48 protein-coding genes (2 of these 48 running past the window's edge) are annotated in these 57077 nt (G+C 74.1%); 20 read left to right on the top strand and 28 right to left on the bottom strand.

Annotated features, from left to right (window positions below):
• Positions 1-302: the 3' portion of a GNAT family N-acetyltransferase gene (locus D7318_RS21075; protein ID WP_120698685.1), read on the top strand. The gene continues 265 nt to the left of window position 1, outside the view; 302 of the gene's 567 nt are visible here — the last part of the coding sequence; its start codon lies beyond the left edge, outside the window; its stop codon occupies positions 300-302.
• A 10-nt stretch (positions 303-312) separates the two neighbouring features.
• On the opposite strand, the gene D7318_RS21070 is transcribed toward D7318_RS21075, so the two are convergent.
• Genes D7318_RS21070 through D7318_RS21060 form a run of 3 tightly spaced genes read right to left on the bottom strand, consistent with a single transcriptional unit; the run spans position 313 to position 2127 of the window.
• On the bottom strand, positions 313-1218 hold the full coding sequence (locus tag D7318_RS21070; RefSeq protein WP_120698684.1) for an aminoglycoside phosphotransferase family protein: 906 nt from the start codon (positions 1216-1218) through the stop codon (positions 313-315).
• 1 nt (position 1219) lies between these two features.
• Positions 1220-1666, bottom strand: a complete 447-nt coding sequence (locus tag D7318_RS21065; protein WP_120698683.1) for a ferritin-like domain-containing protein — start codon at positions 1664-1666, stop codon at positions 1220-1222.
• Positions 1663-2127 carry a hypothetical protein gene (locus D7318_RS21060; RefSeq protein WP_230423942.1) on the bottom strand — a complete coding sequence of 155 codons (465 nt, stop codon included), beginning with the start codon at positions 2125-2127 and terminating at the stop codon, positions 1663-1665. The genes D7318_RS21065 and D7318_RS21060 overlap by 4 nt, the downstream gene beginning before the upstream one ends.
• Before the next feature lie 302 nt (positions 2128-2429).
• On the opposite strand from D7318_RS21060, the gene rimP reads away from it, so the two are divergent.
• The 8 genes from rimP (at position 2430) to D7318_RS21020 (ending at position 10435) form a co-directional block, all read left to right on the top strand.
• Positions 2430-2936 (top strand): ribosome maturation factor RimP, encoded by a 507-nt coding sequence (gene rimP / locus D7318_RS21055; RefSeq protein WP_120698681.1) that lies wholly within the window; start codon positions 2430-2432, stop codon positions 2934-2936.
• 2 nt (positions 2937-2938) lie between these two features.
• On the top strand, positions 2939-3988 hold the full coding sequence (nusA, locus tag D7318_RS21050) for a transcription termination factor NusA (RefSeq protein ID WP_120698680.1): 1050 nt from the start codon (positions 2939-2941) through the stop codon (positions 3986-3988).
• A gap of 115 nt (positions 3989-4103) precedes the next feature.
• Positions 4104-4388 (top strand): YlxR family protein, encoded by a 285-nt coding sequence (locus D7318_RS21045; RefSeq protein WP_120698679.1) that lies wholly within the window; start codon positions 4104-4106, stop codon positions 4386-4388.
• Between the two features lie 152 nt (positions 4389-4540).
• The gene (gene infB, locus D7318_RS21040; RefSeq protein WP_120698678.1) at positions 4541-7570 is read left to right on the top strand and encodes a translation initiation factor IF-2; all 3030 of its coding nucleotides are present in this window, start codon (positions 4541-4543) and stop codon (positions 7568-7570) included.
• 75 nt (positions 7571-7645) lie between these two features.
• A complete protein-coding gene (locus D7318_RS21035) occupies positions 7646-7942 on the top strand; it encodes a DUF503 domain-containing protein (RefSeq protein ID WP_120698677.1) in 297 nt (98 codons plus the stop codon).
• Positions 7943-8025: 83 nt separating this feature from the next.
• Complete coding sequence (gene rbfA, locus D7318_RS21030; protein WP_120698676.1) at positions 8026-8496, top strand: 30S ribosome-binding factor RbfA; 471 nt, start codon at positions 8026-8028, stop codon at positions 8494-8496.
• 7 nt (positions 8497-8503) lie between these two features.
• Positions 8504-9397, top strand: a complete 894-nt coding sequence (truB, locus tag D7318_RS21025; protein ID WP_120698675.1) for a tRNA pseudouridine(55) synthase TruB — start codon at positions 8504-8506, stop codon at positions 9395-9397.
• Between the two features lie 93 nt (positions 9398-9490).
• Positions 9491-10435: a bifunctional riboflavin kinase/FAD synthetase gene (locus tag D7318_RS21020; RefSeq protein ID WP_120698674.1), complete on the top strand. Its 945-nt coding sequence runs from the start codon at positions 9491-9493 to the stop codon at positions 10433-10435.
• Between the two features lie 31 nt (positions 10436-10466).
• Here D7318_RS21020 and D7318_RS34095 read toward each other — a convergent pair whose 3' ends face one another.
• Positions 10467-13079, bottom strand: coding sequence for an SCO5717 family growth-regulating ATPase (locus D7318_RS34095; protein ID WP_120698673.1), 2613 nt, complete (start codon positions 13077-13079; stop codon positions 10467-10469).
• Positions 13080-13370: 291 nt separating this feature from the next.
• Here D7318_RS34095 and D7318_RS21010 point away from each other — a divergent pair, with 291 nt between their 5' ends.
• The gene (locus D7318_RS21010) at positions 13371-14069 is read left to right on the top strand and encodes a class I SAM-dependent methyltransferase (RefSeq protein WP_120698672.1); all 699 of its coding nucleotides are present in this window, start codon (positions 13371-13373) and stop codon (positions 14067-14069) included.
• Between the two features lie 33 nt (positions 14070-14102).
• On the opposite strand, the gene D7318_RS21005 is transcribed toward D7318_RS21010, so the two are convergent.
• From D7318_RS21005 to D7318_RS20995, 3 genes are all read right to left on the bottom strand, one after another.
• Positions 14103-14390: a DUF397 domain-containing protein gene (locus D7318_RS21005; RefSeq protein WP_120698671.1), complete on the bottom strand. Its 288-nt coding sequence runs from the start codon at positions 14388-14390 to the stop codon at positions 14103-14105.
• Positions 14391-14496: 106 nt separating this feature from the next.
• A complete protein-coding gene (locus tag D7318_RS21000) occupies positions 14497-14772 on the bottom strand; it encodes a hypothetical protein (RefSeq protein ID WP_120698670.1) in 276 nt (91 codons plus the stop codon).
• 33 nt (positions 14773-14805) lie between these two features.
• The gene (locus tag D7318_RS20995; RefSeq protein ID WP_120698669.1) at positions 14806-16725 is read right to left on the bottom strand and encodes an acyl-CoA dehydrogenase family protein; all 1920 of its coding nucleotides are present in this window, start codon (positions 16723-16725) and stop codon (positions 14806-14808) included.
• A gap of 265 nt (positions 16726-16990) precedes the next feature.
• On the opposite strand from D7318_RS20995, the gene D7318_RS20990 reads away from it, so the two are divergent.
• Complete coding sequence (locus D7318_RS20990; RefSeq protein ID WP_120698668.1) at positions 16991-18007, top strand: LacI family DNA-binding transcriptional regulator; 1017 nt, start codon at positions 16991-16993, stop codon at positions 18005-18007.
• 640 nt (positions 18008-18647) lie between these two features.
• Here the strand turns inward: D7318_RS20990 and D7318_RS20985 are convergent.
• Genes D7318_RS20985 through D7318_RS20965 form a run of 5 tightly spaced genes read right to left on the bottom strand, consistent with a single transcriptional unit; the run spans position 18648 to position 25038 of the window.
• Entirely contained in the window at positions 18648-19325 is a 678-nt protein-coding gene (locus tag D7318_RS20985) for a GH12 family glycosyl hydrolase domain-containing protein (protein ID WP_120698667.1), read from the bottom strand.
• Positions 19322-21331: a beta-galactosidase gene (locus D7318_RS20980; protein ID WP_120698666.1), complete on the bottom strand. Its 2010-nt coding sequence runs from the start codon at positions 21329-21331 to the stop codon at positions 19322-19324. Before D7318_RS20980 ends, D7318_RS20985 begins: the two co-directional genes overlap by 4 nt.
• Before the next feature lie 52 nt (positions 21332-21383).
• Positions 21384-22331 (bottom strand): carbohydrate ABC transporter permease, encoded by a 948-nt coding sequence (locus D7318_RS20975; RefSeq protein ID WP_120698665.1) that lies wholly within the window; start codon positions 22329-22331, stop codon positions 21384-21386.
• Positions 22328-23368, bottom strand: a complete 1041-nt coding sequence (locus D7318_RS20970) for an ABC transporter permease (RefSeq protein ID WP_183091540.1) — start codon at positions 23366-23368, stop codon at positions 22328-22330. Before D7318_RS20970 ends, D7318_RS20975 begins: the two co-directional genes overlap by 4 nt.
• Positions 23365-25038 carry an extracellular solute-binding protein gene (locus D7318_RS20965; RefSeq protein WP_120698664.1) on the bottom strand — a complete coding sequence of 558 codons (1674 nt, stop codon included), beginning with the start codon at positions 25036-25038 and terminating at the stop codon, positions 23365-23367. The genes D7318_RS20970 and D7318_RS20965 overlap by 4 nt, the downstream gene beginning before the upstream one ends.
• A 329-nt stretch (positions 25039-25367) precedes the next feature.
• On the opposite strand from D7318_RS20965, the gene D7318_RS20960 reads away from it, so the two are divergent.
• Together D7318_RS20960 and D7318_RS20955 are read left to right on the top strand one after the other, a co-directional pair.
• Complete coding sequence (locus D7318_RS20960) at positions 25368-28229, top strand: glycoside hydrolase family 3 C-terminal domain-containing protein (RefSeq protein WP_230423941.1); 2862 nt, start codon at positions 25368-25370, stop codon at positions 28227-28229.
• Positions 28230-28255: 26 nt separating this feature from the next.
• Positions 28256-29338, top strand: a complete 1083-nt coding sequence (locus D7318_RS20955; RefSeq protein ID WP_120698663.1) for a TRM11 family SAM-dependent methyltransferase — start codon at positions 28256-28258, stop codon at positions 29336-29338.
• On the opposite strand, the gene D7318_RS20950 is transcribed toward D7318_RS20955, so the two are convergent.
• The 3 genes from D7318_RS20950 to D7318_RS20940 all read right to left on the bottom strand — a co-directional run bounded on the left by D7318_RS20950 (position 29319) and on the right by D7318_RS20940 (position 35107).
• Positions 29319-30773: an aldehyde dehydrogenase family protein gene (locus D7318_RS20950; RefSeq protein WP_120698662.1), complete on the bottom strand. Its 1455-nt coding sequence runs from the start codon at positions 30771-30773 to the stop codon at positions 29319-29321. The two genes, D7318_RS20955 and D7318_RS20950, sit on opposite strands and share 20 nt — an antisense overlap.
• A gap of 203 nt (positions 30774-30976) precedes the next feature.
• Positions 30977-32524, bottom strand: coding sequence for a PucR family transcriptional regulator (locus D7318_RS20945; protein ID WP_120698661.1), 1548 nt, complete (start codon positions 32522-32524; stop codon positions 30977-30979).
• 147 nt (positions 32525-32671) lie between these two features.
• A complete protein-coding gene (locus D7318_RS20940) occupies positions 32672-35107 on the bottom strand; it encodes a type IV secretory system conjugative DNA transfer family protein (RefSeq protein WP_230423939.1) in 2436 nt (811 codons plus the stop codon).
• 181 nt (positions 35108-35288) lie between these two features.
• Between D7318_RS20940 and D7318_RS20935 the strand changes: the two genes are divergently transcribed.
• Complete coding sequence (locus D7318_RS20935) at positions 35289-36635, top strand: ABC transporter ATP-binding protein (RefSeq protein WP_120698660.1); 1347 nt, start codon at positions 35289-35291, stop codon at positions 36633-36635.
• A gap of 159 nt (positions 36636-36794) precedes the next feature.
• Entirely contained in the window at positions 36795-38153 is a 1359-nt protein-coding gene (gene gabT, locus D7318_RS20930) for a 4-aminobutyrate--2-oxoglutarate transaminase (RefSeq protein WP_183091536.1), read from the top strand.
• A 279-nt stretch (positions 38154-38432) separates the two neighbouring features.
• Here the strand turns inward: gabT and D7318_RS20925 are convergent, their stop codons facing one another.
• Together D7318_RS20925 and D7318_RS20920 are read right to left on the bottom strand one after the other, a co-directional pair.
• Positions 38433-38891 (bottom strand): hypothetical protein, encoded by a 459-nt coding sequence (locus D7318_RS20925; protein ID WP_120698659.1) that lies wholly within the window; start codon positions 38889-38891, stop codon positions 38433-38435.
• 130 nt (positions 38892-39021) lie between these two features.
• Positions 39022-39813 (bottom strand): hypothetical protein, encoded by a 792-nt coding sequence (locus D7318_RS20920; protein WP_120698658.1) that lies wholly within the window; start codon positions 39811-39813, stop codon positions 39022-39024.
• 97 nt (positions 39814-39910) lie between these two features.
• On the opposite strand from D7318_RS20920, the gene D7318_RS20915 reads away from it, so the two are divergent.
• Positions 39911-40933, top strand: coding sequence for an adenosine deaminase (locus D7318_RS20915; protein ID WP_120698657.1), 1023 nt, complete (start codon positions 39911-39913; stop codon positions 40931-40933).
• Positions 40921-41613, top strand: coding sequence for a glycerophosphodiester phosphodiesterase (locus D7318_RS20910; protein ID WP_120698656.1), 693 nt, complete (start codon positions 40921-40923; stop codon positions 41611-41613). The genes D7318_RS20915 and D7318_RS20910 overlap by 13 nt, the downstream gene beginning before the upstream one ends.
• Positions 41614-41647: 34 nt before the next feature.
• Here D7318_RS20910 and D7318_RS20905 read toward each other — a convergent pair whose 3' ends face one another.
• Positions 41648-43081 carry a gamma-aminobutyraldehyde dehydrogenase gene (locus D7318_RS20905; RefSeq protein WP_120698655.1) on the bottom strand — a complete coding sequence of 478 codons (1434 nt, stop codon included), beginning with the start codon at positions 43079-43081 and terminating at the stop codon, positions 41648-41650.
• Between the two features lie 307 nt (positions 43082-43388).
• On the opposite strand from D7318_RS20905, the gene D7318_RS20900 reads away from it, so the two are divergent.
• A complete protein-coding gene (locus D7318_RS20900) occupies positions 43389-44096 on the top strand; it encodes an ABC transporter ATP-binding protein (protein ID WP_120698654.1) in 708 nt (235 codons plus the stop codon).
• Positions 44078-45265, top strand: a complete 1188-nt coding sequence (locus D7318_RS20895) for a hypothetical protein (protein ID WP_120698653.1) — start codon at positions 44078-44080, stop codon at positions 45263-45265. The genes D7318_RS20900 and D7318_RS20895 overlap by 19 nt, the downstream gene beginning before the upstream one ends.
• Positions 45266-45358: 93 nt before the next feature.
• Here the strand turns inward: D7318_RS20895 and D7318_RS20890 are convergent, their stop codons facing one another.
• The 10 genes from D7318_RS20890 to rpsB form a co-directional block, all read right to left on the bottom strand.
• Entirely contained in the window at positions 45359-46921 is a 1563-nt protein-coding gene (locus tag D7318_RS20890) for a family 10 glycosylhydrolase (RefSeq protein ID WP_120698652.1), read from the bottom strand.
• 180 nt (positions 46922-47101) lie between these two features.
• Positions 47102-48136 carry an ABC transporter ATP-binding protein gene (locus D7318_RS20885; RefSeq protein WP_120698651.1) on the bottom strand — a complete coding sequence of 345 codons (1035 nt, stop codon included), beginning with the start codon at positions 48134-48136 and terminating at the stop codon, positions 47102-47104.
• Complete coding sequence (locus tag D7318_RS20880; protein ID WP_230423938.1) at positions 48133-49824, bottom strand: ABC transporter permease; 1692 nt, start codon at positions 49822-49824, stop codon at positions 48133-48135. The genes D7318_RS20885 and D7318_RS20880 overlap by 4 nt, the downstream gene beginning before the upstream one ends.
• A gap of 8 nt (positions 49825-49832) precedes the next feature.
• The gene (locus D7318_RS20875; protein ID WP_120698649.1) at positions 49833-50930 is read right to left on the bottom strand and encodes a thiamine ABC transporter substrate-binding protein; all 1098 of its coding nucleotides are present in this window, start codon (positions 50928-50930) and stop codon (positions 49833-49835) included.
• A 210-nt stretch (positions 50931-51140) separates the two neighbouring features.
• Complete coding sequence (gene rlmN / locus D7318_RS20870; RefSeq protein WP_120698648.1) at positions 51141-52250, bottom strand: 23S rRNA (adenine(2503)-C(2))-methyltransferase RlmN; 1110 nt, start codon at positions 52248-52250, stop codon at positions 51141-51143.
• A 28-nt stretch (positions 52251-52278) separates the two neighbouring features.
• Positions 52279-53292 (bottom strand): phosphatidate cytidylyltransferase, encoded by a 1014-nt coding sequence (locus D7318_RS20865; protein WP_120698647.1) that lies wholly within the window; start codon positions 53290-53292, stop codon positions 52279-52281.
• Between the two features lie 20 nt (positions 53293-53312).
• Positions 53313-53870, bottom strand: coding sequence for a ribosome recycling factor (frr, locus tag D7318_RS20860; protein WP_120698646.1), 558 nt, complete (start codon positions 53868-53870; stop codon positions 53313-53315).
• A gap of 53 nt (positions 53871-53923) precedes the next feature.
• Positions 53924-54661 (bottom strand): UMP kinase, encoded by a 738-nt coding sequence (pyrH, locus tag D7318_RS20855; protein ID WP_120698645.1) that lies wholly within the window; start codon positions 54659-54661, stop codon positions 53924-53926.
• Positions 54662-54861: 200 nt separating this feature from the next.
• On the bottom strand, positions 54862-55698 hold the full coding sequence (gene tsf, locus D7318_RS20850; protein ID WP_120698644.1) for a translation elongation factor Ts: 837 nt from the start codon (positions 55696-55698) through the stop codon (positions 54862-54864).
• Between the two features lie 46 nt (positions 55699-55744).
• Positions 55745-56662, bottom strand: a complete 918-nt coding sequence (gene rpsB, locus D7318_RS20845) for a 30S ribosomal protein S2 (protein ID WP_120698643.1) — start codon at positions 56660-56662, stop codon at positions 55745-55747.
• A gap of 351 nt (positions 56663-57013) precedes the next feature.
• On the opposite strand from rpsB, the gene D7318_RS20840 reads away from it, so the two are divergent.
• Positions 57014-57077 carry the 5' portion of a YraN family protein gene (locus D7318_RS20840; RefSeq protein WP_120698642.1) on the top strand. 323 nt of this gene lie beyond the right edge of the window, so 64 of the gene's 387 nt are visible here — the first part of the coding sequence; the start codon lies at positions 57014-57016; its stop codon lies off the right edge, out of view.

Raw genomic sequence — 57077 nt, 5'->3', positions numbered from 1 at the left:
CCGTGGTCGAGCCGTATCTGCGGCGGACGGGCAACGACGCGTGGCTCGACGACTCGTTCGCCATCACCGAGCTGCACGTGCTGCCGGAGTTCCAGCACCGCGGGATAGGCCGTCGGTTGATCACGACCCTCACCGACGGGGCCACCGAGCCGCGTTCGATCCTCTCGGCCATCGACACCGAAAGCCCGGCCCGCGCGCTCTACCACAAGCTGGGCTACCAGGATCTCGCCCGCCGGGTCCTGTTCCCCTCGGCGCCCTGCCCCTACGCCGTGATGGGCGCCCCCCTGCCGCTGCGCCGCTGACCGGCCGGGCTCACAGCCAGGTGGCGAACTCCAGGAGCATCTCCGCGTCGGCCGCCCGGCCCTGGTCGAGGTTGCGCAGCGCCGACTCCACCGCGCGGAAGTGGGACCAGGCGCGCAGCCGGTCGGGGTCGAGGTCCACCGACTCGGCCAGGCGCGTCACCCTGCGGCGGGTGATCGCGGCGGCGCCGGGGGAGGCCACCAGGTCGTGCAGGCGGTCGCGGACCAGCCTGGCCAGGTCGTAGGCCCGCTCGCCGACCAGCGGCTCGGGCCCGACGGCGAGCCAGGGGGAGCGTTCCGCGTCCGAGGCCAGCACGATGCCCTGGCGGAAGTCGCCGTGCAGCAGCAGCCGTTCGCCCGGCGCGGCCGTCAGCTCCCCGTGGTGCCGCAGGGCCTCGTCGACCAGGGGTCCCGTCTCGTCGTCGGCGGCGGCGCGCAGCAGCGCGGCCTGGGCCGCGGTCCGCTCCCCCACGGTCGGGAACGGGTGGTGCTCCCCCGGGTCCACCCACAGCCGCCGGACCGCGGAGACGGCCTCGAGCATGGCCTTGGCGTCGGGGAGCGAGCGCAACGAGGTCTCGCCACGCAGCCGTTCGAGGAGCAGCGCCCCCGACTCGGGCGCCGACCGCAGCACCCGGACGGCGCCCAGGCCGTTCCAGCGGCGCAACGCGGCCTCCTCGATGGCGGCCGAGCCGTCGGGCGGGGATATCTTCAACGCCGCGCGCCCGCCGTCGGCGGCGGTGACCAGCACGGTCATGCTGCTGCGGCCGCCCGGCTCCACGACCCGCTCGGCCGTCAGCCCCCAGCGCGCGCAGACGTCGTCGACGAGCGCGGGCAGCTCGGCCAGCCACCCGCCCGCGGCCGCCTCCTGGGCGCGGACCAGCCGCGGCGGGGGCTTGGGATGGTGCACGGGGGCCGCCATGTCAGCCGGTCCCCTCCCGCTCCGCGTACTCGGTGAGCCCCGGGAACGGCTCGCCGTGGCCGCGCCAGCGGGCGGCGCGCACCGCCGCGTCGCGCAGCGCGTCGGCGGCGTCGCGGCGGACGTCGCCCGCACCGGCCAGCACGAGGTCCGCGTAGGCGCCCGCCAGCCGGGTCTCGAGCTCGACGGCCAGCTCCACGGCGCTTGCGCTGTCGGTCACCTCGAACGGCAGGGCGTATCCGGCGGCCGCGGCGACCGGCGAGCCGCCGAGGTCGCGAACGGTGCGGTGCAGGGCGTCGCGGCGGGCCAGGTGCGCGTCGTGCGCCTCACGGGCCTCGCGCCCCCGGTCGTCGCCGATGCGGCCGCCGACCACGCCGTAGCCGTAGACGGCGGCGTGCTCGGCGGCGAGCGCGGCCTGCGCGGCGTCCAGCTGGGACGGTGTCTCGCTCATGGGCGTACCTCGTTCAGGAGGTGGGCCTGGACCTCGCCCGCGGCGGCCAGGGAGGCGAGCAGCCGGGCGAGCTCGGGTGGGGCGTCGGCCAGCGCGGCCAGCCGCTCATCGGCGGCGCGGCGCTCGGCCTCGACGAGCGCGGCGATCGCGCGGTCCTGCCTGGCGGGCACCTCGGGGGCCGCGCCCGCGACGCCGGTCGTGGCCTCGCCCGGCTCGTCGAGCGCGGTGACATGGGCGGTGACGACCTCGCGGAACGGCGTCAGCGCGCCGGCGAGCGAAGGGTGCGCCGAGACGGTGGCGTCGTAACGCGCCAGGAGAGCGGTGCTGTCCCTCGCCACGCGGCGGCGCAGCCCTCTGCTGCTCGCGGCGGCGGCCCGACCGGCCGCCTCGTCGCCGCCCGAGGTGCATCCGGTCAGGGCGCCGACCAGGACGATGCCGGTCAGCAGGGAACGTCGGGACACGGTAGAGGGCACGGCAGGAGACATGGTTCCCCGCACTTCCCCTTCTCGCGGTGGGCCGTGGGCGTGTGCGGCGGACTCCGCGCCCCGGGCCCTGAGCCGCGCGGGCGGTCGGAAGAGATCACCGCCCCGTGAGCGTACCTGTGCGCTCCGCCCATCCCGGCGCCACCCCGCCCCCGGCGCGCCAGCCCCGCCCTTCCGGTCGGTCGGCGTACCGTGCCACAGGCGATAGGCTGTTGGCCGGACGCGCCGACACGCGCGAAAGGCATCGGGACAACAGCAGACGCGGCCGAGGAGTCACCCGGATGAGCACCACCCAGATCGACAGGCTGCGGGAGCTGCTTGAGCCGCTGGCCGCCAAGCGTGGGATGAACCTCGAGGACGTGAAGATCACGCCGGCCGGGCGGCGGCGCGTTCTCCAGATCGTGGTGGACACCGACGAGGGCGTGGGCCTCGACGCCTGCGCCGAGCTGAGCCGTGCCGCGTCCGAGGCGCTGGACGAGGGCGACCTCATGGGCGGCGCCCCCTATGTGCTCGAGGTGACCTCGCCAGGCGCTGAGCGCCCGCTGACGGAGCCCCGGCACTACCTGCGTTCGGTGGGGCGGCTGGTGCGGCTGCGGCTCACCGGGGGCGGCGAGCTGGCCGCGCGGCTGGTCGCCGTGGACGACACCGGGCTTGATCTCGAGATCCCAGGGGAGAAAGGCCGCAAGGGCACGGCTCGCCGGGTCGACCTCGCCGACGTCGCGTCGGCGCGCGTCGAGGTCGAGTTCAGCCGCAGGCCAGCCGGCGACGAGAGCACCAAGGAGGCGTAGCCGTGGACATCGACATGAAGGCCCTTCAGGCGCTCGTACGGGAGAAGGAGATCTCCTTCGACGTGCTGGTGGAGGCCATCGAGTCGGCCCTGCTCATCGCGTACCACCGCACCGAGGGCAGCAGGCGCCAGGCGCGGGTCGTGCTCGACCGCACCACCGGGCATGTGACGGTGTGGGCCCGCGAGGACGCCGAAGAGCTGGCCGAGCTGCGCGCCCCGGCCGAGGGCGCCGAGCCGAACGGCTCGGGTGAGGACTCGGAGCCGGTGAAGCCCCGGGAGTTCGACGACACCCCGCGGGGCTTCGGGCGGATCGCCGCCACCACGGCGAAGCAGGTCATCCTCCAGCGGCTGCGGGACGCCGAGGAGGACATCACGTTCGGCGAGTACGCCGGGCGCGAGGGCGACGTGGTCGCCGGGATCGTGCAGCAGGGCCGGGACCCCAAGAGCGTGCTGGTGGACATCGGCAGGCTCGAGGCCATCCTGCCGCCGCAGGAACAGGTGCCGGGCGAGAGCTATCCGCACGGCGCACGCCTGCGCTCGTACGTGGTGCGGGTGGTGAAGGGGGCGCGCGGCCCCTCGGTCACGTTGTCACGCACACATCCCAATCTGGTCAAGAAGCTGTTCGAGCTCGAGGTCCCTGAGATCGCGGACGGGTCCGTGGAGATCGCGGCGATCGCCCGCGAGGCCGGGCACAGGACCAAGATCGCGGTGCGCTCGCTGCGCCCCGGGCTCAACGCGAAGGGCGCCTGCATCGGGCCCATGGGCGGCCGGGTGCGCAGCGTGATGGCCGAGCTGCACGGCGAGAAGATCGACATCGTCGACTGGTCGGACGACCCGGCCGAGCTGGTGGCCAACGCGCTGTCCCCCGCCCGGGTCACCAAGGTGGACGTGGTCGACCAGATGGCCAGGTCGGCGCGGGTGACCGTGCCCGACTACCAGCTCTCGCTCGCCATCGGCAAGGAGGGGCAGAACGCCCGCCTCGCCGCCCGGCTCACCGGCTGGCGCATCGACATCAGGCCGGACACGGAGCCGAGCGAGCAGCCCACCGGATGAGGCCGGGGCGGGGTGTGGCGCGATGGCGCGGGAATGCCGTCGGCGCGCGTGGCGTTGGGGAACTGTGGCGTGAGCCCGCCCTCGGGGCCGGGCACGCGGGGAGGTAGAATCGTAAGTGTCTGGCCGGACACGGGCCCAGGCCTGCCCTGAGCGCACCTGTGTGGGGTGCCGCCAGCGCGCAGCCCGACCGGGGTTGCTGCGTGTGGTGGTGATCGAGGATCGCTGTGTCCCCGATCATCGGGGTACGCTGCCCGGTCGGGGTGCGTATCTGCATCCCACACCGGCCTGCCTGGAGCTGGCGGTACGGCGTCGGGCGTTTCCCCGGGCCCTGCGGGTCCAGGGGCCGCTTGACACCGGAGAGCTGCGACAGGTGGTCGGCCAGACAGACCGTAAGACGTAAGAAGTGCCGCGCGGACGGTCCGCGCGGCCAGGTACCTCGCGAGTCGGAAGTAGGTCGAGATTGCGATGAGCACTCGATGAGTACGCGATGAGTACGCCCGTGAAGTAGCGAAGGTCCGGCGGACGACCGACCCCGGACCGTAAAGGAGCGAAGTGGCTAAGGTCCGGGTATACGAGCTCGCCAAGGAGCTTGGGGTAGAGAGCAAGGTCGTCATGGCCAAGCTCCAAGAACTTGGTGAATTCGTCCGTTCGGCGTCCTCGACGATCGAGGCGCCCGTAGTACGCAAGCTGACGGATGCGTTCAGCACGGGGAACGGCAGTGGTGGCCGCAGGTCGGCCAGGCCGGGCGCCCCCTCTCCGCGCCCCCCGGCGCCCAAGCCGGGCGCCGTGACCGCCAAGCCGGGCGCGCCGCGCCCCGGTGGCGCCGCCCCGAAGCCGGGCGCGCCACGTCCCACCCCCAAGCCCGGTGCCAGGCCGGGTCCCGCCGCTCCCGCGGCTCCCGAGTTCAGCGCGCCCGCCGACGCCGCCGAGGCGCCGGCTCCGCAGCGCCAGGCCGCCCCGCGGTCCGGTGGCGGCGGGGGCCAGCAGGCGCCGCGCCCCGGCGCGCGCCCCGCGGGGCCCAAGCCGGGCGGTGGCGGCGCGCCGAAGCCCGCGCCCGCCAAGCCGAACGCCCCCAAGCCCGGTGGCAGGCCCGCGGGCCCGCGCCCGGGCAACAACCCCTTCACGACCAGCGGTTCGACCGGCATGGCGCGCCCGCAGCAGGCGCCGCGCCCCGGTCCTGGGCCGCGCCCCGGCGGCCAGGAGCGTCCCGGGCCCCGGCCCGGTGGCGGTCAGGACCGCCCCGGTCCCCGTCCGCAGGCCCCGGGTGGCGGTCGCGCCACTCCGGGGAACATGCCGCGTCCGCAGGGTGGCCCCGCGGGTCCGCGCCCCGGTCCCGGCGGTAACCGCCCGAACCCCGGCATGATGCCGCAGCGTCCGCCGGCCGGCGGGCGTCCCGGCGGCGGCCCCGGTGGCGGTGGCCGTCCCGGCGGGGGCGGCGGCGGTCCGCGTCCCGGCGGCGGTGGCGGCGGCTTCAGCGGCCGCGGTGGCCCGCGTCCCGGTGGGGGCGGCGGTGGCGGCTTCGGCGGCGGCGGCCGTCCCGGCACCGGTACGCGTCCCGGCGGCGGTGGCGGCTTCGGCGGCGCCGGTCGCCCTGGTGGCTTCGGCGGCGGCCCCGGTGGCGGTGGCCGTCCCGGCGGTCCCGGTGGCCGCGGTGGCACGCAGGGCGCGTTCGGGCGTCCCGGCGGTCCCGCGCGGCGTGGGCGGAAGTCGAAGCGGCAGCGGCGCCAGGAGTACGAGGCCATGCAGGCCCCGTCGATCGGCGGCGTGATGCTGCCGCGCGGCAAGGGCGAGACCATCAGGCTCTCCCGCGGCGCGTCCCTGACCGACTTCGCCGAGAAGATCAACGCCAACCCGGCCTCGCTCGTCCAGGTGATGTTCAACCTGGGCGAGATGGTCACGGCGACGCAGTCGGTCTCCGACGAGACGCTCCAGCTCCTGGGCGACGAGATGAACTACACGGTTCAGATCGTCAGCCCCGAGGAGGAGGACCGCGAGCTGCTCGAGTCGTTCGACATCGAGTTCGGCGAGGACGAGGGCGGCGAGGAGGCCCTGGCCTCGCGGCCGCCGGTCGTCACCGTCATGGGCCATGTCGACCACGGCAAGACGCGCCTGCTCGACGCGATCCGCAAGACCAACGTCATCGAGGGCGAGGCCGGCGGCATCACCCAGCACATCGGCGCCTACCAGGTGTCGATCGACGTCAACGGCGAGGACCGCGCGATCACCTTCATCGACACCCCGGGTCACCAGGCGTTCACCGCCATGCGGGCCCGCGGTGCGAAGTCGACCGACATCGCGATCCTCGTGGTGGCGGCCAACGACGGCGTGATGCCGCAGACGGTCGAGGCGCTCAACCACGCCAAGGCCGCCGACGTGCCGATCGTCGTCGCCGTCAACAAGATCGACGTCGAGGGCGCCGACCCGACCAAGGTGCGCGGCCAGCTCACCGAGTACGGTCTTGTGGCCGAGGAGTACGGCGGCGACACGATGTTCGTCGACATCTCCGCGCGCCAGGGCACCAACATCGAGGGGCTGCTCGAGGCCGTCATCCTGACCGCGGACGCCTCGCTCGACCTGCGGGCCAACCCCCGCCAGGACGCCCAGGGCATCGCGATCGAGGCGCATCTCGACCGCGGCCGCGGCGCCGTGGCCACCGTGCTGGTGCAGCGCGGCACGCTGCGGGTCGGCGACACGATGGTGGTGGGCGACGCCCACGGCCGCGTGCGGGCGATGCTGGACGACGCCGGCCGGAACCTCACGGAGGCCGGGCCTTCGACGCCCGTCCTGGTGCAGGGTCTGACCAACGTGCCGGGTGCCGGGGACAACTTCCTGGTGGTCGGCGAGGACCGCACCGCGCGGCAGATCGCCGAGAAGCGCGCCGCCCGCGAGCGGAACGCCGCGTTCGCCAAGCGGACCCGCAGGGTCTCGCTCGAGGACCTGGACAAGGTGCTCAAGGCGGGCGAGGTGCAGCAGCTCAACCTCATCCTCAAGGGCGACGCGTCCGGTTCGGTCGAGGCCCTGGAGTCCTCGCTGCTCCAGCTCGACGTCGGCGACGGCGTCGACCTGCGGGTCCTGCACCGCGGCGTCGGCGCGGTCACCGAGACCGACATCGACCTCGCGGCGGGCTCCGACGCCATCGTCATCGGCTTCAACGTGCGCGCCGAGGGGCGTGCCACGCAGGCGGCCGAGCGCGAGGGCGTGGACGTCCGGTACTACTCGGTCATCTACCAGGCGATCGAGGAGATCGAGGCGGCCCTGAAGGGCCTGCTGAAGCCGGAGTACGAGGAGGTCGAGCTCGGCACCGCGGAGATCCGCGAGGTCTTCCGCTCCTCCAAGCTCGGGAACATCGCGGGTGTGCTCATCCGCTCCGGCGAGGTCAGGCGGAACACGAAGGCCCGCGTGCTGCGCGACGGCAAGGTCGTGGCGGACAACCTCACGATCGAGGGGCTGCGCCGCTTCAAGGACGACGTGACCGAGATCCGCGAAGGGTTCGAGGGCGGTATCAACCTCGGGAACTTCAACGACATCAAGGTCGACGACGTCATCGCGACCTTCGAGATGCGGGAGAAGCCCCGCGTGTGACACAGCCGGCCGGGGCCGGTCGGCCGGGGGAAACCCCGTCGATCGGCCCCGGCCGCTCCCGTTACGATCACCCGCATGTATACCGGGACGTTGTCCTTCGACCTGCTGCTCGGGGATGTGCACTCGCTCAAGCAGAAGCGCTCCGTGGTGCGGCCGATCGTGGCGGAGCTGCAACGTAAATACGCCGTCAGCGTCGCCGAGGTGGGCGCGCAGGACCTGCATCGGCGCGCCGAGATCGGGCTGGCCCTGGTGTCGGGGGACGCCGGGCACCTGACCGAGATCCTGGACCGGTGTGAACGCTGGGTCGCCGCCCGCCCCGAGGTGGAGCTGCTGTCCGTGCGGCGCCGCGTCCACGGCGAGCACGACGAGTAGCGCGACGGCGCCGAGTACCGACACCACTCAGAACACCGCTCAGAACACCGCTCAGAACACCGCTCGAACAAGGAGACGGACCAGTGGCCGACAAGGCACGGGCCAAGAGGCTGGCGGACCTCATCCGCGAGGTGGTCGCCGAGAAGCTGCACCGGGACATCAAGGACCCCCGGCTCGGCACGCGGGTGACCATCACCGACACCCGGGTCACCGGGGACCTGCGGGAGGCGACCGTCTTCTACACGGTGTACGGCGACGAGTCCGACCGCGAGGATGTGGCCGCCGGGCTGCGCAGCGCCAAGGGCGTGCTGCGCTCGGCGGTGGGCGCGGCGGCGGGCGTGAAGCACACGCCGAGCCTGGAGTTCGTCCCCGACGCGCTCCCCGAGACCACGCGGAACCTGGACGACCTGTTCAGCCGGGCGCGGGAGCGGGACGAGGAGGTCAGGCGGGCCTCGACGGGCGCCGAGTACGCCGGTGGCGCGGACCCGTACCACGTCAAGGAGGACGACGCGGACGACGACGGCGGGGCCGCGGACGGCCGGGACAGGGACTGATCGACGGATGGGCGGCAGCACCGCTGACGGGCTCGTGGTCGTCGACAAGCCCGCCGGTTTCACCTCGCACGACGTGGTCGCCGTGATGCGCGGCATCGCGCGCACCCGCCGGGTGGGGCACGCGGGGACGCTCGACCCCATGGCCACCGGGGTGCTGCTGCTCGGCCTCGGCCGGGCCACCCGGCTGCTCGGGCATCTGGCGCTGACCGAGAAGGAGTACACCGGAACGATCCGGCTCGGCCAGACCACGGTGACCGACGACGCCGAGGGCGAGGTCACCGCGGGCGCGGGGGCCACGGGCGTCGAGCGGGCCGCGGTCGACGCGGCCGTGGCCGGGCTCACGGGCGACATCATGCAGGTGCCCGCCAAGGTCAGCGCAGTGAAGATCGACGGCAAGCGCTCCTACCGCAGGGTGCGGGCGGGCGAGGACGTGGAGATCCCCGCCCGGCCCGTCATCGTGCGGGAGTTCACGGTCGGCGACATCGCGGGGGCGACCGCGGAGGACGGCACGGCCGTGCTCGACCTGCCGGTGTCGGTCGTGTGCTCGTCCGGCACCTACATCAGGGCGCTGGCCCGCGACCTGGGCGCGGCCCTCGGCACCGGGGGCCATCTGACGGCGTTGCGCAGGACGCGGGTCGGCCCCTACGACCTGGGCGCGGCGCACACGCTCGAGCGGCTGCGGGAGGAGCTGACGGTGCTGCCGCTGGGCGAGGCCGCGGCGGCGGCGTTCCCCCGCTGGGACGTGGACGATCGGCAGGCGACCCTGCTGGGCAACGGCGCGCGGATCCCCACTCCCCCGCTGCCGCCAGGGCCCGTCGCGGTGTTCGGGCCCGAGGAGCGGTTCATCGCGCTGATCGAGGCGGCGGACGAACGGGCGCGCAGCCTGGCCGTCTTCGCCTGAGCGGCCGCGGGGTCGACCGCCCGCCTGCCGCGGGAGCCCCGGCGGGTACCGTTGATCGGCAGGTGGCGAGAGTGAGACGGCGAGGAGCGAACGGTGCAGCGCTGGCGTGACATGGCGGACATCCCCGAGGACTGGGGGCGCGGCGTCGTCACCATCGGTTCGTACGACGGCGTGCACCGGGGGCATCAGGTGATTATCGGGCGGGCGGTGGCGCGCGCCAGGGAGTCGGGGGTGCCCTCGGTCGTGGTCACCTTCGACCCGCACCCCAAGGAGGTCACCAGGCCGGGGACCCATCCGCCGCTGCTCGCGCCGCATCCGCGGCGGGCGGAGCTGTTCGAGGGGCTGGGGGTGGACGCGGTGCTCGTGCTGTCGTTCACCAAGGAGTTCTCGCAGCTGTCGCCCGCCGACTTCGTGGTGAAGGTGCTGGTGGAGAAGCTGCACGCGCGGGTGGTGGTGGAGGGGCCGACGTTCCGCTTCGGGAACAAGGCCGCGGGGACGGTCGGGACGCTGGCCGAGCTGGGCGGGACCTATGGCTTCGAGGTGGAGGTCGTCGACCTGTACGAGCGGGGCACGGCGGGCGAGGGCGAGGCGTTCTCCTCGTCGCTGGCGCGGCGGCTGATCGGCGAGGGCGACGTGGTGGGCGCCGCCGAGGTGCTGGGCCGCCCGCACCGGGTCGAGGGCACCGTGGTGCACGGGGCGCGCCGGGGGCGGGAGTTGGGGATCCCCACCGCGAACATCGACACGGTGCCGCACTCGGCGATCCCCGCGGACGGCGTGTACGCGGGCTGGCTGATCGCGGCGGGGGAACGGATGCCCGCGGCCGTCTCGGTCGGGACGAACCCGCACTTCAACGGGAAGGTGCGGACGGTCGAGGGGCACGCGCTCGACCGGAACGACCTGGATCTGTACGGGCAGTGGGCGGCGATCGAGTTCGGCTCGTTCGTCAGGGGCCAGGAGACGTTCGACTCGCTCGACGGGCTGCTCGCGCGGATCGCCGACGACCTGCGCGTGGTGCGCGAGCGGACGAACGAGGGCTGACACCCCCGCCGGTGCGGGCGGGGGTGCGGCCCTACTGCTGGGGCGGCGGCTGCCAGGGGCCGGGCTGCTGAGGGTAGCCGCCGTACGGCTGCTGGGGTGGGGGCTGCTGCGGATAGCCGTAGCTCGGCTGCTGCGGGGGCGGCGGCTGCTGGGGCTGCTGGGGGTAGCCATAGCCCTGCGGCGGCTGGCCGGGGTGGCCCTGCTGGCCCGGCAGCGGGGGTGCCATGTGCGGGGGCATGCCGCCGTCCTGCGTCCACAGGCCCTGCTCCTGCTGAACCCTGACGAAGTCCTCCGAGATCAGCGCGGCCAGGTCGAAGTACGCCTGCCGGGTCCGGGGCCGCATCAGGTCGAGGTCCAACTCGGCGCCCGCGGCGAGGTGTTCGTCGAAGGGGGCGACGACGACGCCGCGGCAGCGGGTCCTGAAGTGGGCCACGATGTCGTCGACCTTGACCATCTTGCCGGTCTCCCGCACCCCGGAGATCACGGTGACGCTGCGCCGGACGAGGTCGCCGTAGCCGTGCGCGGCCAGCCAGTCGAGCGTCGTGCTGGCGCTGCTCGCGCCGTCCACGGACGGGGTGGAGACGATGATCAGCTGGTGGGCCAGGTCGAGGACGCCGCGCATGGCGCTGTACAGCAGGCCGGTGCCGGAGTCGGTGAGGAGGATGGGGTACTGCTTGCCGAGCACGTCGATGACGCGGCGGTAGTCCTCGTCGTTGAACGTCGTGGAGATCGCCGGGTCCACGTCGTTGGCCAGGATCTCGAGACCCGATGGGGCCTGTGACGTGAACCTGCGGATGTCCATGTAGCTGTTGAGGTAGGGGATCGCGCCCACCAGGTCGCGGATGGTGGCGCCGGTCTCGCGGCGCACCCGGCGGCCGAGCGTGCCCGCGTCGGGGTTGGCGTCGATCGCGATGACCTTGTCCTGGCGCTCGCTGGCGAGCGTGGCGCCCAGGGCCGTGGTCGTGGTGGTCTTGCCGACGCCCCCCTTGAGGCTGATGACGGCGATGCGGTAGCACGAGAGCACCGGGGTGCGGATCAGCTCGAGCTTGCGCTGGCGCTCGGCGTCGGCGGACTTGCCGCCGATGCGGAAGCGGCCGCTCGGCCTGCTCGCGGGCTGGGAGCGCACTTTGTTGCGGCGCTTGTCCTGGAGCAGCCGGTCGGAGGAGAGGTCGACCGAGGCGCTGTAGCCGAGGGCGCCGGGCTGCATCTGGCTGCCGTACTGCTGTTGCTGTTGTTGCTGTTGCTGCTGGTCCTGCCAGCCGCCGGGCTGCTGTGGGGGCTGGGGCTGGGACGGGTGCTGCTGCTGCGGGGGCGTGTACGGCGCGGGGAGCGCCGCGCCCTGCTGCGGCTGGAACGGCTGCGGCAGCGCGGGGTTGGGCTGCGGCTGCGGCGGGGTGAACGGGCCGGGCGCGGGCTGCTGTTGCGCGGGGAACGGCGTCGGCTGCTGCGCCTGCGGAGCCTGCGGCTGGGGCGGGGGCTGCGGCTGGGGCGGGGGCTGCGGCTGGGGCTGCGGCGGGGTGAACGGCGTGCCCGCGGCGGGCGAGGGGAACGGCGCCGACGTCGGCGGGCCCGCGATCTGCGTGTGCTGCTGGGGCGAACGGGGCGGGGCCGCGGGCCACTGCACCGGCGAGGGCGCGGCGGGCGGCGGGGTCGCCGGGGGCTGGGCCGCCGGGGGCTCGTCCTTCGGCGGGAACGGCTGGGCCGCGCCCTGCGGGGTCACCACGGGCGGCGGTCCGACGACCGGGGGCGGTCCCACGACCGGGGGCGGTCCCACGACGGGGGGCGGTCCCACGACGGGGGGAGGGCCCACGACGGGCGGCGGGGCCGCGGCGGGCTCGGGGGTGTCCTGGCCCTGGGCGGCGGGCACCGGCTCGGCGGGCGGGACGGGCGACGCCGGGGGCGTGGGCGCCGAGGGCACCGGGGGCAGCGACAGGCCGAGCGGCGGGGCGGGCGGCCCCTTCACCTCGGGGGTCGCGGCGTCGCGCGGCGCGTCCTCGGGCGGCGCCTCGGGGACGCTGTCCTCCACCTCGATCTCGGGCTCGGAGGCGGGCCTGGCGAACTCGACCTTGACCTCGTGCGGAACCTCGCGCCGCACCGGCGCCGCGTCGGCGGGCTCGGCCGCGGGCGCCGAAGGGGCGGGCGGGAAGCCGGGGGGCGCGGCGGGCGGGGCGCTGGGCGCCGGTGGCTCGAGCCTGAAGTCGGGGGGCAGCGGGGGCAGTCCGCCCGGCAGGCCCGCGGCGGGCGGGGTCTGCGGCGGGGCGGCGGGCGACGGCGCGGCGGCGGGCGTGGCGTCCCGCACGGGCTCGGGGCCCTCGTCGCGCGCGGGCCCGGGCGCGCCCTGGGGCGCGGAAGGGGCCGGTGGCTCCGAGTGAGCCACCGCCTTGCGCACGGCCGCGGCCGAGATCTGCATCGTGTCGCCGCTCACCAGGTCGCCGGGCGCCGCGTCGGCGGGCTCTTCCCCCGGCCCGTCCGCGGCGTGGCCGCCGGGCGCGGGGGCGCCACCGGAATACCAGGCGGGCGGTGTGTAGTCGACGGTGAACTGCCCGGTGTTCTCCGACTCCTCCTCCGCGAGGAGTCCGTCATCGGAGCGTTCGTCACCGGCGGTCTCCCCCGCGGTGCGAAGCCCATCCCGATCGCTGTTCACGACGCCTCCCGCTCGTGGTATTGCTTCCTGATCCGCGTCTTTCGGCCCGCGCGGCGGATGACGGGCGGACTCCCCCGTGCGGTTCCCCCGATACGGCTCAGGTCATTGCTTACGGCAGTTGTGCCATGCCCACCCTCACCCTAATCGTCACCGCCGAACTCCCCTAGCCCTGCCCGCGCCCACCGTCCCCCAAGTCCCGATAAACCACGCCAAAATGGAACGCCGCGAGGGAGCGTGTACTCCACGGTATTCCGGTGGTCGGCGCCCGGCGGGGCGTGCCAGGGTCGGGCCATGGACGCACCCTGGATGCCCGACGAGCTGGCCCACGCCGGGCCCGAGCACCTCGACCCCGCCTTCGTCGCGGGCTTCGACCGGAAGCAGGGCTTCCCCGACGTCGCCGACGACATCGCCGAGCTGACCGCGCGCGGCCTCGGACCCGGCGCCACGGTGGTGGATCTGGGCGCGGGCACAGGGCGGTTCGCGCTGGCGGCGGCCGAGGCGTTCGCCCGGGTGGTGGCCGTGGACGTCTCCCCCGCGATGGTGGACGTGATCCGCGGGCGGGTGGCGCGGGCCGGGGTCCGCGGGGTCGAGGCGGTGCGGGCGGGCTTCCTGACGTACGCGCACGTGGGGCCGCCGCCCGACGCGGTGTTCACGCGCCACGCGCTGCACCAGCTGCCCGACTTCTGGAAGGCGGTCGCCCTGGAGCGGATCGCCGGGCTGCTGCGGCCCGGCGGGGTGCTGCGCCTGCGGGACCTGGTCTACGACTTCCCGCCCTCGCGCGCGGCCGAGGTCTTCGGGCGGTGGCTGGACGGGGCGTCGGACGACCCGGCGGCGGGCTACACGGCGGAGGACTACGCCGAGCACATCCGCACCGAGCACAGCACCTACCGCTGGCTCCTCGAACCGATGCTGGAGCGCGTGGGGTTCGAGATCGTGCGCGTCGACTACGCGGCCGAGGTCTTCGGCGCGTACACGTGCGTCAGGCGGTGAAGTGCGTCAGGCGGTGAAGACGCCGGGCGCGCCTCACGCCTCGGGGCGGCCAGGGGCGGGGTCGATGTCGAACTCCCCGTCCCTGGCGCCCAGGACGAACGCCTCCCACTCGGCGGGCGTGAACCGCAGCACGGTGTCGGGGTCCTTGGAATTGCGCATCCCGACGCCGCCGCCAGGGAGATAGGCGATCTCCACCTTCTCGTCCTCGGGGCCGCCGGGCGCGCTGAGCCACTCGACGCCCGAGATGTCCCGGGAATACAGCTCGTTCTTCTCGCGCTCCTTGCGCGCGGCGATCTCTTCGGGCGTCTCGGTCGCGGCCATCGGCGGGGCCCCCTTCATCCGGTCGGGTCGACGGGCCGGAAGAACGCGTGCCCGTGCCGGGATCGTAACGCAGCGCACCGACACCGGTACGCCGGGGCGGCGGGCCTCAGCGGGTGCGCAGCCACCACTCGGCGCCGAGCACCAGGACGAACCCCGTGACCAGCACGGCCATGCCGAGCCTCGTCCTGCCGCGCCTGCTCATCTCGATGACGGCGCCGGAGAGGATGAACGCCGCGCCGTACAGGCCGACGGACCGCAGGGATGAGCCATCGCCGAGCTGGAGGACGAGCACGACCGCCATGGCCGCCATCGCCACCCCCGCGATGGCCATCCGCAGCCGTCTGGCCTGGCGCGGGGTAAGGCCCCCCTGTGTCGAAGTCACGACAGCAGCATAGGCGTTCGCCCAGCGTGCGCGTCAGGGAACGGTGCGGTGCACGTCGACTTTCACGGCGGGTCCCGGGGAGGCGTCCGCGATCCAGGGCCCTTCGGTCGAGGGGTCGACGATGCCCTCCTCGAGCCACGTGTGGTCGGCGGCGAGGACGGCCGCGGCCACGGTGTGGTCGGTCGCGTCGGTGTTGTGCCACAGCAGCGGGAAGAGGTCGTCGACGCGGACCCTGGCCTGGCGGCAGAAGGCGTCGGCGAGCTGGTACGCCTCGCGGCCGTGATCGCCGTTGGAGCGCAGGCGTTCGGCGTGGACGCACGCCGCGGTCATCGCGAACAGCTCGGCGCCTATGTCGACCACGCGGCCGAGGAAGCGCTGCTTGGCGTCCATGCGGCCCTGCCAGCGGGACATGCCGTAGAAGGTGACGCGGGCCAGCTTGCGGGCGCCGCGCTCGACATAGCGCAGGTGGGCCGCGAGGTTGGGGTGCCGGGAGATGTGGAAGTCGCCGTAGGAGAGCGGGAGATGGCCGCGCCCGGTGGTGAGGGAGGGCAGCCAGCGGGCGTAGAACGAGCCCGCGGCCGTCGCCGCCCTGCGCTTCCTGGTGAGCGAGGCGTCCGGGTCGACCAGGCCGCCCGCCACCCGGAGATGGGCGTCCACGGCCTCGCGGGCGATGAGCAGCCGCAGGATCTCGGAGCCGCCCTCCACGATGCGGTTGATCCGCAGGTCCCGCAGCATCTGCTCGGCGGGGACGCCGCGTTCGCCCCGGGCGGCGAGCGAAGCGGCGGTCTCGAAGCCGCGCCCGCCGCGCAGCTGGACCAGCTCGTCCGCCATGCGGCAGGCCATCTCGCCGCCGTAGAGCTTGGCGAGGGCGGCCTCGATGCGGAGGTCGGCGCTGCCCTCGTCGGCCAGCTCGCCGGTCAGGTCGACGACGGCTTCCAGGGCGAACGTGGTGGCGGCGATGAACGAGACCTTGGCGCCGACCGCCTCGTGCTCGGCGATGGGCTTGCCCCACTGGACGCGGGCGCGCGACCACTCGCGGGCGATCTTCAGGCACCACTTGCCCGCCCCGACGCCGAGCGCGGGCAGGGCGAGGCGCCCCGTGGTGAGCGTGGCGAGGGCGATCCGCAGCCCCTCGCCCTCGGCGCCTATGCGGTGCGCGGCGGGGACGCGCACGCGGTGGAGGCGGGTGACGCCGTTCTCGATGCCGCGCAGGCCCATGAACGCGCTGCGGTGCTCGACCGTGATGCCGGGCGAGCCCGCCTCGACGACGAACGCGGTGATGCCGTGGTCGGGCACGGAGGCCATGACGAGCAGCAGCTCGGCGATGACGCCGTTGGTCGTCCAGAGCTTGACGCCGTCGAGCACGTAGTCGTCGCCGTCGCGCACCGCGGTGGTGGCGAGGCGCGCGGCGTCGGAGCCGACGTCGGGCTCGGTCAGCAGGAACGCGGAGATCGCGCCCCCCGCGCAGCGCGGCAGGAACGCGCGGCGCTGCTCATCGGTGCCGAAGAGCTCCAACGGCCGTGGCACGCCGATCGACTGGTGCGCGGAGAGCAGCGCGCCGACGGCGGGGCTGGCCGAGCCGACGAGGGCGAGCGCGCGGTGGTAGTGGACGTGCCGGAGGCCGAGGCCGCCGTACTCCTCGGGGATCCTCATGCCGAACGCGCCGATGCGGCGCAGCCCGTTGATGACCTCGTCGGGGACGCGGGCCTCGCGCTCGACGAGGCCGCCGTCGATCTCGGTGGCGCAGAACGCCCGCAGCCGGTCGAGGAACCGCGCGGCGGAGCGCTCGGTCGCGCGGTCGGGCTCGGGGCGGGGATGGAGGAGGTCGAGGCGCAGCCGACCGAGGAACAGCTCCTTGGCGAAGCTGGGCCCCGACCAGTCGGGCGGCCTCGCGGCTTCGAGGACCCGGCGGGCTTCCCGTTCCGAGACGGTCATCATCACACCTCGCCCCATGGAGGACTCCACTGCGTGTGTACCCGTTTTTCCGTGCGGTGACGCCCTGCTGACACGCTGTCGCCCACGGTCGCGAAGTCCGGTGCGGCGGTGGCGCGTCGACGGGCTATTGAAGCGCTTCGACACATCTATGGACATGGCACGCCGCTCGGTCTAGGGTCAACGCGGTCGCCCTGTCATCCGCTGTCGAAGCGCTTCACATCCGCCCTCGCGCGGCGCGCGCTTTCCCGGCGGCGCCGTCCCTCACCACAGCACGGGAGAGCCGATGGTCACCCTCGCCGAGGTCGCCAGGCACGCGGGCGTCTCCGCCAGCACGGTGAGCTATGTCCTCAGCGGCAAGCGGACGATCTCGGCGCCGACGAGGGAGCGCGTCGAGCGCAGCATCAGGGAGCTGGGCTACCACCCCAACGCGGGCGCCCGCGCCCTGGCCAGCAGCAGGTCGAACATCATCGCGCTCATGATGCCGCTGCGGACCGACATGTATGTGCCGGTGATGATGGAGATCGCCATCGCGGTGGCCACCACGGCGCGCGAGCGCGGCCACGACGTGCTGCTGCTGACCGGGCACGAGGGCCCTGAGGCGGTGCGGCGGGTGGTGGGCAGCGGCCTCGCGGACGCGATGATCCTGATGGACGTGGAGCTCGAGGACCGCCGCCTGCCGCTGGTGCGCGAGGCGCCGCGGCCCGCCGTGCTCATAGGGCTGCCCGCCGACACCGGCGAACTCACCTGTGTGGACCTGGACTTCACCGCCACCGGGCGGCTGTGCGTGGACCACCTGGCCGGGCTCGGGCACCGGGACGTGGCGGTGGTCGGCGAGGCGGCGGCGGTGTACGAGCGGCGCACCGGGTTCGCCGAACGCACCCTCCAGGGCGTGCGGGAGCGCGCCACGGAGCTGGGGGCGCGGGTGCTGCACCGGCCGTGCGAGGGCAGCTACGAGTCGGTGGCTGGCACGCTGGCGCGGGTCTTCGACGAACGGCCGTCGACGAGCGCGGTGATCGTGCAGAACGAGGCGGCCATCGGGCCGTTGCTCGGGCTGCTGCGCCAGCAGGGCAGGGCCGTTCCCGAGGACATCTCGGTGGTGGCCGTGTGCCCCGAGCAGGTGGCCACCTCCCAGTCCGTGGCGCTCACCTCCGTGGCCATCCCGGCGCAGGAGATGGGGCGGCGGGCGGTGGAGCTGGTGATGGCCAAGCTCGACGGCGCCGGTGGCGCCGTGCCCGCACGCGTGGAGTTGCTGCCGCCCCGCCTGACGACGCGTGCGAGCACCGGGCCTGCGGCCCGCTGACAGCCGCCCACTGCCGGAGCGAACGACGGCCGGACGGCGGCCCCCCGGGCGTTTCGTGCGGGGCCCGCCGGGCTTGACCGCGTGCGCGGTCGGGGCTCCGGCACGGGGCGCGCCACGTGCGGGACGGTGCGGTGTCGCCCGGGGGGCGGACGGCCCGCCCGGCGAGCCCCGGGCGCTTCGCGCGGGAGCCACCACACCCGGACCGGCGGGCGCCCCGCCCTGCGCGGAGCGCCACAAGGTCGGGCGGCCGGGGGCCACCGGGCCCGGCCGCGTGCCCGGTCCCGGCACGGGGCGCGCCACGCAGGGACCGGTGCGGTGTCGCCTGGGGGGGGCGGACGGCCCGGAGCCCGACGGCCCGGCGGGGGCCCGGGCGGCCACCGGCCTGACCGTGCGCCCGGTCCCGGCACGGGCGCGCGCCGCGTGCGGAACGGTGCGGTGGGGCCGAGGGCGGATGGTCCGGTACTCGGCCGCCCAGCCGGTACCTGGGCGCTTCGCGTCGGGGCCGCCGATCCGGACCGCGTGCGCGGTCCGGAACGGGGAAGCCCACGCACAGCCTGGCTGTCATGCCCCACTCGCCGCCCGGCGCGGGGGCGCCGGGGGGCCCGCCCCCCTGCTCAAAGGGGGGCGGGTGGGTGGGGGTTCACCCCTCGGTGACCTCGAAGTTGTTCGTCGTGAACGTCAGGCCGCCCGCCGACGACGTGATCTCGTAGCCGAACTGGACGTCCCCGATCACCTCCGACGCGCTCATCCAGCCCTGCGCGGTGATCCAGTCCAGGATCGGGACCAGGTCGATGTCGCCCCGGCTCGAGTCGCCGTGGCGCAGGAACGAGTAGACGTTGTTGCTGCCGTTGCTGCCCGTGTAGACGTCCCACGTGTGGCCGCCGAGGGTGGCCGTGCCGACCTGGGTGCCCAACGGGCCGACCGGGCCCGTCCAGTTGAGCCACAGCATGATCTCGTGGTCGTAGTCGTCGTCCCACAGGTCGAACGTCGTGTTGTACGCGCCCGTCGACGGCACCGTCACGTCGTAGGTGGCGGACAGGGAGTCGATCGCGGAGATCGGCTCGCCGACGATCCACTTGGCGTTCGGGTAGGACTTGATGCCGCCGGTGTTCGGGTGGTCCGCGGTGACGGACCACCGGGAGCCGGAGTCGGCCTCGATGCACTGGGTGCCCGCGCCCGAGCCCCAGATGTTGTTGTAGACGATGTAGCCGTCGCTCGACTGCCAGTTGCCCCACTGGTCGCAGGACTCCCAGACGGCGGTCGGGGTCGCGGGGCCCGCGGCGAGGGCGGCGGTGAGGAGGGGGGCGAGGATGTTCATGTGCGGCTCCCTTGGGTGTGGGGGGTCAGGACGGCCACCCCGTGGCCGTCGAGCGTGAGGGTGGCCGGATGGGTCGTGCCGGTCAGGAGGTCCGTGTGGGGGGCGGACAGGGTGACGGCGGCGGGGGCGCGGGTGTGGTTGAGGACGAAGAGCAACGCCCCGCGCCGCACCGCCTCCACGCCGTCGGGGGCGTCGGCGAGGGCGGGCGCGACGCCCGCGTCCCGCGCGGCGTCGGCCAACAGGGCGGCGAGCGCCGCCGGTTCAGGCAGGGTCGAGACGTACCAGGCGGTGCCGTCGCCGTGGCGGTGGCGGGTGATCGCGGGGCGCCCCGCCAGCTCGCCCTCGGCATAGCGGGCGACGGTCGCGGCGCCCGACGGCTCGACGTCCTCGCTCCAGACCGAGCCCGCCGTGCCGTCGTCGAGCCCGACCGTCGCGCCGGGGTCGAGCGGCCACCACTCGTGGACGGCGGCCAGGCCGAGCGCGGCGCGCAGCCGGGCGTCGGTGCCGCCCTCGCGCACCCGGTCGTCGCCGTCGACGACGCCGGTGAAGAAGCCGCACACGAGCGTTCCTCCGTCACGCACCCAGCGGTCGAGCCCCTCGAGTGCGGCGTCGGTGAGGAGCGGCAGATGCGGGATGACCAGCATCCGGTAGGCGTCGAGCGGGGCCTCGGGGTGGGCGAGGTCGCACGTGAGGTTCCGGCGCCACAGGGCGTGGTGCCAGGCGGCGAGCAGCTCGGGGTAGCGGACCTCGGCCGAGGGGCGGCCCGGCTGGTCGGCTGACCACCAGGCGTCCCAGTCGTGCAGGACGGCGATGTCCGCGTGGGTGCGGGTGCCCACCGCCGGTGCCAGGCACGGGAGTTCGGCGCCCAGGGCGCGTATCTCGCGGTGGACGCGGGAGCGTGGGCCGCTGTGCGGGAGCATCGCCGAGTGGAACTTCTCGCTGCCCTGGCGCGAGGCGCGCCACTGGAAGAAGCACAGGGCGTCGGCGCCGCGGGCCACCGCCTGGAGCGACCACAGGCGCATCAGCCCGGGCGGCTTGGGGCGGTTGACGGGGCGCCAGCTGACGGCGGACGCGGCCTGCTCCATGAGCGCCCAGGGGCCGCCCGCCTGGGAGCGGGTGAGGTCCTGGACGAGGGCGCCGTGCGCGGGGCCCGCCGGGTCGTCGTGGGGCGCGGCGGGGTCGGGGTAGATGTCGACGGAGACGACGTCCTCCTCGGCGGCCCAGCGCCAGCCGTCCTGGCCCGCGAACAGCGGCATGAAGTTGGTGGTGACCGGGACGCCGGGGCTGTGGGCGGCGACGATGTCGCGCTCGGCGGTGAAGCACTCGAGCAGCGCGTCGCTGGTGAAGCGGCGGAAGTCAAGGCGTTGGGCGGGGTTGCCGAGGTAGGGGGCGCGGCGGGGCGGCAGGATCTCGTCCCAGCCCGCGTAGCGCTGGCTCCAGAACGCCGTGCCCCAGGCGGAGTTCAGGGCGTCGAGCGTGCCGTACCTGGCGCGCAGCCAGACGCGGAAGTGGGCGGCGGTGGCGTCGCACCAACAGGCGGTCGCGTACTCGTTGTTGATGTGCCACAGGCGCAACGCCGGGTGCGCGGCGTAGCGCCGGGCCAGGGCCTCGCTGACGCGGGCGGCGTGGTCGCGGTACTCCGGCGAGGACGCGCAGAACTGGTTGCGCGAGCCGTACCACAGCACCGTGCCGTTCTCGTCGCGCGGCAACGTGCCGGGGTGGCGGGCGGCGAGCCAGGGCGGGGGCGCGGCGGTGGGGGTGGCGAGGCACACGCCGATGCCCGCGCCGTGCAGGAGGTCGAGGACGCGGTCGAGCCAGCCGAACTCGTAGGCGCCGGGGGCGGGTTCGATGGTGGCCCAGGAGAAGACGCCGACCGTGGCGAGGGTGACGCCCGCCTCGCGCATGAGCCTGACGTCCTCGGCCCACACGCTCTCGGGCCACTGCTCGGGGTTGTAGTCGCCCCCGTAGAGCAGCCGCCCCCTGGTGGCGTCGTGCAGGCCGACCATGGTGCGCTCCTTCCCGCCGCGATGTCCCGGCCCTCGGTGTCCCTGGCACGCCTCAGCCCTTGATGGCGCCGATGAGCATGCCCTTCTTGAAGTGGCGCTGGACGAACGGCGAGAGCACCGCGACCGGCAGCAGCGCGAGCACCATGACGGCGGTCTGCACGGCGATGCTGGGGATCTGGCCCGTGCCGATGACCTGGGCCATTCCCGCGGGGCGCTCGTTGCCGATGACGATCTGCTGGAGCACGTTCTGGAGCGGCAGCTTCTCCTGGTCGGTGAGGTAGATGAACCCGGCGAACCAGTTGCCCCAGTAGGCGACGGCGTAGAAGAGGGAGATCACGGCGAGCACCGCGCGCGAGAGCGGCAGGACGATCCGCCACAGGATGCGGAACTCGCCCGCGCCGTCGATGCGGGCGCTGTCGATGATCTCCTGGCCGACGTTCATGAAGAACGCCCTCAGCACCAGGATGTTGAAGACGTTGACGGCCATGGGCAGGATGAGCGCCGCGTAGGTGTTCATCAGGCCGAGGCTCTGGATCAGCAGATAGGTGGGGATGATCCCGGCGCCGCCGAAGAACATCGTGGCGAGCAGCGTGAACAGGATCGGCCGGTGCCAGAGCGAGCCGAGGCGCGACAGGCCGTACGCCGCGAGCACGGAGACGGCCATGCTGAACGCCGTGCCGACCACCGTCACGCCGATCGAGACGACCATCGCGCGGGAGACCTCGCCCCCGCTGAGCAGCTCGCGGTAGGCGTCGAGGGTGACGCCCCGGGGCCAGACGACCAGGCCGCCGGTCTCGGCGATGGTGCGGGCGTCGGAGACGCTGGTGACGACCACGATCCACAGCGGGAAGAGGATCGCGAGCAGCGCGATGGCGAGGATGGCGCCCTTGGCGGTGAGGCCCACGCGGGTGGGTGGCTCCTCCCACGCGGGGCGCCTCCCGCTCCGAGGCGCGCGCCCTCCGGCTTCGGGACCCGTGGCGCGCGTGGCGGTGGCGTTCATCGGCGTGCGTACACCCCCTGTTCGCCCATCGCGTGGGCGACTCGGTTGGCGGTCAGGACGAGCAGCAGGCTGAAGACGCCCTTGACGATGCCGATGGCCGCCGCGTAGCTGAAGTCGCCGCCCTCGATGCCCCGGTGCCAGACATAGGTGTCGAGCACCTCGGCGGCTCCTGGGCCCACGGCCGTGCGCTGGATGAGGTACTGCTCGCCGCCGACGGTCAGCATGTTGCCGACCTGGAGGACGAGCAGCAGGGCGATCACCGGGCGCAGGGCGGGCAGGGTGACGTGCCACATGCGGCGCCAGCGGCCCGCGCCGTCCACGGCGGCGGACTCGTAGAGCTCCTGGTTGACCGTGGAGAGCGCGGCGAGGAAAACGATGATGCCCCAGCCGGCGTCCTTCCACATCACCTGGGCGGTGATGAGCCACTTGAAGAAGCCGGGGTCGGTCATCAGGTCGAAGCTGTCGGCGAGCCCCCAGTCGCGCAGCAGCTGGGCGACAAGACCGGCGCCGCCGAACATCTGCTGGAAGACGGTGATGACCAGCACCCAGGAGAAGAAGTGCGGCAGGTAGAGGACGGCCTGGGACCAGGCCCTGACCTTGCTGTGCAGCACGCTGTTGATGAGCAGGGCGAGGGCGATGGGGACGGGGAAGTAGAACAGCAGCTGGAGCGAGGAGAAGACCAGGGTGTTGCGGACGGCGTTCCAGAAGTCCCGGTCGTCCAGGAGGCGTTCGAAGTTCTCCAGGCCCGTCCACGCGCTGTTCGCCATCGAGTCGAGGAAGCCGTCGCCCGCGTAGGGGCTGTAGAACTGGAACGCGATGACGTTGCCCGCGATCGGGATGTACGCGAAGACCACGAGCAGCGCGACCGCGGGCAGCGTCATCAGGATCAGGGCGCCGTCGCGGCGCAGCCGGTGCGTCAGGCGCGTCCCGCCGCGCCGCCGCTCGCCAGGGGCGGGGGCGTCGGGCGGCGCGTCGGACGCGTCGGGTGGCGCCTCGACGGGCGGCTCGGCGAGGCGCTGGTCCCCCGCCACCGTCAGACGCCTTCCGTGTCGAGCAGCTCCTGGTAGAAGTCGCGCAGCTCGTCGCCGCCGTTGCGGCGCCACTCGGCGACGGCGTCGCGCAGGTCGTCGATCGACTGGCGGCCGCGGACGACGTCGTCCTCCAGGTCCTCGAAGCCGTCGTTGAGGTTGGTGAGCCGGGCGGGCTCCTGGATCTGGCGGCCGTGGAAGAGGCCGTCCTGGACATACGGCAGCTGCCTGGCCTGCCACCCCGTCCAGTCCTCGACGACCTCGGGGGTGTCGGGATGGGCGATCACATGGCCCGCGGTGGCGATGAACGGATAGGTCTCGGGGACGACTTCCTCCTCGCCCTGCGGGGTGCGGGTGGGCAGGCCGCCGTCCAGGGTCCAGTGGGTGCCCTCGATCCCGTAGGCGCGCAGGCGCTGTTCGCGGGTGCCGTAGGGCGCGGCGGTGAAGTCGGCGATGTGGAGCGCCTCGCGGACGCGCTCCTCGGAGAGGTTCTTGTTGACGAACGTCCAGATCCCCGCGCCGTTGGCCGCGTACAGCACGGGGTCGTTACCCCCGGCGCCGAAGTAGTCGAAGGCGTTCATGTGGAAGTCGGGGTTGGCGGCGCGCTGTTCGACGGTGGTGACGTGCCATGTGCCGTCGCCGGTGTTCCAGATGAGCGACTCGCCCGCGGTGAAGCGCTGCGCGGCGTCGCCCGAGACGGCGACCGCGTCGGGGTGGACGACCTCGGCCGCGTAGAGGGACCTGGTCCACTCCAGGGCCTCGAGGTAGGCGTCGGTCTCATAGCGGTTGACGAGCCTGCCGTCGTCGCCGCGCGTCCAGTAGCGGGGCTTCTCGGGGAGGACGCCGAAGATGATGAACGCGGACCACTTCATGTCCTCGCACGCCCACACCCGGTTGCGGGCCGAGGTGATCTCCCGGCAGAGGTCGAGGAACTCGTCGGGCGACGTGGGCGGTTGCCAGCCGTTGGCGTCGAAGACGTCCTGCCGGTAGTAGGGCACGACGCCGCCGATGGTGGGCGCGGGCATGGGCAGCCCGCGCAGCGCGCCGCCGAAGACGGAGGCCTCCCAGGCGGGGGTGGGGATCGCGGCGAGATTGGGGTAGTCGAGGACGGCGTCGCCCGAGAGGTAGGGGCCGAGGTCGGCGAAGCGGCTCGCGATGGCCTGCGGTATCTGCCCGGTCAGCTCCCACCCCGGCACGCACACCAGGTCGGGGATGTCGCTGCCCGCGAGCACGGCGCCGAGCTTCTCGCCGTAGGTGTTGCCGTCCTGCGTCTGCCAGTCGACGCTGACGCCGATGGCCTCGTCCATCGCGGTCCAGAACGCGTTGCCCCGGGAGGGCGGGGTGCCCCACAGCGGGGTCATGGCGCTGAACGAGCCGCCGCCGCCCCGGGGTTCGGGCACCGAGACGCCCAGCTCGCCGGTGGGGAGCCAGGTGGTGTAGCCGGGGCTCGCGCCGTTCTCGCCGGGGATGTCGGGGGCGACGGCGGACTCGGAGGCGCGGAACGTCGGGAGGATGTCGCGGAGTTGCTCGTCGCTGGCCCGGCCCTCGCCACCGCCACCGCCGCCCCCGTCGCCACCACAGGCGGTCAGCAGCGGAAGGCCGCCCGCGGCCGCCGCCGCCACCGCCGCCGATGAGGCGAGAAAGCGTCTGCGGCTCAGTCCTGACGGGGAGTTGGGCATGGCGGCAACCCTTCGTGGCTGGCGACGGCGCAGGCCGGAGCGCCCCCAGGTGAAGCGCTTCGATGTCCGCTGAGGCTAGGGCGGGTCAGCGGGCGGCACAAGCCCTGGGACGGCAGAAAAATGGGCGCGCTCCCATGCGCCGTCGGCCCGGAGTCGGGCCCCGAAGATCCCGGGAAACCGGCCGAAGTTGACGGACGGTCCCTTGACAGGACGAGCACGGGAAACCAGCATCGAAGCGCTTCGAAGACGGCCGTTCGCACCGTGGGACGCGTGGGCGGCGCCGCACCCTTCGCAAGCGCCGCAAGCCGCCGCCGACTCCGGGACCGCCCGTGACCGCAAGCCCCCCGCCCAGCCCCCCGCCCTTCCGCGACCCCGGCCTCGGCGTCGAGGCCAGGACCGCCGATCTGCTGGCGCGGCTCACGCCCGCCGAGCGGATCTCGATGCTCCACCAACACGCCCCCGCCGTCGAGCGGTTGGGCATGCCCGCGTTCCGCACCGGGCAAGAGGCGCTGCACGGGGTCGCCTGGATGGGCCGGGCCACCGTCTTCCCCCAGGCGGTGGGGCTCGGCGCCACCTGGAACGACGCCCTGCTGCGCCGCGTCGGCGAGGCGGTGGGCCGCGAGGTCCGCGCGATGCGCGCCGCCGACCCCCGGGTGGGCCTCAACGTCTGGGCCCCCACGATCAATCCGCTGCGCCACCCGCTGTGGAGCAGGAACGAGGAGGGCTACGCCGAGGACCCGCGGCTGACCGCCGCGCTCGCCACCGCCTACACGCGCGGCCTGCGCGGCGACCACCCCGAGCGCTGGCGCACCGCGCCCGTGCTCAAGCACTGGCTGGCCCACAACCACGAGCGCGACCGCGACACCGCCTCCACGTCGCTGCGCCCGCGCGTGCTCCACGAGTACGAGCTGCCCGCCTTCCGCGGCCCCGTGCGCGCGGGCGGCGTCGCCGGGGTGATGCCCGCCTACAACCTCGTCAACGGCCGCCCCAACCACCTCTCCCCCCTGCTGGCGAGCGCCCTGCGCACCTGGACCGACCTGCCGCTCGTGGTCTGCTCCGACGCCTACGCGCCCAGCAACATCGCCGGTTCCCAGGGCTATCTCCCCGACCACGAGCAGGGGTTGGCCGCCGCGCTCACCGCGGGCGTGGACAGCTTCACCGACCACGGCACCGACGCCGCGCCGACGGTGGCGCGGCTGACCGCGGCGCTCGGACGCGGCCTGATCACCCGGGCCGACATCGACGCCGCGGCCGCGCGGCTGCTGGCCCTGCGCATCCGGCTCGGCGCGTTCGACCCCGGCCCCGACCCCTTCGACGACGAGGCCGCCTTCGACACCCCCGAGCACCGCGCGCTCGCGCTGACCGCCGCCGAGCAGGCGGTGGTGCTGCTCAAGAACGAAGGCCTGCTGCCGCTGCGCCCCGGCACCCGGGTCGCCGTGGTGGGGCCGCTTGCCGACGAGGTGAAGCTCGACTGGTACAGCGGCGCGCTGCTGCGTCGCACCACCCCGCTGGCCGGGCTGCGGGCCCACCGGGGCGTCGCGTCGGTGGAGTTCGCGGAGGGCGCGGACGTCGTGCGGCTGCGGATGGCGAGCGGCTGGGTCACCGTGCCGGAGGCCGGGGACCAGGACGCCGGGGCGGGCGGCCAGGCCGCCGCGTTCGACCCCGCGCTGCTCGGCGGCCGGACCGACCTGCCGCCGCTGACCGTCGGCCGGGCCTCGGGCGCCACGTCGTTCACCCTGACCGACTGGGGCGATGGCGTGCTCACGCTGCGGGCGCCCGACGGGCGGTATCTGTCGGTCGCCGACGACGCCAGGGTGCGGGCCTCGGCTGAGGCGCCGGGCGGCTGGGTCGTGCGGGAGACGTTCACGCTCGAGCCGCACGGCGACGCGCATGTGCTGCGGCACCGGGGCAGCGGCGGCCTGGTGGGCGTGGCCGAGGGGGAGCTGACGGTGGGCGAGCGGGGCGAGCCCCTCCACGTCGAGACCGTCGAGCGCGGCGAGGACGCGGTGCGGGCCGCGGCCGGGGCCGCGGATGTCGTCCTGGTGGTGGCGGGCAACGACCCGCACATCAACGGCCGGGAGACCGAGGACCGTTCGACGCTCGCCCTGCCCCCTCGCCAGGAGGCGCTGTGGCGCGCCGCGCACGCCGCCAACCCCCGCACCGCGCTCGTGCTGGTCTCCTCGTACCCGTATGCCGTGCCCGAGGCGGACGCGGCGCTGCCCGCGCTGCTGTGGACCGCGCACGGCGGGCAGGCCGCGGGTGAGGCGCTGGCGCGGGTGCTGTGCGGGGACGTCTCGCCCGGCGGGCGGCTGCCCCAGACGTGGTACGCGCGGGACGAGGACCTGCCGGAACTCCTGGACTACGACCTGATCACGGCGCGCGCCACGTATCTCTACCACGACGGCGCGCCGCTCTACCCGTTCGGCCACGGCCTGTCCTACACGACGTTCGGCTACGCGGGCCTCGCGGCCGAGGTCGTGGACGGGACGCTGACCGCCACCGTGACCGTGACCAACACGGGCGCGGTGGCGGGCGACGAGGTGGCGCAGCTCTATCTCTCCGCCGTCGCGCCGAGCGTGCCGCGCCCGCACCGCTGGCTGATCGGGCACCGGCGGATCCATCTGGCGCCGGGCGAGAGCCGGGAGGTGACGTTCGCCGTGCCCGCCGACGAGGCGCTGGGCTTCTGGGACGTCGCGCACGGCCGCTGGTGCGTCGAGCCCGGGGCCTACACCGTGGCCGCGGGCGCCTCGAGCCGCGACCCGCGGGCCACCGCCGAGCTGACCGTGGACGGCGAACGCCCCGGGCCGAGGCCCGTGTCGACCGCGGGGCTGGCCGCGGCCGACTGGGACGAGAGCGAGGGCACCGAACTCGTCGACACCACACGGGTGTCGGGCGACGCCGTGGCCGCGGGCCCCGACGCTCCGGGCGAGCTGCTGTTCCGGCGCTGCGACTTCGGCGCGGGGGCGCGCGAGGTGCGGCTGCGCGCGGCCCGCGCCGAGCCGGGGAGCGCCACGGTCGAGCTGCGCGTCCCCGGCACCGGCTGCCGCGTCACGCTGCGCGTCCCGTCCACCGGCGACCGCTACGCCTGGACGACGGTGACCGCGGAGCTGCCCGAGCCGCCCACGGGGGTCCATGACCTCCGCCTGACCCTGAGGGGCCAGGTCAGGGTGGACCGGCTGCACTTCAACTGAAAGGTGAACGACTACACTCCGGCGCGATGAGAACGTACGGAATGCTGCTGCTCCCCTCCCACAACCGGGTCTACGCCCGCGCCTCCGTGGACCTGGCCAGGGCGGAACTGCTGGTCATCGGGGACGCGTTGCTCGGTGGCAGGATCCGGGACGTGGCCGAGACCGCGCTCGCGGGGGTGCCGTACGTGACCTTCGCGACCGAGGAGCCGCTGACCGAGGGTGAGGTGGCGGCGCTCGCCAACCTGTCGTCGCTCTACGCCCTGTTCGAGATCGAGGACGGCCGACTCGCGCCCGTGGAGCTGACCCGGCTCGACACGTTCGGCAGCGAGCTGATCACGATCCAGAAGTACCCGGGCAAGACCAACGAGGACTTCACCAAGCTGCTGCTCAACGTGACCGCGATGGCGTGCGCCGACCCCGAGCGCCTGCTCAGGCGCGAGCTGCGGGTGTTCGACCCGCTGTGCGGCCGGGGCACCACGCTCAACCAGGCGGTGATGTACGGCCTCGACGCGGCGGGCGTCGAGCGCGACGGCAAGAGCTTCGACGCCTACGCCGCCTTTCTGCGCCAGTGGCTCAAGAACAGCAGGCTCAAGCACCGCGCCGAGATCACCACCGTGCGCCGCGACCGCAGGTCGCTCGGCCGCCGCTTCCATGTCGAGCTCGGCGCGACCAAGGAGTCGTACAAGCGGGGCGAGTCCATCGACGTCACCATGGTCAACGCCGACACCGCCGCGAGCGGCGACTTCTTCAGGCCCGCGTCGTTCGACCTGATCGTCACCGACGCGCCCTACGGCGTGCGGCACGGCGCGACGGCGCGCGCCGAGGTCTCGCGCAGCCCGATGCCGCTGCTGACGTCGGCGCTGCCGGTGTGGACCCGGCTGCTGCGGCCCGGCGGGGCCATCGGCATCGCGTGGAACACCCTGGTCGCGCGCCGCTCCGAGCTGACCTGGCTGCTGGCCGACCACGGCTTCGAGGTCGCGGACGGCGAGGCGCACCAGGGCTTCCGCCACCGGGTGGACCAGGCGATCGTCCGCGACCTCGTGGTGGCCCGCCTCCCCGCGGGCCGCGACCGCGCGGCGGCGCCCGCGCCTACAGCTCGAGACCGGTGAGCACCATCACCCGCTCGTAGGTGTAGTCCTCCATCGCGAACCGCACGCCCTCGCGCCCCACGCCCGACTGCTTCGCGCCCCCGTAGGGCATCTGGTCGGCGCGGTACGACGGCACGTCGCCCACCACGACGCCGCCCACCTCGAGGGCCCGGTGGGCGCGGAACGCCGCGTGCACGTCGCGCGTGAACAGGCCCGCCTGGAGGCCGAACCGCGAGGCGTTCGCCGCCGCGTAGGCCGCCTCCTCGCCGCTCACCCGGGTGAGGGCCATGACGGGCCCGAACACCTCCTCGGTGGCCACCTTGGCGTCGGTCGGCACGCCTTCGAGCACGGTCGGCACATAGCTCGCGCCCTCCCGCGCGCCCCCGGTGAGCACCTTCGCGCCCGCCTCGGTCGCCTCGTCCACCCAGGACTCCACGCGCCGGGCGGCGTCCTCGTTGATCAACGGGCCCACGTCGGTGGCCTCGTCCGACGGGTCGCCCGTGACCAGCGCCTCCACCGCGGCGATCAGCCGGGGCACGAGCCGGTCGTACACCGCGTCGTCGGCGATGACCCGCTGGACCGAGATGCAGGACTGCCCCGCCTGGTAGTTGGAGAACGTGGCGATCCGCTGCGCCGCCCAGTCGAGGTCGGCGTCCGAGGCGTAGTCGGCCAGGACGATCGCCGCGCCGTTCCCGCCGAGCTCCAGCGTGACGCGCTTGCGCGGCACCGCGTCGCGGATGGACCAGCCGACCGGCACCGAGCCGGTGAACGAGATGATCGGCAGCCGCTCGTCCTGGACGAGCGCGGGCATCGCGTCGTTGGGCACGGGCAGCACGCTCCACGCCCCGGCGGGCAGGTCCGTCTCGGCGAGCAGGTCGCCGAGCAGCAGCCCGGAGAGCGGGGTGGCGGGCGCGGGCTTGAGGATGATCGGGACCCCGGCCGCGAGGGCGGGCGCGACCTTGTGGGCGCACAGGTTCAGCGGGAAGTTGAACGGCGCGATGCCGAGCACGGGGCCGTAGGGGACGCGGCGGGTGAGCGCGAGCCGCCCCGTGCCCCCGGCGTCCGCGTCGAGGCGCTGCGCGATCCCGCCGTTGAACCGCCTGGCCTCGTCCGCCGCCCAGCGGAACACCGAGACGCAGCGCGCCACTTCGAGGCGCGCCCACTTCATGGGCTTGCCGTTCTCCGCCGAGATGAGCCGCGCGATCTCGTCCGCCCGCTCGCCCACCCGGCGGCAGACCAGGTCGAGCGCGGCGGCGCGCACATGCGCGGGCGTCGCGGCGAACGCGTCGGCCACGGCCGCCGCCGCGGCCACCGCCTCCTCCGTCTGCGCCGCGGTGGGCACGCCGACCGAGCCGACGGCCGAGCCGTCCCACGGCGACGTGACCTCCACGGTGCTCTCGCCGGTCGCCTCCCGGCCCGCGAGCCAGAACGGGCGCGGGGATCCAGTCGTGGTCATCGCGATGCCGCCTTCCGAGGTAGTCGCTTCCGCTTCCCGCCTCCACGGTAGGCGCTGGGCGCCCGCGGCGATGTTGTCCGCGGTGTCGCAAAACGCGCCCCGCGCGCGCCACCCCGGCGTCTGGCCCCGCCGCTCGGCGGCTGCCGCCCGGGAGATGCCGCCCGGCGGACAGCCCTCGGGAGGTGCCCCTCGGGAGGTGACCCTCAGGAGGTGCCGAGCGCGGTGCGGTCGGTGGCCTTGAGCGCCAGCCACAGCTCCATGCGGACGTCAGGGTCGTCGAGCGAGCGCTCCAGGATCTCCTCGACGCGCCGCATCCGGTAGCGCAGCGTGTGCCGGTGCACCCCGAGGTCGGCCGCCGCGGCGTCCCACTGCCCGTGCCGGGCCAGCCACGCGCGCAGCGACGCCACCAGGTCGCCCCTGCCGTGCTCGTCGTGGTGGCGCAACGCGCGCAGCATGCCGTCGGCGAAGGCGCGCACGGCGTCGTCGTTGAGCAGGGAGAGCACCGTGCCGGTGGCCACGTCCTCGTGCTCGACCAGCGCGCGCCCGCGGCGGCGCGCCACCAGCAGCGCCTCGCGCGCCTGCTGGTAGGCGGCGTCGGCCGAGGCAGGCCCGGTCGGCGCGGACATGCCCAGGGCCAGCGCCACCGCGTCATGGCCCGCGGCGAACGCCCGGCACGCGGCAAGGGCGCCGCCGCCGTCCGACGCGAGCAGCACCAGGCCGTCGCCGTCGGGGGCGGAGAGCACCGACTCACCGGCGCGGGTGGCGGCCGACTCGGCGGCGGCACGGAGGGATTCGAGCGCCTTGGGCTCCCCCGCCGCGACCAGCACGCGCAGCGGGGCGTCGAGCAGCCCGCCGTAGAGCTGCCCCGCCACGGCCCTGGCGTGGTCGGGCTCGCCGCTGAGCAGCATGCGCAGCACCGCCGCGCCCAGCCTGGCCTCGGCGCGCCGGTAGGCCCTGGAGCGCTCGGTCAGCAGGGTCAGCACGGCGACGGCGGACTGGACGGCGTACCGCTCGCCCGTGCCGAGCGGCGCGTCGGTGCCGACCGCGAGCGCGGCGCGCGGGACCTGCCCTGTGCCGATGGTCTGGAGCTCGACGCGGTCGTCCTCGGGCCCCGCGGCGCAGACGACGCTCGCGGGCGCGGGCCGGTCGCCGAGGCGCCGCACCTCGGCGGTGAGCCGGGCGGCGCGGCGCATCGCCCAGCCGGGGGCGACGGCGGTGACCGCGCCCGAGAGGTCGTAGAGGGCGGCCCAGCCGCCCACGTGCCCGGCCAGCCTGGCCAGCAGCGCCTCGGGCCGGTCGCCGGAGAGCGCGGCCCTGGTCAGCTCGCGCTGGGCGGCGAACCCCGCGGTGACCGCCCGGTACTGCTCGGCGGCTATCGCGGCCGAGACGACCTTGCCGATCGCGATGAACGGCGTGCGCCGCGGCACCTCGAGCAGCGGGAGCCCGGCCTCCCGCACGGCGGCGAGCAGCGCGGGCGGCACCTCGGGGTGGTTGACGCCGACGCCGAAGGCCAGGCCGACGACGCCCGCCTCGGCGAGCCGCGCGGCATAGGCACGCGTCTCGGCCTCGTCGTGCACGGCCAGGTGCGGCCCGGTGGTCAGCAGCAGCTCCCCGCCGTCGAGCCAGGGGGTGGGATCCGCGAGCTCACTGGCGTGCGCCCAGCGCACGGGGGTGTCCAGCCGGTCCTCGCCCGTGAGCACGCCGAGCTTGAGCGAGGTGTGCTGGACGAGTGAGGCAAGCGTCGGGTGCATGGATCACCTTGAGGGCGCGTAGCGACACGTCACCTCACCGTACAGCCAGGGGTCGCGGCCACTCGATCCCGCCCGGGGCATATGCGGCCGGTGCCCGACCGTTGTCGGACACCCGCGGGGACGTTTCCGCATGGCTCGGCGGGAGGGTCAGCCGAGGCGCACCAGGGTGGGCGGGCCCGGCTCGCCCGAGACGGTGGTCAGCGAGATCACCGCGTGCCGGGGCGGGACCCGGTGCGCCAGCTCGGAGGCGGACCAGCGCTCGCGCTCCACGCGACGCACCGTCACCGCGTCCACCGTGGTGTCGCGCCCCGTGGCCAGCTTGCGCACCCCGCGCACCAGGCGGCGCAGCCCGCCGCCCGCGCGGTCGGGGGTGCGGGTGGTCTCCACGTCCTCCCGCCACTCGGTGCCCCAGGCGCGCGCGAAGTGCTCGGCGTCCCACGTGGTGACGCCGGAGAACGCCATGCGGCAGCCGACCGCGCCGAGCAGCCCGGCCCGAAGGTCGGCCGGAACGTCGTCGAGCGTGCGCAGCGCGAGCACCACGCCGCCGTTGGCCGGGCGCAGCTGCGTCAGCCCGCGCACCGTGCCCCGGGTGATCGCCGCGGTGGCGTCGTCGAGCACGAGGCACGCGAAGAGCGAGCGGTCGGGGCGCGCGGTCACGGCCGCCGTGAACTGGGCGAGGATCAGCCGCGTGATGATCCGGCCCGCCTCCGCGTGCCCCCTGGCGGGCAGGTCGATCCGCACCCGCAGCGGCCTGGTCAGGGCGCTGAGCGAGAACACCTCGGGCCCCCGGGCCCCCGGCGCGGCGTGGGGCGAGAGCCCGGCGCGGTCCACCAGGGCGAGCCAGTCCGCGAGATGGGGGCCGAGGTCGTCGGGCCGCTGTGCCTGCCGCCGCCGCGCCTCGAGGTCGCGGCGCTGGTCGGGGGCGTGGTCGAGGCGCTCGTGGAGGGTGCGAAGCAGCGCGGGCGCGCCGTCCAGCATGGCACGCAGCTCGGCAAGACCCGGCAGCCGCCCGAACGCCGCGTAGTAGGGGCCGATGAGCTGGCTCAGCACCGCGGCGGCGTCCCTCGGTTCCACGCGCGAGCCGCCCACCAGGGCCTCGGCCAGCAGCGCCGCGGCGCCGTCGATGTCGGTGGCGCCGCCCCACAGGTCGAGCCGGTAGGCGCTCGCCGGGTCGCCGACGCGCAGGATGACGTCGAACGCGTCGTCCGGGCCGAGCGAGCTCGACGCGCTGCCGACGGCGACGACGGTGGCCTGGTTGGCGAGGGCCTGGAGGCACAGCGCCTCGGTGACGGGCCTGATGACGCGTCCGGTCTTGCCGGATCCCGGCGGGCCCACGGCGAGCAGCGACGTGCCGAGCACGGCCGGGTCGAGGGCGACGTCCTCGCCGCGGTAGTCGTACGGGTTGCGCTCCTCGTCGGGGGCGTGCCCGATGCGGACCTGACGCGTCAGCAGGTCGTGCCGCGCGGTGCGGACCGTGAGGTCGCGGTGGCCCGAGGCATGCGGGAACGCGCCCGCGCCCTGGGCCTCGGCGGCGGCGGCGAACGCGGGCAGCTCGGTGGGCCTGGCCCTGACGGCCTGCCACGCGTGCTCGATACGGGCGTAGTCGAGGTCGGACATGGCGCCCGACCTGGCGTCATCGGCGAGCCGGTCGGCGGCGCCCTGAGCCCCCGCGCGGCGCAGCGCCGCCCACTCGGTCAGCCCGGCGCGCGGCACGATCTCAGTGCCCGTGACGCCCGGCGCCCCGGCCCGCGGGTCGCGGCGCTCGCCGGGGCGCACGCCGAAGCGGATCCGCCGCGGGATGGCCCGCAGGTCGCCCAGGGACCACACGCCGACGAGCAGCAGCAGCGTGAACAGGGCGTAGTAGATGTTGTAGGCGACCCGGTAGGTGAGGGTGTCGCCGTCCTCCCACCATGTGTCGGGGACCACGAGGAAGAGCGGCTCGAGCCACAGCATCCAGTTCCCGGTGAAGCACGCCATCCAGATCACCCCGCCGATCAGCACGGCGAGCAGCTGGCGGCGGTAGGTGGCGACCCAGCCGAAAGGGGAGGCCACCGCGGACCACGCGCGGCGCATCGGCGCGGGGGCGTAGCGGCGCCACACCTCGGGCCCGTGGCCCAGCCTGCCGAAGACGCAGATGAGCGCGAGGGCGAAGAGGATGTCGTAGATCTGCATGGTCGTCTGCCAGGCGACCAGCACGTCGTCGGCGGTGGCGTTCTCGGGGAGGTGCTCGGGGGCCACGCGCCAGTGCTGGGGCGTCACCCAGATCGCGGGCCAGGCGTAGAAGTCGAGGTAGGTGAGGCACAGGGAGTACAGCGTCCAGCCGCAGATCAGCGCGAGCAGTGCGGAGCCCAGCAGCTCACGGTCGCCCAGCCTGCTCGGGTCCTCGGGCGGCTTGGGGACGTGCCCGGGGCGCCACACCCCGGGCCTGGCCGCGGGCCGTGGCGTGCGCATCCAGCGCACCAGCGGCGGGGCTTCCGGCTCGGGTGGGCGCCGGGGCGCGGGCGGGGCACCCCCGACAAAGGGGACGGCCTCGCGGTCCCCCCCTGGCGTCTGCCGCGCGTTCCACGCGCCATTGCTGTTCATGCGGTGCCGAGCCCCCTGACAGTGCCACCGGCTGGCCGAGCGTCGTCGATCCAATCTAATGCAGGGCGAGCCGTCGAATATGCGATGGGCCAACCTGTGCATACCCGTTCCGCTGGGACAACTGGTGCGCTACGTTCCAGGACCACCGCTGGCTCAACGAAGACCCCGGGCTGAACCCTCCATGACTCGCGCCATCTCGCTCCGAGACGTCACCAAGACGTTCCCCAGGAACGTCGTCGCCGTGCACCGGCTCAACCTGGACATCGCCCCGGGGGAGTTCGTCGTGCTGCTCGGCCCCTCGGGGTGCGGGAAGTCCACCGTCCTGCGGATGATCGCGGGCCTCGAGGACATCACATCGGGCAGGCTGCTGCTCGACGGCGAATACGCCAACCACCTGCCGCCAGGCCAGCGCCAACTCGCCATGGTCTTCCAGGACTATGCGCTCTACCCCAACATGACGAGCCGCCAGAACATCGGCTTCCCGCTGCGTATCGAGGCGCCGCGCCTCGACGACGGGCCCCGGGTGAACGAGGCGGCGCGCCTGCTGGGCATCGAGGACCTGATGGACCGCTACCCCGCCCAGCTCTCCGGTGGCGAGCGGCAGCGCGTGGCGATGGGCAGGGCGATCGTGCGCAGGCCGACGGCGTTCCTGCTCGACGAGCCGCTGTCCAACCTCGACGCCAAGCTCCGCAACCGGCTGCGCGCCGAGATCGCCACCCTCACCCGGCACCTGGGCGTGACGACGGTCTATGTGACGCACGACCAGTCCGAGGCGATGTCGCTGGGCGACCGGGTCGCGGTGATGCGCGACGGGGTGCTCCAGCAGACCGGCACCGCGCGGGACGTCTACCGCCTTCCCGACAACGTCTTCGTGGCGGCGTTCGTCGGCACCCCGCGCATCAACCTGCTGCGCGCGACCGTGTACGCGCCGCTCGACGGGCGCATGTCGATCGACTTCGGCACCCAGCGGATCATGCTGCCCCAGCCGCTGAGCGACGACCACCAGCTGCTGCGCGTGCAGATGGGCCGCCCGATCACGGTGGGGGTGCGCTCGGAGGCGGTGCGGATCGCGGCCCCCGGCGAGATGCGCCCCAGCGAGGCGCTGCTCAACGGGGTGGTGCAGCACGTCGAGTACCAGGGCCACGAGTCGCTCGTCCATGTGAGCACCGGCGCGCGGCACGCCGAGGTGGACGGCCTCGAGGCGCCGCGCCCGCCGGTCGCGCGCGGCCACGGCAGGCGGCCGAGGAAACACCGGGTGTGGCGGATGCCGGGCCGCGGGGGGCGTTCGGCGCCCGGCGCGCGCCCCGGCGCGTCCGAGGCGGCCGAACGTGCGCCCGAGCCGCCGTCGCCCACGCCGTCGGGCCGGGTGAGCGACGGCCTGGTGGTGCGGGCCGGGATGGATGTGCAGCCCCGGCTCGGCGAGCGCGTCCCGCTGCTGCTCGACCTGGACCAGCTCTATGTCTTCGACAGCGAGGGCCGCCGCATATCCCCGGCCCAGGGCGGCCGCGTCCCCCAACTCGACCGCTGACCACCGGACCGCCGACCACCGGACCGCCGAGCCCTCCGCGGCGGACAAGCCCGCGCCCCGACCACTCCGGGGTGGAGCATGCCGGAGCGCCGGGAGGGGCCCTAGCCTGGCCTGCCAGGAGTGAGCACTACAGGCCCTTTCGCGACGAGGAGTGCACGCATGACCGCCATGACCGAACTGTCCGGTGGCCCCTCCCTCCCCCAGCGGCGCAAGCTCGTCACCGAGATCCCAGGCCCGCTCTCGCGGGAGCTGATGGCGCGCAAGCAGGCCGCCGTCGCCGCGGGCGTCGGCACGGTGATGCCCGTCTTCGCCGCGCGGGCCGGCGGCGGCGTCGTCGAGGACGTCGACGGCAACAGCCTGATCGACTTCGGCTCGGGCATCGCCGTGACCTCCGTCGGCAACAGCGCCGAGGCCGTGGTGCGGCGCGCGGGCGAGCAGCTGGCGCGCCTCACCCACACGTGTGTGATGGTCACGCCCTACGAGGGCTATGTCGAGGTGTGCGAGGAGCTGGCCCGGCTGACCCCGGGCGACCACGCCAAGAAGTCGATCCTGCTGAACTCGGGCGCCGAGGCGGTGGAGAACGCCGTCAAGATCGCCCGCTATCACACCAAGCGCCAGGCGGTCGTCGTCTTCGAGCACGGCTACCACGGCCGCACCAACCTCACGATGGCGCTGACCTCGAAGAGCATGCCCTACAAGCACGGCTTCGGCCCGTTCGCGCCGGAGATCTACCGCGTGCCGATGGCGTACCCGTACCGCTGGCCGACCGGCCCCGAGCACTGCGCCGATGAGGCCGCGGCCCAGGTCATCGACCAGATCACCAAGCAGATCGGCGCCTCGGAGACCGCCGCGATCGTCGTCGAGCCCGTGCTGGGCGAGGGCGGGTTCATCGTGCCCGCGCGGGGATTCCTGCCGCGCGTGGCCGCGTTCGCGAAGGAGCACGGGATCGTGCTGATCGCCGACGAGATCCAGTCGGGCTTCTGCCGGACCGGGCAGTGGTTCGCGTGCGAGGACGAGGGCATCGTGCCCGACCTGATCACCACGGCCAAGGGCATCGCGGGCGGCCTGCCGCTCGCCGCCGTCACGGGGCGCGCCGAGATCATGGACGCCGTCCACTCCGGCGGCCTCGGCGGCACCTATGGCGGCAACCCGGTGGCGTGCGCGGCGGCCCTCGGCGCCATCGAGACGATGCGCGAGCTCGACCTGGCGGCCAGGGCCCGGCACATCGAGGAGATCATGAAGCCGCGGCTGCTCGCGCTGGCCGAGAAGCACCCGCTGATCGGCGACGTGCGCGGGCGCGGCGCGATGCTCGCCGTGGAGATCGTGAAGCCCGGCACCAAGGACCCCGACCCGGCCGCGACGGCCGCCGTCGCCGCGGCCTGCCACCGCGCGGGCCTGGTCGTCCTCACCACGGGCACCTACGGCAACGTGCTGCGGTTCCTGCCGCCGCTGGTGATCGGCGACGACCTGCTGCGCGAGGGCCTCGACATCGTCGCCGAGGCCGTCGCGAGCGTGTGAGCGCGCGGCGGGGCGGCCGGGGCGCGGATCGGGAAAGCCCCCTGTGCCCACGGCCGTTCCACCATGGAGAAGCTGCGGGGATGTGATGCGGATACGCGGCGGGCGACTCCCCGGGGCGCTGACCTGCCGTACCGTCGAAGCCGTGGCGAGAGCAGCCAGACTCCCGCACTCCTTCGGACCGGTTCCGCCCGCCCCACACCCCCCGGGGCGAGCGGCCGTCCGCACGGCGACGACATCTCGCCCCGGAGCTCTCCCCCAAGGCTCCGGGGCGCTCGTGCGTCAGCGTGGCCCCCGCCCTATGATCGCCGCGGCCTCGTGCATGGCCAGCTCCAGCACGGCCGGGTCGGTGAGCACCCCCGAGCCGTCGGGCGGCACGAGCCAGCGCACCCCGTTCGCCGTGCGCATCGGGTGCGGCACCACCACCCAGCTGCCACGCCCCGCCGCGCGCACCCCGGTGCCGAGCCACCGGCCTGCCGTGCCGGGCGGCACGAAGAAGCCGATCCGGGCGTCGGTGTGGTCGGCGAGCACGGGCCCTGGGCGGTCGATCACCCGGCTCAGCACGTCGTACGTGGGGTAGCCGAGCGTTCCCGGCAGGATCAGCACATCCCATATCCGGCCCGCGGGCAGGAGGGCCACCCCCATCGGGTGCCGCTCCCACTCCCACCGGCAGGCGTCCGGCTCCGGCGCCGCCGACGCCAGCCACTCGATCGCCGACCTCATCCGGCCACTCGCGGTCATCGCGCTCCTCCTCACCCCCCGCCGGCCCAGGGCCCGAGCCGATCGGTCAGGGTGAGGGAGGGGGAAGAGGCCGGATCCTTACGCGACTTCGCGGGGTTTTCTCCCGGGACCCGCGCGCGATCCGCCGCGCTCAGGCGGAGATCCCGCCCGACGGATCCCCCGCGTCGTCCGTGTCCCCAGGGCCTTCGGGGTCCCCTGACCCGCCGTCGCCCAGGGCGAGGTCCCAGTAGCCGAACGCGTGGTCCTCGCCCGGCGCGAAGTCCACCGACAGATAGCCGGCGCCCGGGTCGGGCAGCGGGACGCGGTACGCGAGCCGCGCCGACTCCCCGGTCGCCAGCTCGTCGGGGGCGGGCGAGGTCAGCTCGAGCAGCTCGTTGGGCACCCGTTCGTCGCCGGTGAACACCCGCAGCGCGCCCTCGCCCATGTCGAGCGGCCCTTCGCCGCCGTTGACGACCGTGATCTCCAGGGAGACGGTGTCCGCGCCACCGGAGGGCAGCGGCTCCGCGATCACGACCGTGACCCCGTCGTCGAAGGCGACCTCGTCGCCCGCCGCGGCCAGGTAGTCATCGCCCGCCGCGGAGGCCACCCCGGTGATCCCGGACGCCCAGAGCACGAACAGCACGGTCAGCACGGCCGAGATGACCGTCGAGCCGATGCCGAGCCACAGCGCGCCGAGCGCCTCGCCCCGGTTGCTCGCGATCCCGCGCCGGGCGCGCACCACGCCCCACGCGCCGAGGGCGGTGGCGAGCAGTCCGCAGGCGAGGCCGAGGAAGCTGGCCGCGAAGGTCCAGCAGAGAAACGCGCCCCCGCCGCCGAGGAGCAGCGCGGCCGTGCCGACGCCGTTGCGCGGTGGGGCGGGCGCGGGCGGCGCGGCGTACACCCCCTGCGGCGGCGGCCAGCCGGCGTACGGGTCAGCGGTCACAGTCCCTCCCCAATCGTTGGCCATACCTTAAGGCCGTGCCACGGCCGGTCGGGCCCCGCCTACGATGTGCGGGCACCGACTTGACCCGGAGGCTCCGTTGACCGATCTCACCGCCTTCATCGCCGGGCTGCCCAAGGCCGAGCTGCACGTCCACCACGTGGGCTCCGCCTCGCCCCGCATCGTCGCCGAGCTCGCCGCGCGGCACCCGGACTCCCGCGTCCCCAAGGACCAGGAGACGCTGGCCGAGTTCTTCACGTTCCGCGACTTCGCGCACTTCATCGAGATCTACATCGCGGTGGTCGAGCTGATCAGGGACGCCGAGGACGTCAGGCTGCTCACCTACGAGGTCGCGCGCGACATGGCCAGGCAGAACATCCGCTACGCCGAGCTGACCGTGACCCCGCACACCTCCGTCCTGCGCGGCATCCCCGACCTGGCGTTCATGGAGGCCATCGAGGACGCCAGGACCGCCGCCGAGCGCGACCTGGGCGTCGTGCTGCGCTGGATCTTCGACATCCCGGGCGAGCTCGGCCTGCCCGCCGCCGACGAGACCGCGCGGATGGCCGTCGACCTGCGCCCCGAAGGACTGATCGGCTTCGGCCTCGGCGGGCCCGAGATCGGCTGGCCCAGGCCGCAGTTCAAGCCGTACTTCGACCGGGCCGTCGCGGCCGGGCTGCACAGCGTCCCGCACGCGGGGGAGACCACGGGCCCCGGCACGGTGTGGGACGCGATCCGCGAGCTGCGCGCCGAGCGCATCGGGCACGGCACCAGCGCGGCCGACGACCCCGAGCTGCTGGCGTATCTGGCCGAGCACCGCGTCCCTCTGGAGGTGTGCCCGACGTCCAACGTCGCGACCAAGGCCGTGGCCTCCCTCGACGAGCACCCGCTGCGGCGCATGGTCGAGGCCGGGGTGCTGGTGACGATCAACAGCGACGACCCGCCGATGTTCTCCACCGACCTCAACGCCGAGTACGCCATCGCGGCCCGGCTGCTCGACCTGGACGAGGCCGGGGTCGCGGCGCTGGCGAAGAACGCGGTGGCCGCGTCGTTCCTCGACGAGGCGGGCAAGGCGCGCCTCACGGGCGAGATCGACGCGCACCTGGCCGCGTGGCGGGGGTGATCGCGGTCGCCCACCGCGGCGACCCGTACGTGGCGCGGGAGAACACCCTGGCGTCGTTCGCCTCGGCCGTCGCGGCGGGCGCGGACGCCGTCGAGCTCGATGTGCGCGCCACGGCGGACGGCGTCCCCGTCGTGGTGCACGACGCCACGCTCGAACGCCTGTGGGGCCACCGCGCGGCGGTCGCCGAGCTGACCGCGCGCGAGGTCGCGGCGCTGACGGGCGGCGGCGTGCCGACGCTCGCCGAGGCGCTGGCCGTCACCGCGCCCGTGCGCACGCTGATCGACCTGCCCGAGCGGCTCCCCGTGACCGCGCGCGCCGCGGTCGCGACCGTGCGGGAGCTCGGCGTGGCGGGGCGCGTCTACTACTGCGGCGACCCGGGAGCGCTGCGCGCGGTGCGGGCGGCGGACGCCGAGGCGGAGATCGCGCTCACCTGGAAACGCGCCTCGCGCCCGCGCGCCTCCCTGCTGGCCGAGGTCCGGCCGCGCTGGCTCAACTACCGCTGGGGCCTGGTCACCCGGGCGACCGTGCTGGCCGCCGGGGCCGAGGGGTACCGGGTCGCGGCCTGGACGGCCGACAGCCGCCGCACGATGCGGCGGCTGCTCGGCCTCGGCGTCACCGCGATCACCACCAACCGGATCGCGGCGCTGCGCGCGGAGCTCGACCGCGCGGCCCGCGGGTAGCGGGGGGGGGCGGGGGCGCGGGGGGCGGCGCGCGCTACAGCTGGGTCATCACGTGCTTGACGCGCGTGTAGTCCTCCAGGCTGTAGGCGGAGAGGTCCTTGCCGTAGCCGGACTTCTTGAAGCCCCCGTGCGGCATCTCCCCGACCAGCGGGATGTGCGTGTTGATCCAGACGCAGCCGAAGTCGAGCGCCTTGGACAGCCGCATCGCGCGGCCGTGGTCCTTCGTCCACACCGAGGAGGCCAGGCCGTAGTCGGTGCCGTTGGCGAAGCGGGTCGCCTCGTCGTCGTCGGCGAAGCTCTGCACGGTGATCACCGGGCCGAAGACCTCCTGCTGGACGATCTCGTCGTCCTGGCGGCAGCCCGTGACCAGGGTGGGCGCGTAGAACCAGCCGCGCTCCCCCACCCGGTGCCCTCCGGTCACGACGGTCGCGTGGGCAGGGAGGCGTTCGATGAACCCCTCGACCTTGGCCAGGTGTCCGGCGCTGCTCAGCGGGCCGTAGGTGCAGTCGGGGTCGCTCACGTCGCCCGTCCTCACCTCGTCGGTGGCCTTGGTGAGCGCGGCGACGAACGCGTCGTGGACCGACTCGTGGACCAGCACACGGGTGGCCGCGGTGCAGTCCTGCCCGGCGTTGAAGAAGCCCGCGTCCCTGATGCCCTCGGCGGCGGCGGCGAGGTCGGCGTCGTCGAAGACCAGACAGGGCGCCTTGCCGCCCAGCTCGAGATGGACGCGCTTGAGGTCCTTGGCCGCGGCGGCGGCCACCTCCACGCCCGCGCGGATCGAGCCCGTGATGGAGGCCATCGCGGGGACCGGGTGCTCGACCATGAGCCGCCCGGTGTCACGGTCCCCGCACACGACGTTGAACACGCCGGGCGGCAGGATCTCGCCCATCAGCCCCGCGACGAACACCGTGGACGCGGGCGTCGTGTCGGACGGCTTGATGACCACCGTGTTCCCGGCCGCGAGCGCGGGGGCGAACTTCCAGACGGCCATCATCACCGGGTAGTTCCACGGCGTGACCTGGGCGCACACGCCGACCGGCTCCCGGCGCACGAACGACGTCAGCCCCGCCATGTACTCGCCCGCCGACTTGCCCTCGAGCATCCGGGCCGCGCCCGCGAAGAACCGGATCTGCTCCAGCATCATCGGCAGCTCCTCCTGGCGGGTCACCTCCAGGGGCTTGCCGGTGTTCCGGCACTCGACGGCGAGCAGCTCGTCCGCGTGGCGCTCGAACGCGTCCGCGATCCGCAGCAGCGCCAGCTGGCGGGCCGCGGGCGTGGTGTCGCGCCAGGCGGGGAACGCCCGCGCGGCGGCCTCCATCGCGGCGTCCACGTCCGAGGCGCCCGACAGCGGGGCGGTGGTGTACGCCTCGCCGGTCGTGGGGTCCGCCACCTCCATCGTCCGCCCGTCCGCGGCGTCCCTGAACTCCCCGTCGATGTAGTTGCGCAAACGGCGTGGCTCGGTCGTCACGGCACCCTCCTGCCTTCCCGGTCCGCTGCTGTGGATCCCCTGATCTCCTGGGCACCCTATGCCCCCAGCCCGGTCACACAACACCGGCACGGACCACAGATCCGCCGCCATACGCGGGCGGAACACGGAAGAACAGCGCCGGGGGCCACCGTTGGGGAGAGATTCTTCGCCGCGGCGCCGGGCGTCTGCACCGTCCGGAGGATTCTTCGGACTACTCGCCGAGTCGCCCCCTGACCGTCGGCGGCCCTGTGCCAGCGTCACGGGGGATACGAGCGATAGCAGCGACAACGACGGAGGTGCCGCCCCCATGGCCCCACCCGACAACGACGTGCTGTGGACACGCGATCTGCACTACGCCCACAACGGCTCGCCCGCCCTCCTCGGAGTCACCCTCGGCGTGCAGCAGGGCGAGATCCTCGCCGTGACGGGCCAGCGCGGCTGCGGCAAGACCACCCTCCTCGGCTGCCTTTCGGGTCAGCTGGTGCCCGACGACGGCGAGGTGTGGTTCAACAGCATGCCCGTGCACACCCTCACCCCCACCTCCCGCGAACGGCTGCGCCGCGACCGCTTCGGCTGGATCGGCGACTCCCCGCAGCTGGTGCCCGAGCTGACCGCGTGGGAGAACGCCGCGCTCCCGCTGCTGCTCGCGGGCGGCGGCCCCCGACAGGCCCGCCGCACGGCGCTCGAGTGGCTCGAACGGCTCGACGTCGGCGAGTGCGCCAGGAAGCGGCCCTCGGCGCTGCTCCAGTCCCAGCGGCAGCGCGTCGCCATCGCCCGCGCCCTGGTCCACCAGCCCGACGTGCTGTTCGCCGACGAGCCGACCGCGCCGCTGCACCGCGCGGACCGGGCGCAGGTGCTGCGCACGCTGACCACCGCGGGCCGCTCGCACGGCATCACCGTGGTGCTCGCCACCCACGACGCCGAGGTGGCCACCCTCGCGGACCGCACCGTCACCCTCGTCGACGGCCGGGAGGCCGGAGCGACGGACCCGGCCGCATGCTCGCTCTCCGTCTAGCCCGGGGCTCGGCCCCGCTCGCGCTGCTCCGCAGGCTGCTGCTGGCCGGGGCGGCTGGGTGCGTCGCGTTCCTGCTGCTCGCCGCGCTGGCCCACGCCGCGGCCGACCCCGTGGGCGGGCGGGCTTCGGTGCTGCGGCTCGCGTGGTGCGCGGTCCCGCTCGCCGCGACCGTCCAGCTGGCCGTCGCGGTGGCCAGGGCCGACCCGTCCGCGCGGCCCAGGGCCGGGCTCGCGGTGGCGGGCATGGGCCCGGCCAGGCTGCCCGCGCTCGCCGCCGCGTCCGCCGCGGTGGCCGCGCTGCTCGGCACGGGCCTCGCGCTGCTCGTCTTCCTCCACCTGCGCGGCGACCTCGGCGGGCTGCCCCTCGACGGGGCCGCGGCCGGGGCGCTGGCCGCGGGTGAGCCGCTGCCGCTCGGCGGCATGCTGACCCTGCTCGCCGTGGTGCCGGGGGCGGCCGCGGCGGCCGGCGCGCTCGCCGTGCGCCGCCCCGAGCCGCCGCGCCGGGACCTGCCCCCGGTCGGCGACCCGGCCGCCGTCGCCCGCGCCACTCCCCCGACCCCCGCGCCCGCGGGGCTGCCCTGGGGCACCGCGCTGGCCACGGCGGGCATCGCGCTGTGCGCCTATGGCGGCGACGACGCGCCCGCAACGCCCGCGGACGGCTGGCTGCCGGTCACCGGGCAGCTGGGGGGCGTGGCGGCGGGGGTGGTCGGGGGCTGGCTGCTGATCGCGGCCGGGATCGTGCTTGCGGGACCCGGGGTCGTCCATCTGTCGGGGATGCTGCTGTGCGCGGGGCGGCCAGGGGTGATGCGGCTGCTGGCCGGGCGCACCCTCCAGGACGAGTCGAGGCGGCTCGGCCGCCCGCTGGGCGCGCTGGCCGCCGCCGGCGGGGCGCTGCTCGCGGCGGTGGAGCTCGACGGGCTACGGGAGTTCGGGCCGCTCGGCACGCTCGGCACCGGGGTGGTCCTGGCGTGCGCGCTCGGCACGGTGGCGACCGTGGCCGACGACGCGCGGGCGGCGCGGCGCTCGGCGACCGCGACGCTGCTGCGGCTCGGCGCCCCGCGCGGGATGCTGCGGGGCGCCGCCGCGCTGCGCGCGGCCACGCTGCTCGGGCTGCTGCTGCCGCTCACCTGGCTGACGACGTTCCTGCTGACGCTGCCCGCGGGCGGCTGATCCCCCGGACTTCGTCCGGGGGGTGCGCCCACCCTGCCAGGGCAGGGCCATGCGGCCAGGCCCCGCGGGGCGGCGGCGGGGCCTGGCCGCGCGTCAGGGGAGGCCGACGAACGGCGGGAAGTCCGCCTCGGCGATCTCGCCGCGCGTGACCCTCGCCACCGTGACCGGCGCGCCGACCACGCCGCGCGGCAGGTCGACGGTGACCAGGTAGAGCCCGGGGTCGACATGGGCGAAGCCGAACCAGCCCGAGCCGTCCGCCGACCGCGTCTGCTCGTCGCCGCCGCCCACGAGCGGGGTGAGGGTGACCTCGGCGCCGTCGAGCGGGGTGCCGTTCCGCAGCGTCAACTCGCCGGTGACATGGCCATCGCTCGGCGCCTCCTTCCAGTCCATGCCCGGCACCTCGGCCTCCTGGGCGAACGGCGCGTCAGGGCCGGTCGTCAACGCCTCGGCCAGCCGCTGCCGTTCGGCGTCCGCGCCCGCGGTGGCAGCGTCCATGCTGGCGTTCGCGTAGGAGTAACCGCTCCAGCCCGCCGCCGTGTTGCCCGCCTCGGTGGGGGCGAGGGCCTCGGTGACCTGGGCGACGCTGTCGTCGACCGCGTTCAGGTAGAGGGCGGGGCCGTTGACCGCCTGGCGGTCGCCCTGCGCGTCGGCGAGGTACTCCGACCACTCGCTGAACATCCGGGCCTGGTCGGGCTGCCAGTTCCGCTTGTAGTTCATGGTGACGACGGTGTCCATGATGCCCTCGTCCAGCCAGCCGTCCCAGTCCTGGAGCACCTCCGCGTAGGTGCGCGTGCCCTCCCAGCCGCCGACGGACTGCGGGCCGTAGCCGTAGGTGATGGCGTCCATCGACAGGCGCGCGGTCGGATCGACCTCCCACAGCCCGAGGTAGATGCGGCGCACCAGGCCCGTCACCTGGTCGCGGCGCCAGTCGCCCCACTGCTGGTCGGCGGGGGCTGGCACGTCGGTGCGGCCCGTGGCCTCCTGGAAGCGCGCCACGGAGACGTCGTTGTAGCCCCAGTCGCTGTGGGTGGTCTGGGCGCTGCCGTCGGGGTAGCGGATGTAGTCGAGGTTGATCCCGTCCACGTCGTACTCGGCGACGATGCTCTGGATCGCGGAGACGACGTACTCGACGGCCGCGGGGTGGCCGGGGTCGATGTAGGCGTTGGCGCCGACGAGTTCGGTGCCGTCGGCCTTCTTGTTGAGCCAGCGCTCGGCGCCCTGGGCGGTGGGGCCGTGCTGGTTGAAGACGTGGTCGGGCGAGGTGGGCGGAGTGGCGCTGTTCCACATGGTGTTGACGTTGACCCAGGCGTGCACCTCGAGGCCCGCGGCGTGGGCCTCGGCGATGACCTCGTCGAGCGGGTCGTAGGGCGCGGGGTCGACGGCGGCGTCCGTGCGGGGGTAGAGCGCCCGGTTGCAGAAGCAGTCGTAACGGCGGGCCGTCTGCACGATGAGGGCGTTGGCGTTGACGGCGAGTGCGTCGTCGATCAGCGCGTCGACCTGATCGGGCGTGTATATGCCCTCGTTGAAGGCGTCGACCCAGTAACTGCGCCACTGCTCGGGCGGGTTGCCGTCGTCGGCCGCGGCGGGTCCGGCGGCGGCCAGGCCGCCGCAGAGCAGGCCGAGGCAGGCGAGCAGGGTGGGCAGGATCCGTCTCATGCGGGCTTCTCCCGGAAGTTGGGGTGCGGGGCGACAATTTACTTCGCCGCCGCCACCCCGACTAGATGAAAACTTTCATCAATGTCCGGTGACCTCCCGGGCGTTGGGCGCTCACGGCACGTCGTCGGCCGCGGGGATGAGGGCCTCTCCGCGCGCCGCCACGGACCGCCGACGCGGCGGTCAGTCGCCCGGCAGGGTCACGACGTCCGCCGCGTCGAAGGCCAGGCCGACCTTCGCGCCCTCCGCGGGCGCGTCCACCAGCGCACACGCCGCTTCGAGCGCGGGACCGCGCTCCGGCTCGAGGAGCAGCAGGACATGGTCACCACGGAACGTGCGCCCCCGCACCACCGCGCGCGCCGCCCCCTCGGCGGCGAGCCGCACACCCGAGGGGCGGATCAGCAGCCGCCGGCGCCCCCGCGGCGTGCCGGGCGCGACCGGGACCGGGCCCCAGGGCGTGTCGGCGACGGGCTCGGCGGCACGGACGGTCGCCTCGGCCACGTTGCGGAAGCCCAGGAAACGGGCCACGAACGCGTCGGCGGGGCGCCGCCACACCTCGACCGGGGTGCCCGACTGGGCCACGCGGCCCTCGCGCATCACCACCACGCGGTCGGCCAGCGCGAACGCCTCGCCCTGGTCGTGCGTGACGGCGAGCACGGTGGTGCCGAGCGCCCTGAACAGCTGGCGCAGCTCCACGACGAGCCGCTCACGCAGGTCCCGGTCGAGCTGCCCCAGCGGCTCGTCGAGCATCAGCAGCCGGGGCCGGGGCGCCAACGCCCGGGCGAGCGCGACCCGTTGCTGCTCGCCTCCGGAGAGCGCGGAAACGGCGCGGCGCTCGGCGCCCGGGAGCCCGACGAGGTCGAGCAGCTCGGCCACGCGCCGACGCGCCTCGGCGCGCGCGACCCCGCGCACGCGCAGGCCGAACGCGATGTTGCCCCCGACGTCCCGCTGCGGGAACAACTGGTGGTCCTGGAACATCAGCCCCACCCCGCGCCGGTGCGTCGGCACCCCGGCCTGGTCGCGGCCGTCGAGCAGGACCGTTCCCGCGTCCACCGGGGTGAGACCGGCCACCGCGCGCAGCAGCGTCGACTTGCCGCTGCCGCTCGGGCCGAGCACGCACACGGTCTCGTGCTCGGCGACCGCCAGGTCCACCGCGTCGAGCGCGGCGCGTTCGCCATAGGCGACCGACACCGCGGACAGCGTCAGAAGGCCGCTCACACCACCCACTCCCCTCGTCCCCCTCGTCCTCCGCGCCAGGCCGCGGGGCGCAGGCTCTCGAGCGCGAGCAGGGTCAGCGCGCACACCAGCATCAGGACCGTGGAAAGCGCCATCGCCTGCCCGTAGTTGAGCTCCCCCGCCCGGCCGAGCAGCCGCGCCACGGCCACCGGGAGCGTGGGCGCGTCGGCCCGCGCGATGAAGACCGTCGCCCCGAACTCACCGAGCGACACGGCGAACGCGAACCCCGCCGCGACCAGCAGCGCCCGGCGCACCAGCGGCAGGTCCACCTCGCGCCAGGCGCGCAACGGCGAGGCGCCGAGCACCGCGGCCGCCTCGCGCAGCCGCTCGTCCACCGCGCGCAGCACCGGAAGCAGCACCCGCACCACGAAGGGCACGCCGACCAGCGCCTGGGCGAGCGGCACCAGGATCCACGAGGAACGCAGGTCCAACGGCGGCTCGTCGAGCGCGATCAGGAAGCCGAAGCCCACCGTGACCGCCGACGTGCCGAGCGGCAGCATCAGCAGCGCGTCGAAGCCGCGCGTGAAGCGCGCCGCGCGCCGGGTCAGCGCCGCCGCGGCCAGGCCCCCGACGGCGAGGGCGATCGCGGTGGCGACGGCGGCGTAGCGCAGCGACGTCCCGATGGCCTCCCAGGGGGCCACCACGAACGTTCCGCTCTCGGTGCCCGCGAGCGCCCTGTAGTGCGCGAGGCCGTAGCCGCCGTCGACCGAGAGGGAGCGCTCGACCAGGACCGCCAGCGGCAGCAGGAGCAGCAGAGCGATCACCGCGAGGGTGCCGCCGAGCAGCGCCCACTGGGCTCCCCCGCGCGGGCGCGCGGCGTTGCCCGCAGGGTCGGTGAGCGCCAGGGCGGACTCCGCGCGGCGCGTGATCAGCGCGTGCGCCCCCAGCAGGGCGGCGACGAGGGCGAGTTGGAGCAGCGTGAGCACGGCGGCGGTCGGCAGGTCGAGCAGCTGCGCGGTCCGCCGGTAGATCTCGACCTCGAGCGTCGCGTAACGGGGCCCGCCCAGGATCTGGATCACGCCGAACGACGTGAAGGTGAACAGAAACACCAGCAGCCCCGCCGCGGCCACCGAGGGCGCGAGCGCGGGCAGCGTCACCCGCCGCCACGCGGCGAACCTGCCCGCGCCGAGCACCCGCGCTGCCTCCTCCTGGCGCGGGTCGAGCTGGGCCCACAGCCCGCCGACGGTGCGCACGACGACCGCGTAGTTGAAGAAGGCGTGGGCCAGCAGGATCGCCCAGACGCCGTCGTCCAGGCGTATCCCCCACCGCTCGTCGAGCAGCCCGCCGCGCCCGAGCAGGGCGAGGAACGCCGCCCCCGTCACCACGGTCGGCAGGACGAACGGCACGGTGACGACGGCGTGCAGGAGCCGTTTGCCCGGGAAGTCCAGGCGCGCGAACACGTACGCGCCCGGCAGGCCGAGGGCCAGCGTGAGCGCGGTGGAGGCCGCGGCCTGCCACAGCGTGAACCACAGCACGTCGCCGATCCCCGGCGCGGTGAGCACATCCAGGGCGCGCGAGAGCTGCCACGCGCCGTCGGCGCGCAGCCCCCGCCCGGTGATGGCGGCGACCGGGTAGGCGAAGAACAGCGCGAAGAACGCCAGCGGCACGGCCAGCAGCGCGAGGCGGACGGCGACCCCGCGCCGCCCCCCGCGCCTCACCTGACGCCTCACCCGGCGCCTCACCTGACGACCAGGGAGGTCCACTCCTCGATCCACCGCTCGCGGCCCGCCGTGATGTCGTCGGGCGCCATCGTCAGCGGGTCCTCGACCGTCGCGCCGTACCGCGTGAACTCCTCGGGCACCTCGGCGCCCTCGACCACCGGGTTGACGAACATCTGGAGCGGCATGTCCTCCTGGAAGTCCCGGGTCAGCAGGAAGTCGAGGAACGCCCTTCCGCCCTCGGGGTTGGCCGCCCCGTCGAGCAGCCCGGCGAACTCGACCTGCCGGAAGCACGTCCCGGTGGCCACGCCCGTCGGCGCCTCGTCGGGCCGCTCGTCGCCGCCGTACACCACGCCGGCGGGCGGCGACGAGGCATAGGAGACGACGAGCGGGCGGTCGCCGTTCCCGGCGCCGGAGAAGCGTTCGTTGTACGCCTGCTCCCAGCCGTCCACGACCTCGACGCCGTTGTCGGCGAGCCGCTCCCAGTAGTCGGCCCAGCCGTCCTCGCCGAACGCGGCGACGGTGCCGAGCAGGAAGCCGAGGCCCGGCGACGAGGTGGCGGCGTTCTGCACCACCAGCAGGTCGCGGTAGGCGGGGTCGGCCAGGTCCTCGAACGTCTCGGGTGGGGCGAGACCCGCGTCGGCGAACCACGCGCGGTCGTAGTTGACGCAGATGTCCCCGGTGTCCACGGGGGTCACCCGGTGCTCATCGGCGTCGAGTTGGTACTCCTCGGGAACGGCGTCGAGGCCATCGGCGGTGTGCGGGGTCAGGATCCCGGCGTCGAGGGCGCGCGAGAGCAGGGTGTTGTCGAGGCCGAAGATCACATCGGCCTGGGGGTTGCCCGCGGAGAGCACCGCCTGGTTGACCATCACGCCCGCGTCGCCGCCGCGCAGGATCTCCACGGTGTGGCCGGTCTCCTCGGTGAACCGGGCGAGCACGTCGTCCGAGACCAGGAACGAGTCATGGGTGACCACCGTGACCGTGTCCCCGCCGGAGCCCTCGTCGTTCCCCGAGCCGTTGCCGTCCCCGCCGTCGTCCCCACAGGCGGTCAGCAGCCCGGCGCCGAGGACCAGGGCGAGGCCAGGCAGGAGGGGACTTGATATCGGGGTGCGCTTCATGGGTGCCGCTTTCGTGACAGGACACACGACGGCAGCACGCGAGAGGGTGATCCGAACTTCCTACCCAGCATGACCTGGGCGAGGTTCGAGGGTCTGCGGCCGGTGCCGCACTCTCAGCGCTGCGAGCGCTCCCCTGTCGGAATGTGTGACGGTTTTATGGTTGTACCGCGTCACGATAGCAGGGGGCGCCCGGGGGCACCCCCGCCCCGGCTACTCCCGCTCCGCAGCGGCCAGCTGACCGCAGGCGCCGTCGATCTCCTGGCCCCTGGTGTCCCGCACCGTGACCGGGACGCCGTGCGCCTCCAACCCCGCGACGAACGCCCGCTCGTCCTCGGGGCGCGAGGCGGTCCACTTCGATCCGGGCGTGGGGTTGAGCGGGATCAGATTGACGTGCGCCCCATGGCCCTTGAGCAGCCGACCCAGCAGATCGGCGCGCCACGCCTGGTCGTTGATGTCGCGGATCAGCGCGTACTCGATGGAGACGCGGCGGCCCGACCTGTCGGCGTACCGCCACGCCGCGTCGAGCACCTCCCGCACCTTCCAACGGGTGTTGACCGGGACGAGCGTGTCGCGCAGCTCGTCGTCGGGCGCGTGCAACGAGACCGCGAGGCGGCACGAGAAGCCCTCGTCGGCGAGGCGCAGCATCGCGGGCACCAGGCCCACGGTGGACACGGTGATCCCGCGCTGGGACAGGCCCACGCCGTCCGGGTCCGCGTCGGTGAGGCGGCGGATCGCGCCGGTCACCCTGCGGTAGTTGGCCAGCGGCTCGCCCATGCCCATGAACACGATGTTGGAGAGCCGCGCCTGGCCGCCAGGGACCTCGCCGTCGCGCAGGGCGCGCATGCCGTCCACGATCTGGTGCACGATCTCGGCGGTCGAGAGGTTGCGGTCGAGCCCGGCCTGACCGGTCGCGCAGAACGGGCAGTTCATCCCGCAGCCGGCCTGTGAGGAGACACACATCGTCACGCGGTCCGGATAGCGCATCAGCACGGACTCCACGAGCGTCCCGTCGTGGAGCCGCCACAGCGTCTTGCGCGTGGCGCCGTCGTCGCAGCTGAGGTGGCGGACCGGCGTCATCAGCCGGGGCAGCAACGCCCCCGCGAGCCGCTCGCGCGACGCGGCGGGGATGTCCGTCCAGGCCGCGGGGTCGTCGGCCAGCCGCGCGAAGTAGTGCCGCGACAGCTGCCGGGCGCGGAACGGCTTCTCCCCCAGCTCGGCGACCGCCGCGCGGCGCTCGTCGGGGGTGAGGTCGGCGAGGTGCCGCGGGGGCTTGGCCGCCCCGCGCGGCGCGACGAACGTGAGCTCTCCTGGTGCAGGCATGATGCGGCCAGTGTCGCAGATCGCGCGGTCAGCCCGCGCCCGCGAAGGCGAGCAGCAGCAGCCACACCACGGGGGCGGTCGGCAGGAGCGAGTCGAGGCGGTCCATGATCCCGCCGTGGCCGGGGAGGAGCGTTCCCATGTCCTTGATGCCCAGGTCCCGTTTGATCATCGACTCGCCCAGGTCGCCCAGGGTCGCGCTGGCCGCGACGCCGAGGCCGAGGATCAGGCCCTCCCACCACGTGCCGCCGTCGATCAGGAACTGCATGCACAGGGCGCCCGCGGCCATCGCGAACACCACGGCGCCCGCGAGCCCTTCGCGGGTCTTGCCCGGGCTGATGCGCGGGGCGAGCTTGCGGCGCCCGATGCGCCAGCCGACGGCGTAGGCGCCCGTGTCGCTCACCACCGTCAGCACCAGGAAGGTCAGCACGCGCCAGTGGCCGTCGTCGGCGGCGAGCATCAGCGCGACGAACGTGGCGAGGAACGGGACGTAGAAGGCGGTGAACACCCCGGCGGTGACATCCCGCAGGTAGTTCTCCGGGGGGTGGACCATGCGCCAGAGGAGAATGGCGAGCGCGGTGAACGCTATCGCCACCCACGCGCCCTCGGGTCCCCCGAAATAGCCGGCCACCACCGTGGCGGCGCCGCCCACCGCGAGCGGCGGCAGCGGCACATGGATGCCCTTGCGCTCGGCGAGCCGGGCGGAGAGCTCCCACGACCCCACGACGACGGCCACCGCTATCACGGCAAGGAACGCGGGCTTGTAAAGGAACAGCGTCGCCAGGACCACGAGGCCGAGGCCGAGGCCGACCCCGACGGCGGCGCGGAGGTTCCGGCCGGCCCGCTTCTTCCCCGGCTGCCGCCCCTCGCTCTCACCCCGCCCCTCCGGCTCCCCGCCGCTCGGGGCGGGCACGTTCGACATAGGGCGAGTCTGCGCCGCCGGTCCCGATTCGCGTACGGGACCCGCCGGGACGGCGCGCGGCTGGTCGGCGGGGGGACCGACGTAGCCGGCGACCGGGGGCGGACCCCAGGATGAGTCATTCACAGCGGACAGCGTCTTTCCGGTCAGACTTCGAGCAGCTCGGCTTCCTTGTGCTTCAGCAGCTCGTCCACCTGGGCGACGTACTTGGCCGTGGTGTCGTCGAGCTCCTTCTCACCGCGGCGGCCCTCGTCCTCGCCGACATCGCCGTCCTTGATGGCCTTGTCCATGATCTCCTTGGCCTTGCGCCGGACGCCGCGGATCGAGATCTTGGCGTCCTCGCCCTTGGAGCGCGCCACCTTGATGTACTCGCGGCGGCGCTCCTCGGTCAGCTCGGGGAAGACCACGCGGATGAGGTGTCCGTCGTTGGTGGGGTTGACGCCGAGGTCGGAGTCCCTGATGGCCTGCTCGATGTTGCGCAGGGAGCTCTTGTCGAACGGGGTGACCACGGCCATGCGCGCCTCGGGCACCGAGAACGACGCCAGCTGGTTGATCGGGGTCATGGTGCCGTAGTACTCGGCAACGATCTTGTTGAACATCGCCGGGTGCGCGCGGCCGGTACGGATGGCGGCCAGGTCGTCCTTGGCGACCAGGACGGCCTTCTCCATCTTCTCCTCAGCCTCGAGGAGGGCTTCTTCGATCACCGTGTGCTCCTGGTTCGATGGGGTGAGCGGAATGGGGGCGGGGGCTCGCGGCTTCAGGCCCGCCGACCCTGGCTGTTGACGAGTGTGCCGATCTTCTCACCCTTCACGGCGCGGGCGATATTGCCCTCCGCCAGCAGTTCGAAGACGAGGATCGGCAGCTTGTTGTCCCGGCACAGGGTGATCGCCGTGGAGTCGGCCACCTTGAGGTCGCGCGTGATGACCTCGCCGTAGTCGAGGGCGTCGAACTTCACGGCGTCGGGGTTCTTCGCGGGGTCCGAGTCGTAGACGCCGTCGACGCCGTTCTTGCCCATCAGCAGCGCCTCGGCGTCGATCTCCAGGGCGCGCTGGGCCGCGGTGGTGTCGGTGGAGAAGTACGGCATCCCCATGCCCGCGCCGAAGATGACGACGCGGCCCTTCTCCAGGTGGCGCACCGCGCGCAGCGGGATGTACGGCTCGGCGACCTGGCCCATCGTGATGGCGGTCTGCACGCGGGAGTCGATGCCCTCCTTCTCCAGGAAGTCCTGGAGGGCAAGGCAGTTCATGACGGTGCCGAGCATGCCCATGTAGTCGGAACGGGCCCGGTCCATGCCGCGCTGCTGGAGCTCGGCGCCCCGGAAGAAGTTGCCGCCGCCGATCACGACGGCGATCTGGGCGCCGTCCCGCACCACCGCGGCGATCTCGCGCGCCATCTTGTGCACGACATCGGGATCGACACCGAGCCCGCCACCGCCCGCGAAGGCTTCACCCGACAGTTTCAGCAGGAAACGCCGGGGCTTGTCGTCCTGATTCATGGATGTCTCCTCGTGCACACACGCCAAGGAGGCCACTGCCAGTGGATCCATGCGGTCCCCTGCTGGGCAATGGCCTCCTCGTCACAACTGCGGTCGCCACGGCCGGGTGGCCCCGGCCGGACGGCCTTCCGCCCGACAATAGCCGGGTAACGTCCGTTCCGCCGCCGACCGAGGCACGGCGGCGCGGTGCGTGCGCCGGGTCAGGCGCCGACGCGGAAGCGGGCGAAGCCCTTCACCGTGACGCCGGCCTCGGTGAGCACCTTCTGAACGGTCTTCTTGTTCTCCTTGGCGAACGGCTGGTCGAGGAGGACGTTCTCCTTGTAGAAGCCGGTGACCCGGCCCTCCACGATCCTCGGGAGCGCGCCCTCGGGCTTGCCCTCCTCGCGCGCCGTCGCCTCGGCGATGCGGCGCTCGCTCTCCACCACGTCGGCCGGGACGTCCTCACGGGTGAGGAACTTCGGCGCGAACGCCGCGATGTGCTGCGCCACGTCCTTGGCGACGTCGGCGTTCTCCTCGGCCAGCTCGACCAGGACGCCGACCTGCGGCGGCAGGTCGGGGCTGGTGCGGTGCAGATAGGAGCCCACGTAGGCGCCGGCGAAGCGGGCGTAGCGGTCAAGGACGATCTTCTCGCCCAGGCCGGCGTTGGCCTCGTCGATGTAGTCCTTCACGGACTTGCCCGCCTCGATCTCCGAGGTGAGCAGGTCCGCGAGGTCGGCGGGGGCGGTCGCGAAGACGTGCTCGGCGATGGCCTGGGCGACCGCCTGGAACTTCTCGCCCTTGGCGACGAAGTCCGTCTCGCACTTCAGCTCGACCAGCACGCCTGAGGCCTGGTCGTCGGCGATCAGGGCCACGACCGCGCCGTTCTCGGCCGTGCGGCTCTCGCGCTTGGCCACGCCCTTCTGGCCCTTGACGCGGAGGATCTCGACGGCCTTGGCCACGTCCCCCCCGGACTCGTCGAGAGCCTTCTTACAGTCCATCATGCCGGCGCCGGTCAGCTCCCTGAGCTTCTTGACGTCGGCGGCGGTGAAGTTCGCCATGGTTACGTGATTCTCTTCCGGAAGTCGTCGTTCGGAAAGCGCGAGGTCAGCTCTGCTCGGCGGGCGCCTCGGCCGCGGCCGGGGCGGGGGCCTCGGCCGGGGCGGGGGCCTCGGCCGCAGCCGGGGCAGGGGCCTCGGCGGTCGCGGCGGCGGGCTGCTGCTCGTCGGCGGGCTTCTCCTCGGCCTTGGCCTCCGCGCCCTGGAGCAGCTCGCGCTCCCACTCGGGCAGGGGCTCACCGGCCGGCTTCTCGCCACCCTTGGCCTCGGCGGCGCCGGAACGGGCGATGAGGCCCTCGGCGACGGCGTCGGCGATCACGCGGGTCAGCAGGGTGACGGAGCGGATCGCGTCGTCGTTGCCCGGGATCTTGTAGTCGACCTCGTCCGGGTCGCAGTTGGTGTCGAGGATCGCGACGACCGGGATGTTGAGCTTGCGGGCCTCGCCGACGGCGATGTGCTCCTTCTTGGTGTCCACGATCCAGACGGCGCTCGGCACCTTCTGCATGTCGCGGATACCGCCGAGGGTCTTCTCCAGCTTGGCCTTCTCGCGGGAGAGGACGAGCAGCTCCTTCTTCGTGAGGCCCGAGGCGGCCACGTCGTCGAAGTCGATCTGCTCCAGCTCCTTGAGGCGCTGGAGCCGCTTGTGCACCGTCGAGAAGTTGGTCAGCATGCCGCCGAGCCAGCGCTGGTTGACGTACGGCATCCCGACCCGGGCCGCCTGCTCCGCGATGGCCTGCTGGGCCTGCTTCTTGGTGCCGACGAACATCACGGTGCCGCCGTGGGCGACGGTCTCCTTGACGAACTCGTAGGCGCGGTCGATGTACGACAGCGACTGGAGCAGGTCGATGATGTAGATGCCGTTGCGCTCCGTGAAGATGAATCGCTTCATCTTGGGGTTCCAGCGGCGGGTCTGGTGCCCGAAGTGGACGCCGCTCTCAAGCAGCTCCCGCATCGTGACGACGGCCATGGCCGTTCTCCTTGTTCACGCTCGGTTGTCGGCGCCGCCCGGGTGGGCGGACGCCCCTGACGCCCCGGCGCGCCCGCCGGGAACCGCCTGGTGACAGGCTGCTCCACGGACCGAGAGACGCGGCCACCGCGGCGCCGCGGACGGACCGGAACGCCGAAGTGGCGGGGCATGCGAGGTCGATCCGGGACCCCGGATCGCCACCAGAAGTGTACGGGACCGGAACATCCCCGGGCGACAGTCCGTCGATGTCCCCGAAGGGGTGAGGGAGTTTTCCACAGGGGGAGGTTTTTCCACCAAGATCCACTTCTGTCCCGGCGTTGCCGCACCCTCGGTGACGGAGGTGACACACAGATGGATCGACGCAGAGGGCTCGGCCGCTTCGGGGAAGACCTGGCGGTCCGCAGACTTCGGGAGA

The sequence above is a fragment of the Streptomyces radicis genome (genome assembly GCF_003626575.1).
Taxonomy (GTDB): domain Bacteria; phylum Actinomycetota; class Actinomycetes; order Streptomycetales; family Streptomycetaceae; genus Streptomyces; species Streptomyces radicis.
The sequence above is the reverse complement of the archived record's forward strand: the minus strand, read 5'-3'. Positions and strand labels throughout refer to the sequence as shown.

What these genes read in the sequence shown, in the direction of transcription:
- D7318_RS21070 (WP_120698684.1), bottom strand. Translation starts at nt 1,218, where the DNA reads ATGGCGGCCCCCGTGCACCATCCCAAGCCCCCGCCGCGGCTGGTCCGC.
- D7318_RS21065 (WP_120698683.1), bottom strand. Translation starts at nt 1,666, where the DNA reads ATGAGCGAGACACCGTCCCAGCTGGACGCCGCGCAGGCCGCGCTCGCC.
- rimP (WP_120698681.1), top strand. Translation starts at nt 2,430, where the DNA reads ATGAGCACCACCCAGATCGACAGGCTGCGGGAGCTGCTTGAGCCGCTG.
- D7318_RS21035 (WP_120698677.1), top strand. Translation starts at nt 7,646, where the DNA reads ATGTATACCGGGACGTTGTCCTTCGACCTGCTGCTCGGGGATGTGCAC.
- truB (WP_120698675.1), top strand. Translation starts at nt 8,504, where the DNA reads ATGGGCGGCAGCACCGCTGACGGGCTCGTGGTCGTCGACAAGCCCGCC.
- D7318_RS21010 (WP_120698672.1), top strand. Translation starts at nt 13,371, where the DNA reads ATGGACGCACCCTGGATGCCCGACGAGCTGGCCCACGCCGGGCCCGAG.
- D7318_RS21005 (WP_120698671.1), bottom strand. Translation starts at nt 14,390, where the DNA reads ATGGCCGCGACCGAGACGCCCGAAGAGATCGCCGCGCGCAAGGAGCGC.
- D7318_RS20995 (WP_120698669.1), bottom strand. Translation starts at nt 16,725, where the DNA reads ATGGGGCGAGGTGTGATGATGACCGTCTCGGAACGGGAAGCCCGCCGG.
- D7318_RS20990 (WP_120698668.1), top strand. Translation starts at nt 16,991, where the DNA reads ATGGTCACCCTCGCCGAGGTCGCCAGGCACGCGGGCGTCTCCGCCAGC.
- D7318_RS20985 (WP_120698667.1), bottom strand. Translation starts at nt 19,325, where the DNA reads ATGAACATCCTCGCCCCCCTCCTCACCGCCGCCCTCGCCGCGGGCCCC.
- D7318_RS20980 (WP_120698666.1), bottom strand. Translation starts at nt 21,331, where the DNA reads ATGGTCGGCCTGCACGACGCCACCAGGGGGCGGCTGCTCTACGGGGGC.
- D7318_RS20975 (WP_120698665.1), bottom strand. Translation starts at nt 22,331, where the DNA reads ATGAACGCCACCGCCACGCGCGCCACGGGTCCCGAAGCCGGAGGGCGC.
- D7318_RS20965 (WP_120698664.1), bottom strand. Translation starts at nt 25,038, where the DNA reads ATGCCCAACTCCCCGTCAGGACTGAGCCGCAGACGCTTTCTCGCCTCA.
- D7318_RS20955 (WP_120698663.1), top strand. Translation starts at nt 28,256, where the DNA reads ATGAGAACGTACGGAATGCTGCTGCTCCCCTCCCACAACCGGGTCTAC.
- D7318_RS20950 (WP_120698662.1), bottom strand. Translation starts at nt 30,773, where the DNA reads ATGACCACGACTGGATCCCCGCGCCCGTTCTGGCTCGCGGGCCGGGAG.
- D7318_RS20945 (WP_120698661.1), bottom strand. Translation starts at nt 32,524, where the DNA reads ATGCACCCGACGCTTGCCTCACTCGTCCAGCACACCTCGCTCAAGCTC.
- D7318_RS20940 (WP_230423939.1), bottom strand. Translation starts at nt 35,107, where the DNA reads ATGAACAGCAATGGCGCGTGGAACGCGCGGCAGACGCCAGGGGGGGAC.
- D7318_RS20935 (WP_120698660.1), top strand. Translation starts at nt 35,289, where the DNA reads ATGACTCGCGCCATCTCGCTCCGAGACGTCACCAAGACGTTCCCCAGG.
- gabT (WP_183091536.1), top strand. Translation starts at nt 36,795, where the DNA reads ATGACCGCCATGACCGAACTGTCCGGTGGCCCCTCCCTCCCCCAGCGG.
- D7318_RS20925 (WP_120698659.1), bottom strand. Translation starts at nt 38,891, where the DNA reads ATGACCGCGAGTGGCCGGATGAGGTCGGCGATCGAGTGGCTGGCGTCG.
- D7318_RS20900 (WP_120698654.1), top strand. Translation starts at nt 43,389, where the DNA reads ATGGCCCCACCCGACAACGACGTGCTGTGGACACGCGATCTGCACTAC.
- D7318_RS20895 (WP_120698653.1), top strand. Translation starts at nt 44,078, where the DNA reads ATGCTCGCTCTCCGTCTAGCCCGGGGCTCGGCCCCGCTCGCGCTGCTC.
- D7318_RS20890 (WP_120698652.1), bottom strand. Translation starts at nt 46,921, where the DNA reads ATGAGACGGATCCTGCCCACCCTGCTCGCCTGCCTCGGCCTGCTCTGC.
- D7318_RS20875 (WP_120698649.1), bottom strand. Translation starts at nt 50,930, where the DNA reads ATGAAGCGCACCCCGATATCAAGTCCCCTCCTGCCTGGCCTCGCCCTG.
- rlmN (WP_120698648.1), bottom strand. Translation starts at nt 52,250, where the DNA reads ATGCCTGCACCAGGAGAGCTCACGTTCGTCGCGCCGCGCGGGGCGGCC.
- pyrH (WP_120698645.1), bottom strand. Translation starts at nt 54,661, where the DNA reads ATGAATCAGGACGACAAGCCCCGGCGTTTCCTGCTGAAACTGTCGGGT.
- tsf (WP_120698644.1), bottom strand. Translation starts at nt 55,698, where the DNA reads ATGGCGAACTTCACCGCCGCCGACGTCAAGAAGCTCAGGGAGCTGACC.
- rpsB (WP_120698643.1), bottom strand. Translation starts at nt 56,662, where the DNA reads ATGGCCGTCGTCACGATGCGGGAGCTGCTTGAGAGCGGCGTCCACTTC.